Consider the following 53,698-nt stretch of genomic DNA (forward strand, 5'->3'; position numbering starts at 1 on the left):
CCCCACCACCTCCGCCGGGCGCGGCTACGCCGCCCCCACCACCTCCGCCGGGCGCGGCTACGCCGCCCCCACCACCTCCGCCGGGCGCGGCTACGCCGCCCCCACCACCTCCGCCGGGCGCGGCTACGCCGCCCCCACCACCTCCGTCCGCTGCTGGAGCGGTGCCCCCTCCTCCGCCTCCGGCGGGGCTGGTGACCCCGGAGCAGGAGGCCGACCAGCCTCAGCCCGGGTCGTGATGGCGGCGCGCTCCAGCGAACGCCAGCCGATCAACGCCGAGACCAGCGCGGCGAGCCCACCGATCGCGAGCGCGGCGCGCGCCGAGGGTCTCACCCAGCCAGCCGACGATGGGCCCACCGATCGGGGTGCTCCCGAGGAACGCCACGCCGTAGAGCGCGATCACCCGGGCCCGCATCTGCGGGTCTGCCGTGAGCTGCAACGTGGCGTTGGTGAGGGTGATCACGGCGATGCTCGCCGCGCCGACGAGCGGCATGACCACCGCGGTGGTCGTCAGCGTCGGCATCCCGGACGCCAGCAGCACGAGCAGCCCGAACGCGGCCGCCGCCCGCCCCACGCCTCGATGGGAGGGGGTCATCCGTCCGGCGAGCACCAGGCCACCGATGACCGCGCCGGCGCTCATCGCCGAGAGGAGGGCGCCGTAGCCTTCGGCGCCGGCGCCGAAGGTGAAGGTGGCGAGGATCGGCAGGCTGACCTGGAACTCGTAGGTCAGGGTCCCGATGACCGCCAGCATCAGCAACGGGGTGCGTAGCGCCGGCGTGACCCACACGTATCGCAGGCCCTCCAGGAGCTGGCCGTGTTGCCGGGCCACCGGTTCGGTCCGGTGGAGTTCCCCGGCCCGCATGGCTGCCAGCGCAGCGAGCACCGCGGCGTAGCTGAGCGCGTTCAAGAGGAAGCACGTGGCGAGGCCCAGGGTGGCGATCACCACGCCACCCACGGCCGGGCCGACCAGGCGGCCGGCGTTCATCACCGTACTGTTGAGCCCGACCGCGTTGGTGAGGTGCTCGGGCCCCACCATCTCGTAGACGAACGACTGGCGTGCCGGCATGTCGAAGGCGTTGACCAGACCGAGGCCCAGCGCGAGCAGGAAGACCATCCAGAGCTGCACCGCACCGGTCGCGGTCAGCACCCCGAGGACCAGGGCGAGCGAGCCGGCCGCGCTCTGGGTGGCCAGCAGGAGCCGCCGCTTGTCGGACCGGTCCGCGATCACCCCCGCCCAGGGACCGAGCACGAGCATGGGGAGGAACTGCAGGGCGGTGGTGACCCCCAAGGCCACGCCGCTGCCGGTGAGCCGGAGCACCAGCCATGCCTGAGCCACGGTCTGCATCCAGGTCCCGCTGACCGACACGACCTGGCGGGCGATGTACAGGCGGTAGTTGCGCGCGCTGAGGGCCCGGAACGTGTGCCGAGTGGCTCGCTCCACCCGGGTCATGGGGTCTCCTCGTCGAGGAGTTGTTCCAGGGCGGGCAGCGCGGCCAGGAGGTGGTTCCGGTCGCCAGTGGAGAGTGTCGCCAGGCGGTTGGCGAGCCAGGTGTTGCGTTCCTCCCGGATCTGCTCGAGCTCCCGCCGGGCCGCGGGGGTCGCCCGCACCAGCGAGATCCGGCGGTCGCGCTCGTTGCTGGTGCGCTCGACCCACCCTTCGCCCTCCAGCGCGCCGACGATGCGGGAGATGGTGGGTGGTTGCACGTTCTCGATCGCGGCTAGCTCGCCGAGGGTGAGCGGCCCTCGCTTGGCGATGGTGACCAGCGCGGAGAGCTGCGAGGGGGTGATGCCACTGTTGACCTGCTGGCGGAGGCGCCGAGCGAGGCGGAGCAGGATCATCCGCAGCCGGCTGACGTCGTCCTCCGCGGCAGCCATCGTCGCTCCCTTCCCTTCCAGATCGTTTTGTTTTGCTAACCAATAGCCTAGCTAAATACATCCCGAATGCCACCCCGAGGAGTGGGGCGCAGGGCGCCGGGCCTGCAGGCAGACTGGCGACGTGGCGGCCGTTCGCGTCCTCAGCCATCTGGGTTCCTCCGGCGTGTTCGCACTGCCTCCGGACCTCGCCGGCGAGGTGGAGCTGGTGCCCGTGCCCACCCGGGGCGACCTCGACCCCGCGCTGCGGGGGGAGGTCCTCGTCACCCTGCCCTGGGAAGTCGAGACGCTCGCCGAGACGCTCCGGAGAGGGGTGCGGTGGGTGCACGTCACCGGGACCGGGGTGGACGCCTTCCCGCTCCAGCTGATCGGTGAGGGTGTGGTGCTGACCAACTCCCGTGGTGCCAGCGCGGTGCCGATCTCCGAGTGGGTCCTCGCCACGATGCTGGCGTTCGAGAAGCGGCTGCCGGAGTCGTGGGAGACCCGTTCCCCCGAGGATTGGCGGCGGGGGCAGCTCCGCGATCTCGGCACCCTGGCCGGCAAGCGGCTCGCCCTCGTCGGCCTGGGTGACATCGGCTCGGCGACCGCCACGCGGGCCTTGGCGTTCGACATGCAGGTGCGGGCCTTGCGTCGCCGGGACCGGCCGTCACCCGTGCCCGAAGTGGAGACGGTCCGCTCGCTGGCGGCATTGCTCGACGGCGCGGATCACGTCGTGCTCGCCGCGCCACTGACCCCCGAGACCCGAGGCCTCATCGGGCGCGATGCGTTCGGGGCGATGAAGCCCGGGGTGCACCTGGTGAACGTGGCCCGGGGGGCATTGGTCGACCAGGACGCGCTGCGAGCGGCGCTCGATGACGGGACGGTGTCGATGGCGTCGCTCGACGCGGTCGACCCTGAGCCGTTGCCGGAGGGGCACTGGCTCTACACCCACTCCAAGGTGCGCTTGTCCCCCCACCTGTCCTGGTCCGCGCCGGGAGCGCTCGAGCTGCTGGCCCAGATGTTCATCGAGAACCTCCGGCGCTTCGTGGCCGGCGAGCCGCTCCAGCACGTGGTCGATCTCGACGCCGGATACTGATGGGTGTCCCGCCCGCCTTGGCTCCGGGCGACGAGGGCTGGCACCCGCCGGGTCCGGAGCCGCGGTGGAGCGAATGGTGGTACTTCGACTTCGCCTCCCCCGACGGGTCCGTCGGAGGGTACGTGCGGGTCGGTCGCTATCCGAACCTCGGGGTCGTGTGGTACTGGGCGTGCCTGGCCGGTCCCCGTCGACCGGCGGTGATGGTCATCGACCACGAGGTCCGCCCACCCGTGCGGGAGGGCTCGCTCGAATTGCGGGCCAGTGGTCTGTGGGCGGACCACAACTGCGAGACCCCCTTCGAGCACTGGAGCGTCGGGCTCGAAGCGTCCGCCGTGAGCCTCGACGACCCGCTGGATGCCTATCGGGGCTCGCTCGGCCAACCGGTTCCCCTCGGCTTCGACCTGGAGTGGGAGACCGACGGGGAGGTCTTCGCCCACCCGCCGCCCCTCGACGGCTACGAGGTGCCGTGCCGGGTGCACGGTGAGGTGCTCGTCGGGCGCGAGCGCCTCGAGCTCGACGGGGTGGGTCAGCGGAACCACGCCTGGGGCGGGGACGACCGGTGGGCGGGGACCTGGTGCTGGACCGCCTTCCACGTCGAGGGCGGCAGTCACCACCTGCTCGAGGTGGCCCCGGGCTCATCGCGGGCCATCGGCTATCGCCAGCTTCCCGGTTCAGGCCCGGTGGAGGTGCTCGAGGGCTCGGTGGCGTGGACCGAAGGGCGGGAGCGGCTGCCCCGGCAGATCGATCTCACGGCGGCCGGCGAGCGCATCGGGGTCACCCCGCTGGTGTGGGCGCCGGTCCTCGTCGAGGGGCCCGGCGGCCGGCGGACCCGCCTCCCGCGGGCCCTGGCCCGCTTCGAGGGAGCCGCCGGCCCTGGTGTGGGGTGGGTCGAGGTCAACCAGCCGGAGTGAGCGGCCGGCGAGCGCGGATCAGGCCGCTCGCTCGGCGGCGCGCTCCACACGGAACGCCACCGCAGCGAAGCCCGCCACCACGACGAAACCGGTCACCGCCAGCAGGATCGGCACCACCACATCGTCCTGGGGCATGGTCATGGTGGTCCCCGCGGTCCCCTCGGGCCACGGCCACAGCACTCGCAGCGAGCCGAGCATCAGGCCGATGAGCCCCGCCACCACCGTGTCGTGGTGGTGGTGCAGGGCCCAGTGCAGCACCTGCGAGAACAGCATGAGCCCGATCGCGCAGCCGGTGGCGAACACCGCGACGGTGGCGAGCTGGCGGTCGTTCACCGCCCCGAGGACCAGGTCGTACATGCCGAGCATGAGGAGGATGAACGAGCCGGAGATCCCCGGGAGGATCATGGCGCAGATGGCGATCGCGCCGGCCAGGAAGAAGGCCCACAGCGGCGGATCGGCTACCCCGGAGGAGCGGAAGCCGAGCAGGAAGAACGCGGCCACGCCGACGAGGAGGAGGACGACGGCGCGCACGCCGTCCCATTGCTTGACCCGCGGGAGTGCCGCGGCGACCGAGCCGGCGACCAGGCCGAAGAACAACCCGGCCATGCGGACCGGTTCCGTGTCGAGCAGGTGCTCGATGGCACGGGCCAGCGAAAGCAGCGCCAGCAGGATGCCCGCTCCCAGCGGGAGGATGAACAGCCAGCGGATCTCACGCAACCGGTCCCGGGTGCCGACCAGGTCGAGCTTCAGGAGGTGACCTGCCGTTGCGGCGAAGAGGCTGACCGTGTCGATGAGCTCCTCGTAGATACCGGTGACCAGGGCGACGGTCCCGCCCGAGACGCCTGGGACGATGTCGGCGCTGCCCATGAGGAAGCCGCGCGCGAAGACGGAAGCAGGCTTGTGGGGCACGGCTGTGATGGTACGGCAACGGGGGGCGTGACCCGCAACCACGCGCGAGCGCCGGTACGCTTCGCCGGTGCTCGTTGTCTCCACGTTGATCCTCGGTCTCGGCGTCGACCCTCAGCGCCTCCTGCACGCCGTCGGGCTGATCGGCCTGCTGCTCGCGGTGTTCGCCGAGTCCGGCATGATGGTGGGCTTCTTCCTCCCCGGCGACTCGCTGTTGTTCGCCGCCGGCCTGCTCACCTATCGGGGTGACCTGGCAGCCGGTCAGGTGTGGCTGGTGACGGTGGGCTGCGTCGTCGCGGCGGTGGTGGGCGACCAGGTGGGCTACGGGGTCGGGCGCAAGCTCGGTCCCAGACTCGCGGACCGGGAGCGCTCGCGGTTCCCCAAGGACGAGCACCTCGCGAAGGCGCAGGCGTTCTTCGACCACCACGGCCCGAAGGCGATCGCGCTCTCGAGGTTCGTGCCGATCGTGCGCACGTTCTGCCCCGTCGTGGCCGGGGTGAGCCGCATGGACCACCGGGTCTTCACCCGGTGGAACGTGATCGGTGGGGTGGTGTGGGCGGTCGGGCTGATCCAGCTCGGGTACTGGCTGGGACGGATCGCCCCAGGAATCGGCGACCGCATGGAGCTGGTGGTCGTGGCGATCGTGGTCTTCTCGCTCATCCCCATCGGGGTGGAGCTGATCCGCTCGCACCCGGAGCGGATCAGCTCACCTACGGGAAAACCTGGCCGATGAGCTTGCGGTTCTTCAGCTTCGCCTTGAGGTAGTCGCGGTTCATCAAGGCGATGAAGTCGATGGGGATCTCCTTCGGGCAGGCTTCCTGGCATTCGCCGTAGTTCGTACAGGAACCGAAGTACTGCTCCATGGTTTCGACCATGTCCTCGGTGCGCTGCCACCGCTCCGCTTGACCCTGGGGGAGCAGGTTGAGGTGGGCCAACTTGGCGGAGGTGAACAACTGTGCTGCTCCGTTGGGGCAGGCGGCGACGCACGCCCCGCAACCGATGCAGGCAGCGGCGTCCATGGCCGTGTCGGCTGCCGGCTTGGGCACCGGGATCTGGTTGCCGTCGGGAGCCGCACCCGTGTTCGCCGTGATGAACCCGCCCGCGGCGACAATGGCGTCGAAAGCGGACCGGTCGACCATCAGGTCCTTGATGACCGGGAAGGCCGCGGCTCGCCAGGGCTCGATCACGATCTCATCCCCGTCGCGGAAGCTGCGCATGTGGAGCTGGCAGGTGGCCGTGCCGCGCATCGGGCCGTGAGCCTGGCCGTTGATCATCACTCCACAGGTCCCGCAGATCCCTTCCCGGCAGTCGCTGTCGAAGGTGATCGGCTCGCGACCGGACTCGATCAGCCGCTCGTTCACCACGTCGAGCATCTCGAGGAACGACATCTCCTCCTTCACGTCGTCGGCCTCGTAGGTCTCGAAGCGGCCCTCGGCCCGGGGGCCGTCCTGGCGCCACACCTTGAGCGTGAGCTTCATCTCGGTCCTCGTCCTACTTGTAGCTGCGTTGGGTGAGCTTCACGTACTCGAACGTGAGCGGCTCCTTGTGGAGCCTCTGTGGAGCGTCGGCGCCCTGCCATTCCCAGGCGGCCACGTACGCGAAGTTCTCGTCGTCCCGGAGCGCCTCGCCATCCTCGGTCTGGTGCTCGACCCGGAAGTGCCCTCCACAGCTCTCCTCGCGGTGTAGGGCATCACGGCACATGAGCTCGGCTTCCTCGAAGAAGTCGGCCACCCGCATGGCCTTCTCGAGCGACTGGTTGACCCCGTCGGGCGTGCCGAGGATGCGGGCGTTCTTGCGGAACTCGTCGTACAGAGCCGGGATCTCGCTGAGCGCCTTCTCCAGGCCGGCGCGCGAGCGCTCCATCCCGCAGTGGTCCCACACGATCTTGCCCAGCTCACGGTGGTAGTGGTCGACCGAGCGGGTGCCCCCCACCGACATCCAGCGGCGGATCTCGTCTTGCACGGCTGCTTCGGCCTGCTTGAACACCGGGTCGTCGGTGGGCACGGGTGGCTGCCCGAGCAAGCCGGCCAGGTAGTCACCGACGGTGTAGGGGATCACGAAGTACCCGTCGGCGAGGCCCTGCATCAACGCCGAGGCGCCGAGCCGGTTGGCGCCGTGATCCGAGAAGTTGGCCTCACCCAGCGCGTACAGCCCGGGAACGGTGGTCATGAGGTTGTAGTCCACCCACAACCCACCCATCGTGTAGTGGGTCGCGGGATAGATGCGCATCGGGACCTCATATGGGTTCTCCCCGGTGATGCGCTCGTACATGTCGAAGAGGTTCCCGTAGCGCTCCCGCACGACGTCGACTCCCAACCGGCCGAGGGCGTCGGAGAAGTCGAGGTACACGCCGTTGTGGAGTGGCCCTACGCCACGCCCCTCGTCGACGACGGTCTTGGCGTTGCGGCTGGCCACGTCCCGGGGCACCAGGTTGCCGAACGCCGGGTACTTGCGCTCGAGGTAGTAGTCGCGCTCGGACTCGGGGATCTCGGCTGGCGGCCGATCGTCACCTGCCCGCTTGGGCACCCAGATCCGACCGTCGTTGCGCAACGACTCGGACATGAGGGTGAGCTTGGACTGGAACTCGTCGCTCGCGGGGATGCAGGTGGGGTGGATCTGGGTGAAGCACGGGTTGGCGAACAGAGCCCCCCTCTTGTGTGCCCGCCAGGCCGCCGTGACGTTGCTGTTCATGGCGTTGGTCGACAGGTAGAACACGTTGCCGTACCCGCCCGTGCACAGCAGCACCGCGTGCGCTGCGTGGGAGGTGACCTCGCCGGTGACGATGTCGCGGGTCACCACCCCGCAGCACGCGCCGTCCTTCACCACCACGTCGAGCATCTCGGTCTTGGTGTGCAGCTCGACCGTCCCCAGTGCGACCTGCTGCATGAGTGCCTGGTAGGCGCCGAGCAGGAGCTGCTGGCCGGTCTGGCCCCGGGCGTAGAAGGTGCGGCTGACCTGCGCCCCGCCGAACGAGCGGTTGTCGAGCAGGCCGCCGTACTCGCGGGCGAACGGGACACCCTGCGCGACGCACTGGTCGATGATGTCGACGCTGACTTGCGCGAGGCGATAGACGTTCGACTCCCGCGCCCGGAAGTCGCCGCCCTTCACCGTGTCGTAGAAGAGCCGGAAGATCGAGTCGCCGTCGTTCTTGTAGTTCTTCGCTGCGTTGATGCCCCCCTGGGCGGCGATCGAGTGCGCGCGGCGTGGCGAATCGTGGAACGTGATGACCTTGACCCGGTAGCCGAGCTGGCCGAGTGCGGCGGCAGCGGACGCGCCGGCCAGGCCACTGCCCACCACGATGATCTGGAACTTGCGCTTGTTGTTCGGGTTGACCAGGCGCATCGAGAACTTGTGGTTGTCCCAGCGGTCCTCGATGGGTCCTTGTGGGGTCTTGGCGTCGAGCACGATGTCGCTCATTCGATGCGGTCTCCTCGGGCTCAGCCGACGACGCCGGTGAGCACGGCGATCGGGAACGAGATGTTGGGCCCCACCACCAGGATCGTGAAGCCCGCCGCGGCAGCTCGCCGCAACGGGTTGTGGCGGGGATTGAAGCGCGGACTCATCGACCCCATGGTCTGGAACAGGCTCCAGACGCCGTGGTACAGGTGCACGCCGAGAGCCAGGTTGGCCAGCACGTAGAAGAGCGCCACCGGCCAGCGTTCGAACGACGCCACCACGTTCGCGTACACGTCACCGGCCGTGAAGTCGGGGTTGGCCCAGCCGGTGGTGAGGTCGGCGAGGTGGAACAGCACGAAGAGGGCGACGATCACACCGCTCCAGCGCATGGTCCGGGCTGCCCAGCTGGCGGCGATGTAGTCGCGAGGTGAGGCATACCGCTGCGGGCGAGCTCGACGGTTGAGCATCGTGAGCGAGTAGGCCGCGTGGATGTGGTATCCGACGGCCACGATCAGCACGATCCGCATGCCCCACAGTGCGACATGCTCCGGAAGGATCGGTACCAGCAGCCCGGTTCGGAGCCACTCGGCGTACTCGCGGTAGTGGGTCGGGCCGAGGTACATCTTCAGGTTGCCGACCATGTGGGCGAACACGAAGCCCATCAGCACCAGGCCGGTGATGGCCATCACCCACTTCTTGCCCACCGCGGTCCGGTAGAAGCCCGCCATGGGGAGCCGCCCTCGCCGAATCGGTGTCCGGATCGGGGGGGACGTGACGTTCGGGGTGGTAGCAGGGGCTTGTCGGGTTGCGGTCACGAACGTGCCTCCACGTGCAGCTCCTCCGATCGGCGTGGGTTGCGGCGCGACACCGGGTGCGAGAGGCCCGAACCTCACCGGGATCCGGCCCGTGACGACGCTACCCATGACGGGTCGTCAGGTGCTAGCTGGCAGCGGCCGCCCGGGTTGGGGCGGGCTAGGGCTGTGACGCCGCATCCCGCCGGCGTGCCCGCTCGACCGTCGTGGTGTACCGGTTGCTGGCCAGGATGCTCCCCCGCGCCGGCGCGTCCGCCAGCTCCAGGCGGAGGCTCAGCTCCCCCTCGGCGTCGGGCACGATGCTCTCCATCGTCGCCACGTAGGTGGCGGCGTCCGCCTCCACCTCGCCCTGCCACGACCACCGCAACGACCGTGAACGCCCCGCACCGTCTCGCCATTCGAGATGGGCGGTGACGACCACATCGGCGAGGGTGATCCTGAGGTCGCTCACGACGTGGATGGCTGCCCGCAGCGGCTCCGCGGGCCGGACGATCCGCGGCAACCGATCAGCGACCACGATCAGCGGGCGGCAGGCGGCGGCCAGGGCGTGGAGCGCCGCTTTCGGCTGGCGGTCGTGGCCGAGCACCGACCAGGTGACCGAGGGATAGCCATCGGCGAAGCAGAACTGGGCGAAGCCTCCCGTCGGCCGGTACTTGAGTCGGCGGAGCGTCTCCACGTGGTGCTTGACCAGTTCCGCCTGGTAACGCTGGGTCGCCTCCCTCCACTGGTCGAAGGTGGGGTGAGCGGCGGGTGGGACGTACCGGTCGAAGAACGTCTTTTGCAGCGCGTGCACGCGGTGGGCCCGATCCCAATCCAGCGCAGGCCAGCGGTCGGGCTCGAGGAACCCGGCATCGGCCGGGACCGCCTGGGCGCCGAACTCGGTGACGAACCGGGCCAACTTGGGCCACCAGCGCAGCAGCCGTGGGAGGTCCCGCTCGTCACCCAGGTACCAGCCGAGGTAGAGGTGGGTGTCGGTGCCGTCGAGCTTCGGGGGATGCGGGAGCACACCGCTGTGAGGCACCACGGGCCGCGAACCGTCGTTGCGCTCGAGCACGGAGCTGATCGAGTGGTCCAGCACGCTCTTGTTCCACGTCGGGAGCACCTGTGCGGCGATCGCCTTGGCGGCGAGTCGAGCACGGCGGCGAGGGTCGTCGAGCGTGGCGGGCTCGATGTCGATCGCCATCGGCTCGTTGTGCGCGCACCAGATGGCGATCGACGGGTGGTGCCCGAGGAGGTCCACCGCCTCACGGGCCTGGCGGCGAGCCTGGCGACGGACACCGCGCGCGTAGCCCCACTGCAGCGGCATGTCCTGCCAGAGCAGCACGCCCTGTTCGTCGGCGGCCTGGTACAGCTCGGGGCGGCTGATGTGCCCGTGCACCCGCATCAGGTCGAGCCCCGCCTCTCGCACCCTCCTCACGTCGCCGGTGAGGAGGTCGGGTGAGGCATCCGCCAGCGCCACCCGGCTCGGTCCCTGGTTGGTGCCCTTGAGGAAGAGGCGCTCACCGTTCACGGAGAAGATCCAGTTGTCGAGCGCCACCCGGCGCAGGCCGACCGAGCGGCGTACGCGATCGCTGATCCGATCACCGGTCAGCACGTCGAGCTCGATGATGTAGAGCGGCTGGTCCCCGAGCGACCAGGGCCACCACAGGGCCGGATCGGGAACGGTGACTGTCCACTCCAGCCGGTTCTCCCCGGTCGCGACCGGCTGGTCGCGGACCATCTCGACGACCTCGCGACCTCGATGGTCCACGACCCGGGTACGGATCGTCGCGAGCGCCGGGTCGGCCGCGTCGAGCACGGCGCGCAGAGACACGGAAGCTGCGTCCTCGCGGGCATCGCGGCAGACGATGCGGCTGTGCTTGATGCGCAGCGGGCCGCTGGTCTCGAGTCGCACCGGACGCCAGATGCCACCCGGGTTGAAGCTCTGGTCGAGGAGGTCCCAGTGCTGGAACACGCCGGTGAGGTTGCGCTTGCGGGTCCGCTCCCGCTGCCGCGCGCAGGCCACCTCGACGGCCAGCACGTGCTCGGAGCGAGCGGCCAGCTCCCTGGTGATCTCGAAAGCGTGGGGGAAGAAGTAGCCCTCGGTGTCCCCGAGGTAGGTGCCGTCGAGCCACACGTCGCTCGTGTAGAAGACCCCGTCGAGCACCAGCCAGTGGCGCTGCTGCGCCGGCTGCTCACCCCAGGCCGGGGTCGCGGTGGCATCGAGCTCGAAGCGGCGGCGCACCAGCAGTGGTCCGTCCGACTCGGAGAAGGCGGGCGTGGAGCGCCAGTGGCCGGGGACCGGGAGGTCCTCCCACGCCGAGTCGTCGAACTCGGGGTCGGGGTAGGCCCGACGGAGGCTCTCGTCGGCCACCGCCGCCCGCCAGGTGCCCTCGAGGCTCACGCCCGCCCGATCGGGGAGGATCCTCTCGGGTGCCGGTCCCCCGTCCATCGGCGGGGACGCTACCGGACCACGCCACCGGTCGATCGCTGGAGGCCTCGACCGGGAACGCTTCGACAGGCATCTACTAGAGTGAGAGGTCATCGACACGGGGGGGTCGGAAGTGGCCGAGACGACCGCCGAGGGCGAGGCCGGGATCCGCCAGCCGGTCGACGAGCGAGCGCAGCCCGGCACCCGGCGCGAGGGTGGCGACCTCCCTCGTGCTGCTCTCGACTGGTTGCTCGACCGCTCCGCGGAGGTGGTCGTCCTCGTCGACGACGGCGGGATGGTGGCCTACGTGAACCCGACGGTCCGGCGGATGCTCGGCTTCGACGCCCGGAGCCTGGTGGGTCGATCGCTCACCGAGCTGCTCGGTCCGGAGTCGGTGACGGAGCTCGACGGGATGCTCCCGGTCGCCACCGGTGGAGCAGGTTGGAGGGAGTCCCAGCGGGGTGGTCCGCTGCTCCTGGCTGTCCGTGACGCGGAGGGCCGGACGTGCCAGCTGCTCGCGGAGGTCTCCTCCGAGGCGCCCATCGGTGGTCGCCCGTTCACGGCACTGCGGCTGTCCGCCGTCCGGGGCGACGGGCGCCGGACCATCGACGCGCTGGGCCGCCGGCTGGCCTTCGAGGATCTGCTCACCCGGCTGGCGTCGTCGTTCGTCCTGCTCCCCGCCCCCGAGATCGACGAGGGGATCACCCGGGCTCTCGCGGACATCGGCACGTTCAGTGAGGTCGACCGGGCCTACGTGTGCATGCTCGACGACGACCGGGGGACCATCGAGAACACCCATGCGTGGGCCAGCCCCTCCAGGCTTCAGGCGGGGTCCCGGGCGTCGACCGTCGCCCAGGACGCCGTGCCCGCGTGGATGGCCACCCTCCGCGCGTTGGAGCCCGTCTACATCGCACGGGTCGCAGACCTCGACGACCGGTGGGCCCGCGAGCGATCCCTGCTGGCCGCGCACGGCGTGCGCTCGGCGCTCGCCGTCCCACTCGCCACGGAAGGGCGTCTCGTCGGCTTCATCGGGTTCGAGTCGATCGGGACCGAGCGGCTCTGGTCGGACGACCACCTAGCCGTCCTGAGCGCCGCTGCCGGCATCATCTCGCAAGCCCTCGCTCGGTCGGCTGCCGAAGAGCGGTTCGTCACCGCCTTCACCGGGGCGCCCCTCGGGATGGCCCTGCACGGGCCCGACGGTCGGCACCTGCAGGTCAACCGGACCTACTGCGAGCTGGTGGGTCGATCGGAGGACGAGCTCATCGGACGGCCGGTCATCGAGGTCGTGCACCCCGACGACCAGGACGAGCTGCTCGACCGGTACGCGGACCTGCTGGCCGGCCGGGCAGCGCGGATCTCCCACGACGTGCGGGCGTGGAAGGGTGACGGGGAGCTCAGCTGGTTCCGGGCCCACAGCGCGGCGGTCCGTACCAGCGAGGGGGTGCTCCAGTACCTCGTCACCCACCTGGAGGACATCACCGAGCGCCACCAGCAGGAACAGGAGCTCCGACTCAGCGAGGAGCGGTACCGCACGCTCGTCGAGAACTCGCCGGCGCTGGTCACCCGGTTCGATCGCGAGGGCCGGATGGTGTACGTGAGCCCGGCGATCCGGGAACTGGCCTCCGTCGAGCCCCACGAGGTGACCGGTCGGACCAGCGCGGTGTTCACCGACGACGAGCGTGAGTACCGCAAGTGGGTGGCGTCATTGCACCGGGTCTTCGAGACCGGCCAACGCCTCGACACGGAGTGGGAGATCCCCGTCGCCGGGGGCTCGCGGTGGTTCCAGAGCCGGGCCGTGCCCGAGTTCGGCCCCGACGGCCAGGTGGAGCACGTGCTGGTGATGAACACCGACATCACCGCGGTCAAGCGCAGCGAGGCCGAGCTCGCTCGCCAGGCCCTCCACGATCCGCTCACCGGGCTCGCCAACCGGGCACTCTTCCTCGACCATCTCGCTCTGGCGCTGGCCCGGTGCCGCCGGCGGGAGGAGCGGCTGGCGGTCCTCTTCCTCGACCTGGACCGTTTCAAGGTGGTGAACGACTCGCTGGGGCACTCGGCCGGCGACGAGCTGCTGATCGTCGTCGGCCACCGCCTCCAGGAGGTCCTGCGGGCCGGGGACACCGTCGCCCGGCTCGGTGGCGACGAGTTCGTGGTGCTCCTGCCCGATGTCGCCGGCGGCGAGGAGGTCGTGGAGATCGCGGAACGGGTGCTGCACGCGCTGCGCCGTCCGGTCCGGGTCGGAGCCGACGAGGTGTTCCCCACCGGGAGCATCGGCATCGCCCTGGCCCCGGGGACCGCCGGGACCGATGAGCCGATCACCGCCGAGGGTCTGCTGCGGGACGCGGATGCCGCCATGTACCGGGCGAAGGCCCGGGGCCGAGACCGCTTCGAGATGTTCGACGAGAACCTGCGTACCCAGGCCATGGCTCGCCTGCACCTGGAGAGCTTCCTGCGCCGGGCCATCGACCTCGACGAGCTGGAGGTGCACTTCCAGCCGGAGGTCTCGCTCACCACCGGAGCGATCGTGGGCTGCGAGGCGCTCGTGCGGTGGCGTCACCCTGTGGACGGGCTGCTCGATGCGGGCTCGTTCATCTCCGTCGCCGAGGAGTCGGGCCTGATCGTCGACGTGGGCTCATGGGTGCTCCGTGAGGCGTGCCGTCTCGCCAGCCAGTGGCTCACGGGCGATCGGGCCATCGAGACCGTGCGGGTGAATCTCGCGGCTCGCCAGATCGCCCATCCCGACCTGGTGCCCCTGGTGGTCGAGGCACTCGAGGAGAGCGGGCTCGACGCGTCGATGCTCTGCCTGGAGATCACCGAGACCACCGTGATGGCCGATCCCGCGGCCAGCCTGGAGGTGCTCGGCCGCCTGCGGGCCCTCGGCGTCCAGCTGGCCATCGACGATTTCGGGACCGGGTACTCGTCGCTCGCAACCCTCAAGCAGCTCCCGGTGGACATCTTGAAGATCGACCGCTCCTTCGTCGACGGACTGGGCGTGGACCCCGACGACACCGCCATCGTCGACGCCATCGTGAGCCTCGGCCGTGCGCTGGGCCTGGGGATCGTCGCTGAGGGGGTGGAGACCTCGACGCAGCTCCGAGAGCTCCGGGGGCTCGGCTGTGATCGGGCCCAGGGCTTCCTCTTCGCGCCGGCGGTCCCCGCCGATCGGTTCTGGGACGCGTGCGCGCTCGCTCACCAACCGGAGGCCGCGAGCTGAGGCAGCCCAGCGCCCGCGGCCGCCGCCGCGCCCACCGGGCGCCTCGCCGAACTGCCGCCCCGCGAAGGGCGGCGATAGCGTGGCTTCCATGCCGTCTCCCAGCACCCGACCAGAGACCATCGGCGCCCTGCGGCGCTCCGGCTGGGTGTCCCGCCCGGTCAAGGAGGAGATCCGCCAGAACGCGGTGGCCCGCATCCGAGCAGGGGAGCCGCTCTTCCCGGGCGTGCTCGGCTACGACGACACCGTGCTACCGCAACTCGAGAACGCCCTGCTCGCCGGCCACGACGTGATCTTCCTCGGTGAGCGGGGCCAGGCCAAGACCCGCATGATCCGTTCCCTCACCGGCTTGCTGGACGAATGGATGCCGATCGTCGCCGGCTCCGAGATCAACGACGACCCGTATCATCCGGTGTCACGCCACGCCCGCGACCTCGTCGCCGCGGAAGGTGACGACACCCCGGTCGAGTGGGTGCACCGGGACGACCGCTTCGGCGAGAAGCTGGCCACCCCGGACACGTCCATCGCCGATCTGATCGGCGAGGTCGATCCGATCAAGGTGGCCGAAGGGCGCTATCTGTCCGACGAGCTGACGCTCCACTACGGCCTCGTGCCCCGTACCAACCGGGGCATCTTCGCCATCAACGAGTTGCCCGACCTGGCGGAGCGCATCCAGGTCGGCCTCCTCAACGTGCTCGAAGAGCGCGACGTGCAGATCCGGGGGTACAAGATCCGCCTGCCGCTCGACGTCCTGCTGCTCGCATCCGCCAACCCCGAGGACTATACGAACCGCGGCCGCATCATCACCCCTTTGAAGGATCGCTTCGGCAGCCAGATCCGGACCCACTACCCGCTCGACGTGGAGACCGAGGTCGCCATCGCCCGCCAGGAAGCCCGACCGCTCGAAGCCGATGGGCTGCGGGTGGTGGTCCCCGACTACATGGCGGAGGCCGTGGCCGAGCTGAGCCAGCTCGCTCGCCAGAGCCCCCACATCAACCAGCGTTCAGGGGTGTCGGTGCGGCTCACGGTGTCCAACATCGAGACGCTGGTGGCCAACGCCGCCCGCCGGGCCCTGGTCCACGGCGAGACCGACGTCGTGCCCCGGGTGAGCGACCTCGACGCCCTGGCCTCGTCGACGGCCGGCAAGGTCGAGATCGACTCGATCGAGGGAGGGCGCGACGAGCAGATCATCGAGCATCTGCTCAAGGCAGCCGTCCTGTCGGTGTTCCGTGACCACCTGCCCATCGAAGACCTGCGGCCGGTGATCGACGCGTTCGACGGCAGCCGTGTGGTCCACGTCGGTGAGGACGTGCTGTCGGCCGACTACGTGGGGCTGATCACCGAGATCCCCGAGCTACGCGAGCCGGTGCGCCGGTTGACCGGCGGCGACGAGTCGGCCGCATCGGTGGCGGCGGCCGTCGAGTTCGTCCTCGAGGGGCTGCATCTGTCGAAGCGGCTCAACAAGGAGACGGTCGGGGCTCGCGCCCAGTACCGGGGCCGGGGCTGATCGCGGGTTGCGACGCGCCGGTCAGCGGTCGTTGACCAGCTCGTGGACGCCGCCGTCGCCCGCGACCACCACCCGCTCCACCATCTCGCCGAGGAAGATCCCGTGCTCCACCACGCCCGGGATGGCATCGAGACTGGCGGCGAGCCCCCGGGGATCGTCGATCAGACCGAAGCGGGCGTCGGCGAGCAGGTTGCCGTTGTCGCTCCCACCGGGACGGATCGACACGGAGCTGGCCCCCAGCGCCTCGACCCGCGACGCCACGACCCCGGGGGCGAAGGGGAGGATCTCCAGCGGGGTGCCGAAGTCGCCGAGCTGATCGACCAGTTTGTGCTCGTCGACCACCACGATCCATCGCTCGCACATCTGGCCCACGATCTTCTCCCGGGTGAGCGCACCACCTCCTCCCTTCGTGAGGTTGAAGTCGGGGTCGACCTCGTCGGCGCCGTCGATCCCCACGTCGAGCCGGCCGAGGTCGTCGGGAGGGACCACCTGCAACCCGAGGGACCGAGCCAGCTGCTCGGTCTGGGTCGAGGTGGCGGTGCACGCGATGTCGAGGCGGCGCTCCCCGAGGGCCACGATCGTCCAGTGGACCGTCGAGCCGGTGCCGAGCCCGACCCGCATCCCGTCCTCGACGTAGGTGGCGGCGTGGCGGCCCGCTGCTTCCTTCTGGGCCAGTCGCGGATCGTGGTGCTCGGCGCTGCTCATACTGCCATCGTCGCGTAGCGGCGAGCGAGATCGGCGCTGCGCTTGGGGTTGCGGTCCCGGTCGAACAGCCCGAACTCGACGTCGAAGCCGTGCAGCCATTCGTAGTTGTCGACCGCGGTCCAGTGGAAGAACCCGCGGACGTCGATGCCGTCCTCGATCGCATCGGAGACGATGCCGATGCACTCATCCACGTAGCGGACCCTGGTCTCGTCGTCCGTGCCCACCCCGGAGGTGCCCAGCCCGCACTCGGCGACCAGCAGGGCCCGCCCGGGCAACTCGTCGGCGAGACGCCGCAGCACGATTCCCAGCCCCTCCGGCCAGGGCGCGTAGCCCATGGCGGTGACCGACGCGTCGACCGGGTAGGGCCCGGTCGTCGCGTCGGCGTAGACGGTCTGGGCGGCGTAGTAGGAGAAGCCGATCAGGTCGAACGAGCCCGCCATGTCGGGCCGTTCCTCCTCGACCGTGCCAGGCACGGCCAGCACCCCGTCGCGCAGGGCGCGGATCCACGAGGTCCAGTAGACGTCGTCGAAGGCCCGGGCCATGGCTCGTGCCTGTTCCCGTTCCGCGGGGTCCCGGGATCGGGTGCCGGGATAGATCGGCGAGAGGTTCATGATCGTCGCCACCGGCTTGCCGCCGCTGCGCAGCAGGCGCCACGCCTCGTGGTTGGCGAGGTGCGTCGCTCGCAAGGCGTGGCCGAAGTCCTCGAGGCTCCTCCGCCCGGGGGGATGGGTGCCGAGCAGCCATCCCGCCCCCGCGAAGGCGACCGGCTCGTTGATCGGCTTCCATCCGGTCACCAAGTCGCCGAAGGTCTCGCCCATCCAGTCGACGTGCCGGGCCCAGTGCCCCGAGCGCGCCCGGTCGTCGAGGAAGCCGCCCAGGTCGTCGCTGAACCACCCCGGCAACGTGAAGTGGTGCAGACACACCCAGATCTCGATGCCGGCGTCGCGTGCCGCCTGCAGCATGGCGGTGTAGTGCTCGACCGCGGCGGGATCGTGGTGGCCAGGCCGGGGCTCGAGCCGGGCCCACTCGAGGGAGAGGCGGTGGTGGGTGAGGCCGTGCTCGGCGAGCAGGCGGAAGTCCTCGGCGTAGCGGGTGGCGAAGCCGTTGCCGTCGCGGGATCGGGGGGCGCGTCCGAGATCCTCCCACCGCTTCCAGTCGGCGCGGGGCGCCGCACCCTCCGTCTGCGTGGACGAGGCCGCCGTACCCCACCAGAACCCCTCCGGGAACCCCATGACCGCATTCTGCCCCGCGCCGGTTCCACTGCCGGCGCGACCGTGGAGGGCGGCGGGTACCCTCGGCACATGGCCAAGGGACGTCGGGCTGCGTACTCCCGCTGGGACGGCACCCAGGTCGGCTTCGAGCTCGATGCGTTCGACGTCTTCGAGGAGATGACCGACGACCTCCTCTACCACGGCGACATCAACGCCGCGCTCCGGCGGATGCTGCAGTCAGGGTTCCGGGACCGTAACGGGGAGCGACTCCAAGGCCTTCGCGAGATGCTCGAGAAGCTCCGGCGCTCCCGCCGGGAACGGCTTGAGCAGTACGACCTCGGCGGGGTGTACGACGACATCGCGCAGGAGTTGCGTGAGGTCGTGGACACCGAGCGGCGATCGCTCGAGGACCTGGTTCGTGAAGCACGAGAGTCGGGTGATGTGCGCCGCCAGGAGATCACCGAGCAGGTGGCGCAGGAGCGGCAGATGCAGCTCGACATGCTGTCGCCCGATCTCGCGGGCATGGTGCGCGACCTGCAGCGCTACGAGTTCACCTCGTCCGAGGCCCGGCAGCGGTTCGACGAGTTGCTCGACCAGCTCCGCCAGCAGCTGGTGCAGAGCTACGTGAACCAGATGGCCGGCGCCATGAGCAACGTCAGCCTCGAGCAGATGCAGCGGATGAAGGACATGCTCGCCGAGTTGAACCGCATGCTCGAGCAGCGCCAGCGCGACGAGGAGCCTGACTTCGAGGGGTTCATGGAGCGGTACGGCGACTTCTTCCCCGAGAACCCGCGCAATCTCGATGAGCTGCTCGAGGTGATGGCCCAGCGGATGGCGGCGATGCAGGCCCTGCTCAACTCGATGACCCCCGAGCAGCGCGCCCAGCTCCAGGGCCTGGCGGAGCAGCTGCTCGAGGACATGGACCTGCGGTGGCAGGTCGATCAGCTCGGCGAGAACCTCCGGTCGATGTTCCCCGACCTCGGCTGGAACCGCCGCTACGACTTCAGCGGCCAGGACCCGCTCTCGTTCGCCGAGGCCGCGTCGATGCTGCAGGAGCTCGGTGACATCGATCAGTTGGAGAACCTGCTTCGCGGCGCCACGAACCCGGGCGCGCTGGCGGAGGTCGACCTCGACCGGGCGCGCGACCTGCTCGGTGACGACGCGGCCCGCAGCCTTGAGCGGATGGCCGAGCTGGCCCGGCTCCTGGAGGAGGCGGGGCTGATCGAGAACAAGGAGGGCCATCTGCAGCTCACGCCTCGAGGCATCCGCCGGGTGGGGCAGAACGCTCTCAGCGACCTCTTCCGCAAGATGACCGACGACCAGTTCGGTCGTCACGAGCTGCGACGTACGGGCGTCGGCCACGAGCGCGACTTCGACACGAAGCCCTACGAGTTCGGCGATCCGTTCAACCTGCACATCGGGCGCACGATCCGCAACGCGATCCAGCGCGCGGGCGGGGGCATCCCCGTGGCGCTCGCACCCGACGACTTCGAGGTCGAGCGCACCGAGCAGCTCGTGCGATCGAGCACCGTGCTCATGCTGGATCTCTCCCTGTCGATGCCGATGCGCGACAACTTCCTGCCCGCCAAGAAGGTGGCCATGGCGTTGCACGCTCTGATCTCCTCGCAGTTCCCGCGTGACTACCTGGGCATCGTGGGCTTCAGTGAGGTGGCCCGGGAGCTCAAGCCCGAGCAACTACCCGAGGTCTCCTGGGATTTCGTCTACGGCACGAACATGCAGCACGCGTTCCAGATCAGCCGCCGGCTGCTGGCCCGCCAGAGCGGCACGAAGCAGATCATCATGATCACCGACGGCGAGCCGACGGCTCACATCACCCCATCCGGCGACGTGTTCTTCAACTACCCCCCGGTGCACGAGACCGTCGACGCGACCCTGCGGGAGGTGGGCCGCTGCACGCGGGAAGGCATCCGTATCAACACCTTCATGCTCGATCCCACCCCGCACCTGCGGGCGTTCGTGGAGAAGCTGAGCGAGCTCAACCGTGGGCGGGCGTTCTTCACCACACCGGAGACGCTCGGCGACTACGTGCTCGTGGACTTCATCGAGCAGCGGCGGCAGCTGCTCAAGGGGCGGCGGGCGAGTTGAGGAGCCGCTCGTAGCAGGTGGCGGTCTCGGCGTCGAAGGCCACGAGCAGGACCTGCTCCACCTCGGTGGGCGTGGCGCGCACGGTGTCGACCGCGATCCTCGCCGCCTCCTCGGGCGGGTAGCCGAAGATCCCCGTCGAGATCGCGGGGAACGCTACCGAGCGGGCCCTGAGCTCGTCGGCGACCTCCAGCGACCGCCGGTAGCAGGAGGCGAGCAGGCCGGCCTCTCCGTGCCCTCCACCTCGCCAGACCGGCCCGACGGTGTGGATGATCCACCGGGCGGGGAGGGCGAAGCCGTCGGTGGCGACGGCGTCACCGGTCGCGCAGTGGCCGATCGCGGCGCACGCGGCCTCGAGCCCGGGGCCGGCGGCAGCGAAGATCGCACCGCACACCCCGCCACCTCTCCGGAGCTCCTCGTTGGCCGCGTTGACGATCGCGTCGACCTGGAGGGTGGTGATGTCAGCGCGTGTCGCCTGCAGGCGCATCGCCCGTCTCTCGGGCGTCGAAGCCCAACTTCCGCTTGCGTTTCCGGGCACTCGCGGTCATGATCACACCAATGTAATTACACATGTGGTAATGCGCTGTCGCCTCGGGTGGAGCCGGAACTGCCGATCAGGGGCAGGAGGGGACGCATTCCGCAGGACCGGAACACGTCGAGCTCCCTACCCGCGAGGGGCCTGGCGCCTGCCAGGGCGGGGAGGAGGAGGCCGGAGATGCTGTACGCAACCGCCGAATCGAGTGCTGTGGACAAGTCCTGGCAGGACTTCGCGAACTGCCTGGGGGTCGATCCGGACCTCTTCTTCCCGGAGCGGGGCGCGTCCACCCGGGAGGCGAAAGAGGTCTGCCGTGGCTGCGTGGTGCGCGAGGAGTGCCTCGAGTACGCGCTGGCCAACGGCGAGAAGTTCGGGATCTGGGGTGGCATGAGCGAGCGCGAGCGGCGACGCATCCGCCGCCAGCGGTCGCTCGCCCGAGCGGCCACCAACGCCGCCGGCTGAGCTAGCCGCCGGTTCCCGCGGGCCCGTCGAGGTCGAGGCCGCGAGCTGCGGCCCGAGCTTCGATGGTGCGCTCGAGGCTCAGGTCGAGTTCGTCCCATCTCGCGGGGTCGATGGCGTCCAGCACGGCTCGTGGCGCGAGGCCGACGAGCTCTGCCCGCTCGATCGGTGCCTGCTCGGCAACGGCGTCGAACACCGCCTCGGGCCCGACCTTGTTGGGATCGACGAGGTTGATCGAGACCTGCACGTGGGCGCCGACCTGCAGGCCGAGGGCGCGCACCGCCGGCCCGCGCAGCGACGCCGCGATGCGTCTCGCCCGCTCGACGTCACCGTCCGCGAGCCACAGGTTGTAGGCGACCAGCACCGGCCGGGCGCCGACCGCGCAGGCCCCCGCCGTCGGGTGGGGAGTGGCAGGGCCGATGTCGGGTGGCAGGGAGCCGAAGGCGTGCCGCCGAACGTCGGGCAAGCTTCGCTCCGGGCCGTAGAGGAAGCACGGGACGGCGAGCTCCTTGGCCAGCCAGCGAGCGAAGCGGTCGCGCGCTCCGAGGGCGTCATCGAGGGAGGAGGAGCCGAGCGGGACGAAGGGCACGACGTCGACCACACCGAAGCGAGGGTGCACTCCTTGGTGTGGGCGGAGGTCGAGCGCCAGCACGGCCGCCGCAGCCACCGCCCGCGCTGCTGCCTCGCCGATGACCGTGATGACCGCTCGGTTGTGGTGGGGGTCGGTGTGGACGTCGAGCAACGAGTCCCCGGCGTGCCGAGCGATGAACTCGACCGTGGCCACGCTTCGACCCTCACTGACGTTGATGACGCACTCCAGCATGCTTCCCTCACGACGAGCCCGACGAGGTTCCCTGGCCCGAGATGGCTAAGCTTCGAACATGAACCTCGGTGGGCCCGAAATCCTGCTGATCGCAGTGGTGGTGCTGCTGCTGTTCGGCGGTACCCAACTGCCCAAGCTCGCCCGCTCTCTCGGCGAGGCCCAGAAGGAGTTCAAGAAGGGCCTCCGAGAGGGAACCAGCGACGCCCCCGACGAAGGCAAGGGCCAGACGGCCTGAGCCCCCGGCGACCGCCGGGCTGGCGGTCCAAGGGCCTACAGGACGCTGCTGACCAGTGGGGCGGGCGACAACTTGCGCTTCTTGAGGATCCGGCGCCGCTGGCGCTCGGACGTCCCGCCCCAGACCCCGTGGTCGATGCGATGCTCCAGCGCGTACTCGAGGCACGGCTCCTTCACCGGGCACGACGCGCAGATGCGCTTGGCCGTCTCGACGCCGACCCCGTCGCTGGGGAAGAAGGTGGAGGGTGGCTCGAACCGGCACAGGCCCTGAGCCATCCATGAAGTGTCCATCTCGCCTCCGTTGATCTCCCAGGTGGCACGGGGGCCGAGGCCCGGTGGCTCCCAGCTTCCGATCCGAGGCCCGGGACGTCCACGAGGGTACCGTCGCCGAGCCGGGGATTCCGCACCTCGCCGGTAGAGTGCAGGAATCGACGTAATCTCGTCATAAAGCCCCGAACAAGGCCCCGACATTGCTCGACCGAGGAGCGAGGGTGGAGCAGGACCTCTCCACGCCCCGGCCGGCCCATCAGCCGGTCCTGCCACCGCCACCACCCACCGACGCACATGTCGGCCCCTTCGCCCCTCCGCCGGCCCCCCACGCACCATCGTGGCCTCCTCCTCCCACGAAGGCGCCCCGGGAGCTCCCGGCCCAGCCCTCGCCGGGCTCCGGGCCACCTCCTCCGCCGCTTCCTCCCCCGCGGGAGCTCGGAGGGGGCTCCGGCGCGCCGGGGGGCGCGGACACGACCTGGGCAGAGGGGGAGCCGACGTTCCCCAGCGCGCCGCCGCTGCACGGCCAGCCCACCCTCCCCCCACCGATCCCGCTGCCGCCCCTGCCCGGCGACCGGGCACCGGTGGCCGCCCCGGCGCGATCGGCGAGCCTGGCGACCGTGGTGGTCGTGGCGCTCGCGAGCGCGCTGCTCGCCGCGCTGGTCACCGCGGGCCTGCTGCAGGTCTTCGACCGCGACTCGGGGCAGCCTGGCACCTCTCGGAGCACGCTGGGATCGGGAGCCGCGCTCGACATCCAGGCGCTGCTCCGCAAGGCCCAACCGTCGGTGGTCACGGTCCACACGGACACCGCCTCGTCGTCGGGGCTCTACGGCGGTGCCGGCACCGGGGTGGTGGTCGGGGAGGACGGCTACATCCTCACCAACTGGCACGTCATCGGCGGCGCGTCATCGGTGCGGGTCACCCTCCATGACGGCACCGAGCACGAGGCGACCCTGGTGGGAGGGTTCCCGAACGACGACATCGCGCTGATCAGGGTCGTCGACGGCCCGTCCCTGGTCCCCGCGGAGTTGGGAAGCTCCAGCTCGATCCAGGTCGGCGACGAGGTGGTCGCCATCGGCAACGCCCTCAACCTGGGTGGGCCGCCAAGCGTGACGCGAGGGATCGTGTCGGCCACCGACCGCACGATCCAGACCCCCGAGATCACCTTGCGTGGTCTCATCCAGACCGATGCCGCCATCAACCCGGGCAACTCCGGTGGACCTCTCCTCGACGTGCAGGGCCGGGTGATCGGCATCAACACCGCGATCATCAGCGACGCCCAGAACATCGGCTTCGCCATCCCGATCGACGCGGTGAAGCCGTTGATCGACGAGCTCAAGCAAGGCCGGGGGACGATCACCCCGTCCTCGGCCTTCCTCGGGGTGGTCACCGAGTCCGTGGACTCCGTGCCCGATGCGGTGCTCGACCAGTACGACGTCAGCGCGTCCAACGGCGCCCTGATCACCGAGGTACAGCCGGGCACGGCGGCGGATCGTTCCGGCCTGCAGATCGGCGACGTCATCACCCGCATCGACGGCCAGCGGGTGCGATCCCGTGAGGACGTGCTCGCCATCATCCGGTCTCACGACGCCGGTGACGAGATCACCGTCGAGATCGAGCGGGCCGGTCGCAAGACCGAGATCACCGTGGAGCTGGGGAGCCGGCTCGGCGGCAACTGAGCGCGCCGGGAACCATGCTGGCCGGGAGCGGGTACGCTCGCGGTCCCGATCGAGGCAGAGAGGCCACCATTCCATGACGAGCGTCGAACCAGAGGAACCCCCGCGGGGAGCCGTGAAGATCGTCTACCTCGGTCCGGTCGCGCCCCACTGGGAGGTGCGTTCGGAGTTCGGTGACCGAGCGGTCATCGACGCGTTCCGTGACCGGGCGATGGCCCGGCTGTTGTTGCTCCCCCCGCACGATCCGCAGTTCCGCCGGAACCGGGAGCGAGTGGCGCGCGACGCCGAGCGTGAGCACCTCATCCTCGAGTGGGATCTGGGCTTCCCCGAGGACGAGGAGCTGGTCTCTGCTCGCTGAGCCCGGCCTGCGCCGGCGGTCCACCGCTACTGTGGATCCGTGTCCGGCTCGCCTCCCGTGATCACCACGAACACGATCGGCGCGCCGCTCGAGGTCCCGCCGGCCGAGGCGCTCGCCGCGAGCCCGGCGCGGTTCCTCAACCGTGAGCTCTCGTGGCTCGACTTCAACGCCCGGGTGCTGCACCTGGCGGAGGACCCCAACGTCCCCCTGCTCGAACGGGTCAAGTTCCTGGCGATCTTTAGCCAGAACCTCGACGAGTTCTTCCAGGTGCGCGTCGCCGGACTGAAGGACCAGGTCGCAGCCGGGGTCTCCACGCCCACGCCCGACGGCCGGACGGCCGCCCAGCAGCTCCTCGACATCCGCGATCGGGTCGACGCGCTCTGCCGCCACCAGCAGGACGTCTTCTTGACCCAGGTCGTGCCGGCACTGGCGGAGAAGGGGATCGTCTTCTCGGGCTACGACGAGCTCGACGACGACGACCGCAAGCATCTCGACGAGGTCTTCGAGGGGCGGATCTTCCCGGTGCTCACCCCGCTCGCCGTCGACCCCGGGCACCCCTTCCCGTACATCTCGGATCTCTCGCTCAACCTGGCGGTGATCGTCCACGATCCCCAGACGGGCTCGCTCCGTTTCGCTCGGGTGAAGGTCCCGAACCTGCTCCCACGATTCGTGGTGATGCCCGACGGGGAGCGGTTCGTGCCCCTCGAGCAGGTGATCGCCGCCCACCTCGGCTCGCTCTTCCCCGGCATGGAGATCGGCGCGCACCATTCCTTCCGAGTGACTCGCAACGCGGACCTCACGCTCGAGGAGGAAGAGGCCGACGACCTGCTCGCGGCGGTGGAGATGGAGCTGCGCCGCCGCCGCTTCGGTCGTGCCGTCCGCCTCGAGGTCGACCACGAGATCTCCGGCGAGATCCTCGACCTGCTCCGGCGGGAGCTCGACGTCGAGGAGGAAGACGTCTACCGGCAGGCGGGGCCGCTCGACCTGGGCGGCCTGTGGTCGGTGCACGCGCTCGATCGTCCGGACCTCAAGGACCCGGTGTGGGTGCCGATCACCGAGGGGCGGCTGGCGAGCCGGGAAGAGCGCGGGGTGAGCTTCTTCAACGTCATCCGCTCCGGCGACGTGCTCGTCCACCACCCCTACACGAGCTTCGGTACCTCGGTGGAGGAGTTCATCCGCCAGGCCTCGAACGATCCGAAGGTCCTCGCCATCAAGATCACCCTCTACCGCACGTCGGGCGACAGCTCGATCATCCAGTCGCTGATCCGTGCCGCCGAGCGGGGCAAGCAGGTCGCCGCGCTCGTCGAGCTCAAGGCCCGCTTCGACGAGGAGAAGAACATCGTGTGGGCCCGAGAGCTGGAGAAGGCGGGGGTCCATGTCGTGTACGGGCTGGTGGGCTTGAAGATCCACACCAAGACCACGCTGGTGGTCAGGGAGGAGAGCGAGGGGATCCGTCGCTATTGCCACATCGGGACCGGCAACTACAACCCGCGCACCGCCCGCCTCTACGAGGACCTGGGCCTGCTGACCTGCGATCCCGACATCGGCTCCGACCTGACGCAGTTGTTCAACCTGTTGACCGGCTATGCCCGGGAACCCGAGTTCAAGAAGCTCCTGGTGGCCCCGAGTGACCTGCGGGGTGCGATCCGCTCCCTCATCGAGCGCGAGGAGCGCGCCGGCGTGGCGGGGCGGATCACCATGAAGATGAACAGCCTGGTCGACGCCGAGATGATCGATGCGCTCTATGCCGCTTCGCGAGCTGGTGTCCGCATCGATCTGCTGGTACGAGGCATCTGCAGCCTTCGACCAGGGGTGCCGGGGTTGTCGGACACGATCCGAGTCCGCTCGATCGTGGGCCGCTACCTCGAGCACTCGCGCATCTTCCGCTTCGAGCATGGCGGGTCTTCTCTGGGTGACGCCGGCGATGCGCCCGCTTACTACATCGGCTCCGCCGACCTCATGCCACGCAACCTGGACCGGCGGGTGGAGGCCCTCGTTCCGGTCGAGGCCCCGGCGTTGCGGGCCCAGCTCGACGAGATCCTCGCGGTATCTTTCGCTGACGACACGCTCGCCTGGGAGCTGTGCCCCGACGGGACGTGGCGACACGTGGAGGGCGCCGGTCAGGTCGAGACGCACCGCCGCTTGCAGGAGCTGGCACTGGCGCGACGGACGGCATGACCGATATGGGTCGAATCGGGCCGGTGGGTGGTGATCGGCAGGTGGACGTCGCGGCTCGTGCGAGTGCAGGCGAGGACGGTACCTACGAGGTCGAGGCTGCGGGAGGTGTGGTCTGCCGCCTCCACGGCGGCGGGTGGCAGGTGGCACTCGTCCATCGCCCCAAGTACGACGACTGGACCTTCCCCAAGGGCAAGCTCGAGCCCGGCGAGCTGGCGGAGCAAGCTGCCCTACGAGAGGTCGAGGAGGAGACCGGCTTGGTGTGCCGGCTCGGTGAGGAGCTGCTCCCGGTCAGCTACCTCGACCAGCAGCGGCGTCGCAAGCGGGTGCGTTACTGGGTCATGACCGTGGAGGGAGGGGCATTCGAACCCAACACCGAGGTCGACGAGCTGCGATGGCTGGACCTCGAGACGGCGCACGACCAGCTCACCTACCCCCATGACCGGGCCGTCCTGGAGTCGTTCACCTGCTCGTAACCCATCGTTCGGCTCTCACTCATCTCGGGAGGTCGATCGCGTTACCTGGTGTCCGTACGATCCGGATCAGAGCGAGGCACGGATGGCCCCGTGAAGGCGATCCTGTGCGCATCCGTTCCGAACCCACCAAGGAGAAGCTGCGTGCGATCGAACAGACGACCCGGGTCGGCGATCTCGATCAAGGACAAGGAGGGCAGCTTCATCGGCCCGACGCCCGCGACGATCGCCGACGGCACCTACCCCCTTTCCCGCTCGCTGTATGTCTACGTGAACAAGAGTAAGGCGGATACCAACGCTGCGGTCGCGGACTACATCGACTTCCACCTCTCCGACGACGGCCTGAAGGCGGTCGAGGAGGCGGGCCACATCTCGTTGCCGGTGGAGCAGATCTGACGGTGAGGGCGAAGAAGCCCAGTACCACGCTGGGGATCCAGGCGAGGATCTCGAGCGAGGGCTTCAGCAACCGCCGCACCCTGGGGCGAGCGTACGTGGCAGGGGAGGGCCTCGCCTTCCAGAGCCTGTTCTTCATCGGCCCCCTGCTGTTCTTCACCACCCTGCTGCTTAACCTGGTAGCCGACCGGTTCGTCCGGAAGGTCCGTCATGCATACTGAGGTTCGTGCCATGGCGCTCGTGACCACCATCGGGCGGGGAGGCCAGGCAGCGGCCGCCTCGGTTCGCGCCGAGCTGACCGGACGGCGCACCGACGTGTCGGGCGTGGTGTTCAGGGCTGCCCTGCTGAGCGGGATCGCGCTCTCGGTGGGCGTCCTGGTGGTGCTGCTGACCAGCCAGGTGGTCGCGGGGTGGCCCGTGCTGTCCGGTCGGCTGAGTGACTTCCTCACGGCGACGACGAACTCCAACCCGGATCGTGCGGGGATCGCCCAAGCGTTGAAGGGCTCGTTCTGGATCGGCTTGATCGTGGTGGCGGTCGCGTTCCCCATCGGCATCGGCACGGCCGTGTACCTCGAGGAGTACGCCGTCCACAACCGGATGACCTGGGTTCCGGGCAGACACCGCGGCGGCGATCGTGGTCATGCTGGTGATCGTGCTTCTCGCTAACGCGGGTGCCATCGTGTTGCGCAACCGGTACCGCTCGCATCGAGGACCCCATGCAAGAGATGAAGCGCGAGTACACGATCGTGATCGTCACCCACAACATGCAGCAGGCCTCCCGCGTCAGTGACCGAACGGCCTTCTTCACCACCGAGGTCAGCGCCGACGGTGACGCCCGGACCGGGTTACTGGTGGAATACGACCTCACCCAGACCATCTTCGCCAATCCCCAGGATGAGCGGATCGAGAACTACGTCACCGGCCGGTTCGGCTGAGTGCTGAGGAGGTTGGCATGCAGGAACAGCGCAAGACGTTCCACCAGGAGCTCGATGCCATCCGTGACGACATCGTCAAGCTGGCGGCGCTCGTCACCGAGTTCATCCCCCGGGGCACGGAGGTGCTGCTCAACAACGATCTGCAGGGTGCCCAGCAACTGATCGAGGACGACGACATCCTCGACGAGCTGGCGGTGGACATCGAGGACCGCTGTTACCACATCCTGGCTCTCAAGCAGCCCATGGCGAGCGATCTGCGCTCGATCGTGACGGCCATCCGTCTGGCCTCGGAGCTGGAGCGCTCCGGCGACCTGATGGTCAACGTCGCCAAAGGGGCTCGCCGGATCTATGGCGCGCAGTTCGACCCCAAGCTCCGTGGGCTCATCGAACGGATGAGCGAAGAAGCCCAAAGGCTGTTCCGGTTGGCCATCGACGCCTACGTCGAGCACAACGCTGGGCTGGCAGCGGCGCTCGACGATATGGACGACCAGCTCGATGCCCTCCACAAGGACTACATCCAGGCCATCTTCGAATCCCATCACACCGGCTCGATCGATCTCGAAGCGGCGGTGCAGCTCGCGCTGATTGGCCGGTACTACGAGCGCATCGGCGACCATGCCGTCAACATCGGCACCCGGGTGCAGTACATGGTGACGGGCTGGCTACCCGAGCATGGTGGTGCGGCACGGGCCAAAGCTCGTGCCGCTGCCCGGCAGGCGCTGGGTTCGGACGAGGTCGCTGAGGCTGACGGCGACGGACCATGACCGCCTTCGTGTTCGGTTGTCTCGCGGGGCTGCTCACGGGGGCGACGCTGACTTGGCTCCTCGTCGCCAAGGGGCGGGAGCGGCGGATGAGCGTTGCGTTGGAAGCAGCCATCGATCGCCTGGCAGGTGGCCCACCGTCAGCGCCGGCGGAGCGCGGCCTGCCTGGCGCCATGGGCAGGCTGAACCGAGCAGTTGAGGAGGCACTGGCGGTGCTCGACGAGGCTGCTGACTTGCAGAGCACGCTGGAACGAGCGCTCGACGCCATCCCCCAAGGGGTGGTGATCGCGGACGAGACGGGCGGGCTGGTCTTCCAGAACGAGGTGGCGTCCGCGTTCGCAGGGGCGCGCCACGCGGACGCCCTCGTGCAGGCCGCGGTCGACGAGCTGGTCGCCGAGGCGATGGCCGGTCGGGGCGGCAATCGGGTCCTGGACCTGTTCGGGCCACCTCGGCGGACGCTGGCTATCGAGGCCGTCCCGCTCCCGTCCATGCGCGGGATCGGCGCATTGGCGGTGATCGAGGACATCTCCGAACGGCGACGTCTCGAGGCCGTGCGGCGCGACTTCGTCGCCAACATTAGCCACGAGCTCAAGACCCCCGTCGGTGCCTTGGGCTTGCTGGCCGAGACGCTGCTCTCGGAGGAGGATCCAGCCGTCCGCCAGCGCCTCGCGGAGCGGATCCAGACCGAAGCGTTACGGGTCGGGCGCACGATCGAGGACTTGCTCGAGCTCAGCCGGATCGAGAGCAGTGAGTTGCCGCACCGCCATCCGGTGCCTGTCCACCTGGTGCTGGCCGAAGCGGTCGAGCGCATCCGCCCCGCGGCCGAGCAGGCCGGCATCGGCATCCATGTCGAGGAGCCGTCCCATCGGCTCGCCGTCCTCGGGGATCGCCGCCAGCTCGTGTCTGCGCTCTACAACCTGCTCGACAACGCGGTGAAGTACTCCGATCGGGGCTCGACGGTGGAGGTGTGGGCCGGCACGGACGGCATCGACGTGGAGATCGCCGTCCGTGACCACGGCATTGGGATCCCCGCGGGCGACCTCGAGCGGGTGTTCGAGCGCTTCTACCGGGTCGACCACGCGCGCAGCCGCCAGACTGGGGGTACCGGCCTCGGGTTGGCGATCGTCCGCCACGTGGTCAACAACCACGCGGGATCGGTGCACGTCGAGTCGCGGTTGGGGGAGGGCTCCACGTTCACGCTCCGCTTGCCGACCGCGAGCGGGCCCGTGGCCCTCGATCCCCCTCGTGATGGTGCAGACGACCGGGCGGAGGTCGGATGACCGCCCGGGTGGGCTGCGCGGACGACCCGATGAGCGACCGTTGAGCAGAGAGGTGGACAGGTAGAGATGGGTCGGGCAACGTCGGTCCTGCTGGTCGAGGACGAGGATTCCTTCGTCGAGGCCTTGACCATCGGGCTCAGTCGGGAAGGCTTCGAGGTCAGCGTCGCCCGCGACGGGGCCGAGGCGCTGGACATGTTCGACGACCTCAAGCCCGATCTGGTGCTGCTCGACGTGATGCTGCCCAAGGTGTCCGGCGTCGACGTCTGCCGCGAGCTGCGGTCGCGTTCGGACGTCCCGATCATCATGGTGACCGCGAAGGGCGCGGAGATCGACACGGTGGTCGGGCTGGAGGTGGGCGCCGACGACTACGTCAGCAAGCCCTACCGCCTGCGGGAGCTGGTGGCCCGTATGCGGGCCGTGCTGCGGAGGCGCAGCGGCGTCGACCTCCCTCGCCTGCTCCCGGGGGAGGAGGGCGAGGACGTCGTCTCGGTGGGTGACGTCACCGTCGATCACCTGCGTCACGAGGTGACGGTTCGGGGCCAGGAGGTACGCCTCCCACTCAAGGAGTTCGAGCTGCTCTCGCTCCTCCTCGAGAATGCCGGCCGGGTGCTCACCCGGGACGTGTTGATCGACCGGGTCTGGGGGACCGACTACGTCGGTGACACCAAGACCCTCGACGTGCACATCAAGCGCTTGCGATCGAAGATCGAGGAGGACCCGGCGCACCCCGTCAGGATCGTGACGATCCGTGGGCTCGGGTACAAGTACGAGGCCCCGCGGAGCTGACGCCGCTCCTACGATGGGTCGAGTGACGGCCCTGCCTGGCTCCGCGATCCCCGGTTCGCGGGACCCGCGCCGCCCGTTCGCGACCTCACCCTTCGCTCGGCTGGCCCGCACCCATGCCCTCGGGGTGGCGGGCGACGCGCTCTTCGCCATCGCCTTGGCCGGGTCGGTGTTCTTCGCCCTCGATTTCAGCGCCGCCCGGTACCGGGTCGCGCTCTACCTGCTGCTCACGATCGCTCCCTTCGCGGTGGCCGCCCCCCTCATCGGGCCCGCACTGGACCGGGTGCGGGGTGGCCGGCGCTGGGTGATCGTGGGCTCCATGGTGGCGCGGGCAGTCCTGTGCTTCCTGGTCATCCGCCACCTCGACAGCATCCTGTTCTACCCAGAGGCCTTCCTGATGCTGGTGCTGGGCAAGGCCTACACGATCTCCAAGAGCGCGGTGGTGCCCACCACCGTCCGGTCCGACCGCGAGCTGGTGGAGGCCAACTCGAAGTTGACAGTGCTCTCGGCCATCGCTGTGGTGGTCGCGGTGCTGCCGGGGGGGCTGCTGTTCAAGCTGGGAGGCCCCGGCTGGACGCTCGGTCTCGCGCTCATCGCGTTCGCCGCGGCGACGGCGATGGCCTTGCAGTTGCCGCCCGCCAAGGTCGCGCTGGAACCACCCGGCGAGATCGAGCGGATGGAGCTGCGAAGCGCGGCCATCTTCCTGGCGTCGGTCGCGATGGGGGCCGTGCGGGGCATCGTCGGCTTCCTGGTCTTCATGCTGGCCTTCGACTTCAAGAACCAGGGGGCGCCGGCATGGCATCTGGGCCTGGCTGCCGCGGCCGCCCAGCTCGGCTTCTTCCTCGGCGCGGTCGCCGCGCCCCGCTTGCGGAAGCTGGCCGACGAGGAGCAGATCCTCGCGGCCAGCCTCGTCGTCACCAGTATCGGTGGGCTGCTGTGCGCGTTCATCGGAGGGGTGCCGGCGGCGGCACTGCTCCCCATGATCGTCGGCGCCGCGTCGAGCGCGGCGAAGCAGGCGTTCGACGCGATCATCCAGCGGGACGCCCCGGACGCCAACCGCGGACGGTCCTTCGCCCGCTTCGAGACCCGCTTCCAGCTCTACTGGGTGATCGGCGCCCTGGTCCCGATCGTGATTCCCATCCCCGCGAGGTTGGGCTTCGTGCTGGTGGGCCTGGCAGCCGGTGGAGCCGTGGTCTGGTACGTGGTCGGGCTGTGGCGGGTGAGGCACGGGCACGTCTCGCCCCGCCGACGGGGGGTCCCCCCCAGCCGCGGCCGCGCGCCGTCGACCCCTGGCGAGGTCCCCGACGACCGGACCCGAGCGGGCGAACGGCGGGGCCGCCCGTGGAAGCGGACGCCTCCGGACCAGCCCCCGAGCTGGGAGCCGCCTCCCGGCTTCGTGTCCCGGCGTCTCGACGACCCTGACGTGGAGGAACCGGCCCGGCTCGGGGCTGGTGTCGCGGCGGAGGGCGCGCGGCCGAGCACGTCGGCTCCGGGCCTCCCCGGGACGGACCAGGGTCCCTCGATGGTGCAGCCACCGCTGCCTCTCGACGAGGCCTTCGACTACCCCGAGCCTCCCTGGCGCGAGCCTGAGGAGCGACCCGCACCCTCGAAGGACTGAGAGGGGCGGGTCGCGGAGGTCAGTTCGCGTCGGGGAGCTCGATGCGCGCCAACCAGAGGCCCGGCGCGTCGATCTCGGCGGGAGTGGGCAGCGTGCGCTCCGACTCCCACAGCCGGGCCAGGCCCGAGGGGCCGGCCCGCTCCAGCACGCCCTCCACGAACCGCTCGCCGCGCTCGTACTGCGCCTGCGTGAGCTCGAGGCCGAAGAGCCGCTCCACGAACCGATCGGACGGGCGGGCTTCCACCCGGTGCCGTCGCAGCGCCTCGGTGAGCCGGTGGTAGTCGGCGATGAGCTTCGCTCCCACCTCGTCCATCACATGGTCGACGTAGCCCACGATCGCGGCCAGCAACGCCTCGAGCTGGGGCAGCATCGCTCGTTGTGCCGGGGACTGGATGGCCCCCAGGAGGACCTCAGGATCGCTGAAGAGCGCCTGCAGCTCACCGAGCTGGGAGGGGTCGCTGAGCTCCAGGCCGCCGAGGCGTTCCTCGATCCCACCCTCACTGCCCTCGAAGCCCGAGAGGTACTGGTGGAGCAGCTCCTCCAGGCGTGAGCGTACGTGCCGGACACCGAGCACCGCATGGTGGGCGACCTCCGACAGACAGACCCAGAGCCGCAGGTCGTCACGCTGCAAGCTCCAGGCGTCACCGAACGCGTCGAGGTTGGCAGGCACCACCATCAACTCGTCGCTCGCCGGGCGGGGGATGGGCAGCTCGTACTGGCCGAACGCCCGTCGAGCCAGGTGGCCGACCATGCTGCCCGCGGTCATGCCGAGCATCATCGGACCGATCATCTGCATGAGCGGTGCCATCCACGCCATGGGATCGCCGGTCTCGATCGGGTCCGTGGCCGGCTCGTGGTGCTCGTGGTCCAGCGAGCCGGCGAGCTCCTCGAACAGCGGCCGGTAGGCCTCCAGGGTGCGGAGCGCCCACTGGGCTCGGGTGACCGGCACGATCGCCAGACCCGTGCCGGTCACCGAGGTCGGCAGCCCGGTGGCATCGGCCACGTGCAGCTCCGCGACCCGGGCCAGCTGCTCGATGCTGATCCGATCGATCGGATCGACGTTCGGCTCCGGCTCGCCGCCGGTGGCGATCGACACCGCGAGCTGGCGAGCCGCCTCCCAGGCGACGGGGCCCTGCTGCTGGAACAGCCGCGCGAGATCACCGAAGATCGGCAAGCCCCGGAACGGGTCGCCGCTGCCGAACGGGCTGTCGTCGCGTGATCCGCTCACAAGGGCATCGTAGGCGGGTGCAGGGCATGATTGACGCGTGACCGCCCCGGTTTCCGTGCTCGATCCGCCCACCATGCCTACCGTCATCCTCGGTGGGGGCAGCGTGATCGGACAGCGCCTGCTGAGCCGCCTGTCCGCGGGCAGCGTCGATCTGCGGACGATGCGTGACGGCGCCGTGGATGAGGCGGCCTTCGCCGGTGCGGGGACGCTCATCGTGCTCGGAGCGGGTCGGGGCCCGGATCTGGACGGACGGGGTGGAGCTGAGTTCGATCTCGCCACCGTCCGCGCTGCGCTGGGGGCGGCGACGAAGGCAGGGGTCCGGCAGGTGGTCGTGCTGTCGTCGGCGATGATGTACGGGGCGTGGCCCGACAACCCGGTGCCCCTGACCGAGGACGCGCCTCTGCGGCCCGACCCGCGCCTTCCTGCGGTGACGTCGATGGCGGAGCTCGAGCGCCTGGCTGCGTCCTGGCGCGACGACAACCCGGGCGTGTCGGTCGCGATCCTGCGTCCAGTGGTCATGGTCTCGGCCGAGACGGCCACCTGGTTCCGTCGGTCGCTGTGGCGGAGTGGTGGCCTGCAGGTCGGTGACGCCGATCCCCCTCGCCAGTTCGTGCACGTCGAGGACGTGGTGACGGCACTCGAGGTGGCCTGGCGCGGGCGCCTCGACGGCCCGTTCAACGTCGCCCCGGACGGGTGGCTCACCGCGGAGGTGTGGCACGACCTCGGTGGCTCCACGCCGCGGCTGCGGTTGCCTGCCGGCGCGGTGCGTTGGTTGCGGCGCGTGGGGCTCCGCGCCGGGCTCGGCGATGCACCGCCCGAGTTGCTCTCCTACGCGGTCCACCCGTGGGTCGTCGCGAACGACCGGTTGCGTGCTGCTGGCTGGAAGCCGGCGTTCACCAACGAGGAGGCCTACATCGCCGCGGACCGGGCAGGGCCTCTGCGCTCGATGAGCCCCCGCACTCGCCAGGAGCTGTCGCTGGCCGGTGCCGGCTTGGTGCTCGCCGGGACGGTCCTCGGTCTGGGGTGGCTCCTGCGCCAGCGGCACCGACGTCGGTGAGGATCACGGGCTCTTTGTCGTGAGGGTGACCAGCGTGACGTCCTGCTCGCCGCCTCGCAGGAACGCCAACCGCACGGTGTCCCCGGCGTGGTGAGACCGCACCTCGACGATCAGCTCCGAGATGGTGGTGATCGGCCGGTCGTCGATCCTGGTGACGACGTCGCCGGGGGCCAGGCCGGCCTGCGATGCAGGCGACCCGTCGCTCACCCGGGCCACCTTCACGCCACCGCGGCCGAGCGCGTCGATCTCGGAGTCGGTGAGATCCGTACCTTCGATGCCGAGCCACACCGGCGACACCCGGCCGGTGAGCAGGATCTCGTCCGAAAGGCGCTTCGCCCAGTCGATCGGGGTGGCGAACCGCACCTCGAGACGCTGGCCACGGTCGGTCGAGCCGCCGGAGCGGTTCTCGCCATCGACCTTCCCACCGGATCCTGAGGCGCCGCGCTTGGTCACCACTCCCACGACCGCGCCCGATTCGTCGATGAGGGGTGCCCCCGTGGCCTCCTCCGGGATGCGGAGGTTCGCACGGATCATCCCGTGCATCGAGTCACCGCCGGGTAGGTCCACCCGCTCGCCCAGCCCGCTCACCAGACCGACGCCAACCAACGGCGAGCCCGGCTGGCCGGCGACGGTGGAGATGGCCATGGCCCGCTCGCCGAGCTCGAGCGAACCGGGTTGGCCGATGGTCGCGGTCGGGAGATCACCCCGCTCGACCTTCACCACCGCGATGTCGTTCTCGTGGTCGAGCCCCACCAGGGTGCCGTCCAGCACCTGGTGGTCACTGAAGGTCACCGTGATCGCGTCGGCGCCGTCGACCGCGTCGGCCGAGGTCAGCAGCACACCATCGGTGCGGATCACTACCCCGGTGCCGCCACGACTGCCGGCCGGGGAGCGAGTGTCGATCCGTGCCACGGCGGGAAGGACCTGCTCAGCCAGCGCGAGGTCGTCCGCACCGGGGTTCTTGGGGACGGGTAGGGCGATGGTCTCGACAGCCGGTGGGCTCGGGTGATCGTCGAAGGCCCCGGAGACCTCGAGCGCCGCCAGGGTGGCCGCCGCGCCGAGCAGGAAGGCCACCACGCCGACCAGCCAGGTACGGGTCGGGGCACGAGGCCGTTCCACGATGGTGATCGGCTGGCGGGCACCGGCCGGTCCCAGCTCCGATGGGTGGCGCCACAGCCGGTCCTCCGGGGGCAGTGGAGGCTGGAACCCGAGCGACTCGTCGGGCTCGTCGTCGTGCGCCATGAGGGCGAGGATAGTGACGCTCCCTCAGGCGCCGGCCGCGGCTCGACCGCCGCGATTGCGCAGGCGCCGGCTCCTCGACGAATCGAGTGCCGCGCGGTGCGGTCACTACCATGACCACCGTGGACGTGCCCCTCAGCCCCACCGGCGCGGTCGTGCCACCTGCCGATCGCGACGAGTGGATCGGCCTCACCACCCAGCCGTTGCCGGTCGGAGCGGCGACCGACTGGGCGGTGCTGCCACGGTGCGGGGCGGTCGTGCTGTTCAGTGGCACGGTGCGCGATCACGCACCCGGTCGCCACGACGTCACGGCCATCGACTACGAGGTGTACGAGGAGCACGCCGGTCCGAAGCTCGCGGCCATCGCTCGCGAGATGCGCGCCCGGTGGCCGGACGTCGGTCGGGTGGTGCTGCTGCACCGGGTCGGGCACGTGCCCGTCGGTGAGTCGTCGGTGGTCGTGGTCGTGTCCGCGCCGCACCGGCGTGAGGCGTTCGACGCCGCCAGGTTCGGGATCGACACCCTGAAGTCATCGGTGCCGATCTGGAAGCGTGAGATCTGGGAGGGCGGTTCCCGCTGGGGCGTCGATGCCCAGGACATCGAGCCGACCGGCGCCGCGCCGTCCGGCGGGGCCACGAGGGGAGGCGGTTAGCCATGGGCAACGCCGTTTTCCTGCTCGTGGCGATCGTCGTCAGCATCCTCGGGTCTCTCATCATCTGGTACCGGCAACGTCGGCCGAAGACCTTCATGTCGAGCATCGAGGAGTTCCAGCGGGAGATGAAGGCGCTCGGGCGCGATCCGGGTCGCGACTCGCCGCGGTGGCACACGTCGCGCTCCCGCCGGTACGCGTCCCGGCAGCCCCACGACGGCGAAAGGCACTGAAGCTGGCTCGCGATCTCGCCATCGACCTCGGGACTGCGAACACGCTCGTCTACGCGAGGGGTGAGGGAATCGTCTTGAACGAGCCCTCTGTCATCGCGCTCAACAGCCGCACGCAGGACGTGCTCGCGATGGGGCACGAGGCCTGGCAGATGATCGGACGCACACCGAGCTACATCGTCGCGGTCCGCCCGTTGCGTCAGGGTGCGATCACCGACTTCGACATCACCCAGCGCATGATCCGGCTGCTCCTCCAGCGGGTCGGGGTGAATCGGTGGAACCGCCCACGGGTCGTGATCTGCGTTCCCTCGGCCATCACCGCGGTGGAGCGCCGGGCGGTGATCGAGGCCGCCAAGCGGGCCGGCGCGTCCGAAGCCCACCTCATCGAGCAGCCGATGGCCGCGGCGATCGGCGCGGGGCTGCCGATCAACGAGCCCCTCGGCAACATGGTGGTCGACATCGGTGGCGGCACGTCCGAGGTGGCGTTGATCTCGTTGGGGGGCGTCGTGGCTCTGGAGGCCGTCCGGGTGGGCTCGTTCGACATCGACGCCGCCCTGCAGATCTACATCCGCCGCGAATACGGGATCGCAATCGGTGAGCGCACCGCCGAGGAGATCAAGGTGACGATCGGCTCCGCGTGGCCTACCGAGAACGAGTTCGCGGCCGAGGTGCGGGGCCGGGAGCTGATGAGCGGCCTGCCCAAGACCGTGATCCTCTCCGCGGAGGAGGTGCGAGAGGCCATCGATGAACCGGTCTCGGCGATGGTCGACACGGTCATCACCTGCCTCGGTCAGGCACCACCGGAGCTGGCGCAGGACCTGATCGAGCAGGGGATCCACCTGGTGGGGGGCGGTGGCATGCTCCGCGGACTCGACCTGCGCTTGGAGCAGGAGACCGACATCCCGGTCCACCTGGTCGACGCCCCTCTAGAGTGCGTGGTGCTCGGTGCCGGTCATTGCATCGAGGCATTCGACGATTTGAAGGTCATGTTCATGGACGAGAGGGTCTGATGGCAGCCGCGGACGCGCCCGCTCGGGCACTGCTCGAGGTCGGCGACGTGAGCGTCCGCTTCGGTGGTCTGGTCGCGCTTGACGGGCTCAGCTTCACCATCGACGAGGGGCAGATCTGTGCCCTGATCGGCCCCAACGGTGCGGGCAAGACCACGTTCTTCAACGTCGTCAGCCGCATATACCTGCCGACCGAGGGGTCCATCACCTTCGACGGTCACGATCTGCTGGCGGTCCCCCCGCACGACATCGCACGGCTCGGGGTCACTCGCACCTTCCAGAACCTCGCGCTCTTCCCGGGCCTGTCGGTGCTCGACAACGTGCGGGTGGGGGCGCACGCCCGGAGCACGGGCGGTCTCGGCACGAGCCCGTGGTACGTGATTCGGCGGAGGGAGGAGAAGCGCCTGCGGGACGAAGCCATGGCGATCCTGGAGCGGCTGGGTCTGGAAGCGATCGCCGGCCGTCCGCCGGTGGGCCTGCCCTATGGCACGCTCAAGCGCATCGAGCTGGCTCGTGCTCTGGCCTCTCGCCCGAGGCTCCTCATGCTGGACGAACCGGCGAGCGGCCTGACGCACCAGGAGGTGGCGGTGCTCGGCGAGCTCATCCAGACGCTCCGCGACGACTTCGGTCTCACGATCCTGCTCGTCGAGCACCACATGAACATGGTGATGAGCATCTCCGAGAAGATCGTGGTCATGGAGTTCGGTCGCAAGATCGCCGAGGGCCCCCCTGCGCAGGTCGCGCAGGACCAGCGGGTGATCGAGGCCTACCTGGGGACACCTGCGTGACCACCATGTTGCGGGTGAGTGGGCTGGTCGCCGGGTACGGGCCGGTGAGCGTGCTGCACGGCCTCGACTTCGAGCTCGCCGAGGGAGAGGTGGTGGTGATCCTCGGCGCCAACGGCGCAGGGAAGACCACCACCCTGCGGGCGCTGAGCGGGATGATCCAGGTGCAGGGCACTGTCGAGCTCGCTGGCGTGCCGATCGTCGGCAAGAAGGTCGAGGAGATCGTCCGGCTCGGCATGGCCCATGTGCCGCAGGGCCGGGGCACGATCGCGGACCTCACCGTGGAGGAGAACCTGCGGGCCGGGGCTTTCGTGCGCAAGGACCGGGAGGTCGACGCCGACATCGCGCGCTGGTACGAGACTTTTCCCCGCCTCGCGGAGCGCCGCGGTCAGGCCGCGGGGAGCATGAGCGGTGGCGAGCAGCAGATGCTGGCGATCGCTCGGGCGCTGATGTCCCGACCTCGGCTCCTGCTCCTCGACGAGCCTTCGCTGGGCCTGGCTCCGCTGGTCACGCGTGAGTTGTTCGAGCGCCTACGTGAGATCAACCGGGAAATGGGCACCACGATGCTCGTCGTGGAGCAGAACGCCAACCTGGCCTTGGAGATCGCATCGAGGGGTTACGTGCTCGAAGCCGGTCGCATCGCCACATCGGGCAGCTCGAGCGAGCTGATGAGCGACGAGGCCGTCCGCAAGGCCTACCTGGGGTACTGACCATGGACTACGCGCTGTTCTTCCAACGGTTGGTTGACGGCTTGGGTCAGGGGGCGATCTACGCGTCGTTGGCGCTGGCGCTCGTGCTGATCTACCGGGCGACCGGTCTGATCAACTTCGCCCAAGGTGAGATGGCGCTGTTCGCCACCTACGTCACCTGGATGTTCTGGGACCAGGGCTGGCCGGTCGTGGCCGCGATCGCCGCATCGATGGTGCTGTCGTTCGTGGGCGGCGCGGCGATCGAACGCCTCATCATCAGACCGGTAGGCGAGGTGCGTTCGCACGCCCTGCCGATCGTCATCGTCACCATCGGGCTCCTGCTCGCGCTCAACGAGCTCGCGGGTTGGATCTGGGGTTCTGAGGGCCGCACCTTCCCACGGATCTTCGGCACCGGTGCCTTCACCGTCGGCGACGTGGCGGTCACCTACCAGACCGTCGGCGTGCTCTGCGTGCTCGCGGTCGAGGTCTTCCTCCTCTTCCTGCTCTTCCAGCGCACGAAGCTGGGCCTGGCGATGCGGGCAGTGACGTCCAATGCCGAGTCCAGCCGGCTCGTCGGCATCCGGTTCGGTCGGGTGCTCATGTTTGGCTGGGGGCTGGCTGCGGCGGTCGGCGCTCTCGCGGGATCGTTGTACTCATCGCAGCTCGCCACCCTCGATCGGGCCATCATGCTGCAGCTCCTCGTGTACGCCTTCGCCTCGGCGACACTCGGGGGCTTCGACAGCCCGCTCGGAGCGGTGGTCGGGGGCCTGGTCGTAGGGGTGGTCACCGTGATGGCGGGCGGCTACGTGAGCTGGGTCGGCGACGACCTGAAGCTGGCGGCGGCGTTCGTGCTGATCCTGGTGGTGCTCCTGGTCAGGCCCCAAGGGCTGTTCGGACGGCCACAGGTGGAACGGGTATGAGGCGGGGCACGGGGTGGTGGATCGGGCGGGTCGTCGCCATCGCGACGCTCGGTGGGCTGCTGCTCTGGTTGCCCCAGTACTACCCGGCGTTCCGGGTGAACCAGTTCAACCTGGTGATCACCTACGCCATTGCTGCGCTGGGCTTGAACCTGCTGACCGGCTACAACGGGCAGATCTCGATTGGTCACGGCGCGTTCTTCGGGGTGGGCGCCTACACGGTGGTGATCCTGGTGGCCGATCACGGTTGGCCGCACTTCGGTGCCCTCGCGATGGCCATGGTGATCACGTTCGCGCTCGGTCTGGTGGTGGGGTTGCCCGCCCTGCGCATCCACGGGTTGTACCTGGCCCTGGTGACCCTCGCGCTGGCCACCGTCTTCCCCCAGATCGTCGTGCGCTTCCGTGATGTCACCGGTGGTACGCAGGGCAAGCGGATCCCGCGATCAGACGAGTTCGTCGCGCCCAGCTGGAGTGGGATGGCCAACGACCAGTGGCGGTACTACGTGCTGCTGGCGTTCGCGGTGGCCGCGTTCGTCCTGGTGCGCAACCTGGTCCACAGCCGGGCCGGCCGGGCGATCATCGCCATCCGTGACAATGAGACCGCGGCGGTGACGCTGGGGGTGCAGCACCGGGCGTACAAGGTGCTGGTGTTCGGCGTCAGCGCGATGCTGGCCGGGATGGCCGGCGGGCTGGCCAAGTTCTACGACCCCTTCGTCAGCTCGGGCCAGTACACCATCAACCTGTCGATCATCCTGCTGGTGGCGGTGGTGGTCGGCGGAACGGCCCGGATCCTCGGCCCGGCCATCGGTGCGTTCCTGGTCGTGTTCATCCCCGTCTGGCTCCCGCAGGGGTATCCGCAGCTCTCGGGCGTGCTGTTCGGTGCATCGCTGATCGTGCTCATGATGGTGGCACCGGGCGGCATCCTGGGCTTGGGCACGCGTCTGCGGCTCTGGGCCGGTCAGCAGTGGCGATCTCGCCGGCTCGGTCCGACATCGGCCGGACCGGGGGCGGTAGCGTCTGGGTCGTAGGGGCCGGACCATTTTGGGTAGGGGGTAGCCCGTCCTCGCATGGCGTCGGTCCTGTCCAGTGGCTCGAGACAGGAGTCCAGTATGCAGAAACCATCTCCCGGTAGAGCAGCGACCGCGCTGGTGCTCGTCCTGGCGCTCGTGGCCGCCGCGTGCAACGGCGGTCGAGACGAGGGGCAGACCCCCACGACCGGCCCCAGCGGTACCGCAGGCGAGCAGGAGGGCGCCTTCACCATCGACACCGCCAACTGCGAGAGCTACAAGCCCACCCAGGGCATCACGGAGGACTCGATCACCTTCGGTTCCAGCTTCCCGCAGTCGGGCCTGTACGCGGCGTTCGCCAAGATCTCGGTGGGCTACGAGGCGTACTTCCGCTACCTGAACGCGACCGAAGGCGGGGTCGGCGGCAAGCAGATCAAGGTCATCACCCGCAACGACGAGTACCTCCCTGACCGCACGCTCACCAACACCCAAGAGCTGGTGCAGAACGAGGGCGTGTTCGCGATGTTCAACGTGGTCGGCACACCGAACAACCTCGCCATCCGCGACGAGCTGGCCGACCAGTGCGTGCCGAACCTGTTCGTGGCCACCGGCTCACCGCTGTGGGGCGAGGTCGACGCCTACCCGTGGCTGATCGGGTCGATCCCCTCCTACGCCACGGAGTCGGCGATCTTCGCCGACTACCTGAAGAAGAACAAGCCGAACGCCAAGGTGGCGGTGCTCTACCAGAACGACGACTTCGGTGAGTCCTATCTGACCGCCTTCCGGGCGGCGATCGAGGGAACCGACATCGAGGTCGTCCAGACCGCGTCGTACAACCCCACCGATCCGGAGCCCCGCGATCAGATCACCACGCTGGCGGCGTCGGGAGCTGACACCGCGTTGCTGGCCGCGACCGCGCTGAAGTGCCCGCAGTCGCTCAACCTCATCCGGGAGTCGAACTGGAACCCGACCATCTACATCTCGGCTACCTGCACCTCCAACACCGTGGTGGGCTTGGCGCAGCCCGGTGCGAACGACGGGGTGCTCAGCTCGATCTACCTCAAGGATCCATCGGATCCGCAGTGGGCCGATGATCCGGCCATGCAGCAGTTCCAGCAGTACGGCGCCCAGTACGGCATCTCGCAGGAGGACCTCCGCAACGGGATCGTGGGCTACGGCTGGACGATGGGGGCGCTCTTGGCCGAGACGCTGAGGCGCTCACCGGAGCTCACCCGCCAAGCGGTGATGCAGACCGCGTACTCGCTGCAGGACGTGCAGGTCGGCCTGCTCCTGCCCGGCATCACGATCAACACGAACGGCGCGCAGGACCCGTTCCCGATCGAGCAGATGCAGATCGGCCAGTACAACGGGCAGTACTGGGATCTGCAGGGCGAGCTCACCAGCTTCGAGGGAACGAGCGGGCAGTTCGTCAAGTAGGTGATCCGGCTCGAGGATGTGTGGCGGCCGGCCTCCGGGCCGGCCGCCCCCGTCGTGGGCCGCTACAACGGGAACCATGGACCACGAGTGCCTCACCGTCGAGCGTGACGGCCCCTTCGTCACGATCACCATGAACCGGCCGGAGCGCCGCAACGCGCTCTCGCTCCGACATCTCGAGGAGCTGCGGGCAGCCTTCCGTGAGGTCGGCGAGAGCGATGCGCTCGGCGTGGTGCTCGCCGGTCGGGGCCCGGTGTTCAGCGCGGGTCACGACTTCACGGAGATCGCCGGAGCGGACCTGGCGGCGATGCGGCGGCTCCTGTGGACCTGTACCGAGGTGATGCAAGCCATGCAGTCGATCCCGCAGGTGGTGGTGGCCAAGGTCCACGCGCTGGCCACCGCGGCGGGCTGCCAGCTGGTGGCCAGCGCGGATCTGGCGGTGGCCGCCGAGTCGGCAGCGTTCGCCGCGCCGGGAGGCAAAGGCGGGTGGTTCTGCACCACCCCGATGGTGGCCATCGGCCGGTCGGTGTCACGCAAGCGAGCCTTGGAGCTGGCGCTGACCGGTGACCCGATCGACGCTCGCACCGCGCTCGAGTGGGGTCTGGTCAACGCCGTGGTGCCCGACGACCAGCTCGACGCGGCCACCCTCGATCTCCTGCGGCGGGCGACCCGGGGCAGCGCGGCTTCCAAGGCCCTCGGCAAGCAGGCCTTCTACACCCAGATCGAGCTCGATCAGCAGAAGGCGTACGCGTACGCGGTCGAGGTCATGGCCGCGGCCAGCCAGCTCCCCGATGCCCGGGAAGGGGTGGCGGCGTTCCTCGAGAAGCGACCCCCGCGTTTCGGCGAGCGGCGCTGACTCTCGGCCTCACGGGGCGAGCAGGTCCTCCGCGGCTTGGCGGACCTGCCAGTCCCGGTCTGACCGGGCGCGCTCGAGTGCCTCGTCCACCTCGGGGCCCTCGAACGGGGCCAGAGCCAGCACCGCCCGGCGGCGCACCGTGGCCCGGTCGTGCATGGCCTGCAGGATCGCGGGGAGGGCCCGCCGGTCGCCGATCGAGCCGAGCGAGGCCACCGCGGCTTCGCGAACCAGAGCGTCGCGGTGACCGGTGGCCAGCTCGGCCAGGCGCTCGACCACACCTTCCTCCGGAGGTAGTCGCTCGCCGGCAGCCCAGGCCGCCATCTCGAGGGTCGAGGGGTCGTCGTCCGCGAGCAGGCCGAGCAGGCTGGCGGGCTCGTCCGCCTGACCGGTCTGGCCGGCCTCCCAGGTGGCGAGCACCTCGGCGGCGGCGCGGCGCACGACCGGATCCGGATCGCTGGACGCGGCCATGATCTCTGACGCCGGGAGGTCGCGGCAGCGGGCCAGGGCCCGCAGAGCCGTGGCCCGGACGACGGGATCGCCGTCGTGGAGGTGCGAGCGGGCGACGTGCGGCTCGCCCCGATGGCCGGCCAGCGCGACGAGCCGGCGCTTGGCCACCGTCTCGGCCAGCGGGCGGCCGGGCCGGGGCTGGTCTCCGCCCATGGCTCCCTCGGGGATGCGGCCCATGGTGCTAGTGCAGCACGGACGGTCGTCCACCGCCCAACGGCGGAGACGAGCGGGCCGAGCGTCGGCCACGCCCGCGGTCAGTTCACCGCGCTGGAGACGATCATGCCCGCCACCACGAGCAGTGCGCCCACCAGCAGCGCAGCCGCGACCCCGAGCACGACGGTGAGGCCGCCGAGGGTCAACGCGGCCCGCAAGCGGGATGCGGGGGTGAGCTGTATCGCGGGGCCGACGAGCACGGGATACCGTGCCGCCACGCGGTGGGAACCCTCGCCCTCCGTGGCAGGCTGTCGATCTCCCATCGCAACCCCCCCCCGGAACCCGTGGACCTCGACGACGCGATCGTACCCCCACCGTCTCCCGCCGAGCCTGGCCGCGTGGGCGCGCCCCGACCTCGCCGGGCGCGTGTGGTGCGGATCTGGATCGCGGTGGGGGTGGTGGTCTCGATGCTCGTGGCGGGCACCGTGGCCGCGGCGTTCGTCCAGGTCCCCTACTACCTGATCTCGCCCGGAGCGGCTCGGGCCACCGAGCCGCTCATCTCCGTCGACGGGGCCACGACCTACCCCAGCGACGGCTCGATCGACTTCACCACGGTCTCGCTGCGGCGCGCTTCGGCCCTGGAAGCGCTCATGGGGTGGCTGGATCCGACGGTCGACGTGGTGGACGAGGAGCAGATCCTGGGCGGCCAGACCGAGCAGGAGAACCGGGAGGCGACCCAGCAGGAGATGAGCGACTCCAAGCAGGTCGCCAGCGCGGTGGCGCTCGAGGCGCTGGGCTACGACGTGATCCGCGGCACGGGCGCGGTGGTGCGCGGCATCGTCGAGGGATCACCCGCGGCGGGCGCGCTGCAGGTGGGCGACGTGATCGTCGCCGCTGGTGATCAGCCGATCACCCTGTCGAGTGACCTGGCTCGCGTCACCCGCAGCATGAAGCCGGGCGAGCCGCTGGGTCTGCTGGTCCAACGGGGCGGGGAAGGTGACGCCCAGGCACTGAGCCTCGTGCTCGCGCCGCGACCGGAGGAGCCCGACAAGGGGTTCCTCGGGGTGAGCACCACGACCCGTGATCTGTCCTTCCAGTTCCCCTTCAGCGTCCAGATCGATTCGGGCTCGGTGGGTGGTCCCTCCGCGGGACTGGCGTTCACCCTGGGCATCATCGACGTGCTCACCCCGGGCAGCCTCACCGCCGGCAAGCGGGTCGCGGTCACGGGCACGATCGACCCCAACGGCTTCGTCGGCCCGGTGGGCGGGGTCGAGCAGAAGACCGTCGCGGTCCGCCGTTCGGGAGCGGAGCTGTTCCTGGTGCCGACCAGCGAGGTCGACCTGGCGCGGAAGTACGCGGGAGACGTGCGGGTCGAGGGCGTGGACACGCTGGATCAGGCGCTGCGGGTGCTCGCGAGCGTCGGCGGCGACGTGCACGGCCTCGCCCAGGGCTCCTCCTCTCCGGGGCGCTGAGTACGATCGGCGCGGTGCCGCCCGACGTCAGCCCGATCGATCCCGACGCGATCCTGCGCCAACCGTTCACCTCGGTGAAGCGGGGCTACGACCCCTTGGAGGTGCAGACCTTCCTCATGGCCCTGGCGGGGGAGCTGCGGGCGGCACGGGATCGCAGCCGTGAGCTGGAGCGCGCGGTCGCGGAAGCCGAGCGGCAGCTCGCCGAGCTGCGAGAGCCCTCGCCGAGTCGCCTGACCGCCTTGGTGGGCGAGGAGACGGCCCGGGTGCTCGAAGCCGCCAACGCCGCCGCCGCGGACATCCGTACCAAGGCCGAGCAGGCCGCGGCGCAGGAGCTCGAGGATGTCCGCGCGGAAGCCGCCCGCATCCGCGAGGAGGCACGGGCTGCGGCGGAGGCGGAGCGAGCGGAGGCGGAGCGGGTCGCAGCCGAGATCCGCCAGCAGGTCGAAGGCCTGTTGGAGCAGGCCCGGTCCGATGCGGAGCGAGAGGTCGAGGCCGGGCGCCAGCAGGGTCGGGAGATGGTGGCTGAAGCCCAGCAGGTCAGGGAGCGGATGCTGCGGGATCTGGCCCGCCGCCGCAAGGCGCTGCGCCAGCAGATCGAGCAGCTCCAAGCGGGTCGTGAGCGGCTGCTCGCCGCGTACGAGGTCGTGCGCCGGCACCTCGACGAGGTCACCGAGGAGCTGACCGTCGCCCTGCCGGAGGCCCGCCAGGCGGCCGAGGCGTTGGCCGGCCGCGACCGTGTGGTGGAGGATGACGACACGCTCGAGCGCGAGCTGGGTGAGCTGGCCGTCGAGGCCGGCATCGAGCTCGGCACCGTGGAGGAGCCCGAAGCCCCGGCGGGTGACGAGCTCCGGGCCGAGGCGAGCACGCCCGATGCGCCGGGTCCCCGAGCCCCCGACCCGGTCGAGGGCCGCAAGTCCTCTGCGGTGAACGTCATCCGCACCGGCGGCGGTGAGCCCGACGAGCTGCTGGAGGATGGGGAGGAGCCCGAGGAGGCGGGACAGCCCGAGAAGGCGGTGGGACCCGGGGACGCCATGGAGCCCGTGGAGCCTGGGGAGGGCGCGGCCGCAGGCTCGGGTGCCAGGGTCGCGGGGCTCTTCGCTCGCATCAAGGAAGAAGCCGCGCAGCTCGACGCCGCGGGATCGGCGATCGACCCCGATCGGCCCGACGCCGGTGGCGACGCTGAGGCGGTGGCGACCGGTGAGTCCGTGGACCCGGCGGAGCAGCAGGAAGCGGCGACCGCGACCATCGAGCGCGACCTGGCGAGGCGTCTCAAGCGGGAGTTGTCCGAGGAGCAGAACGAGTTGCTCGACGCCCTCCGCCGTGAGCGCGGAGTGCCGGCGCTCGACGCGGTCCTGCCGGCTCCCGAGGCACACGTCGAGCGGTTCGCGTCGGCCACGCTGGCGGGGCTGGCCGCAGCCCGCGGCGCGGGGAGCGGGGCCGGCCTCGGGCGGGATGCCGGCGCGCCCGGGGCGGGCAGCGGGCGCGTCGACGAGCTGGCGGCCGAGCTGGCCGCGGAGCTGGTGGGGCCGCTTCGCGACCGGCTCCAGCGGTGCTTCACGGAAGCCGGCGACGATCCCGACGACCTCGCCGAGCGGGTGCGGAGCTGCTACCGGGAATGCCGGACGCAGGCCATCGACGAGCTGGTGTCCGCCGCGGTGCGCTCGGCGTCCGGAGCGGGCCCGGTGGAGCCGCTGGGAGAGGGCTCCGGAGCTCGTTGAGGCCTGGCCGGCGCGCCCGGCGAGGACGGATCGTCCCGTAGGCTGAGCACCCATGCGCGCCCCCGACGACATGCCGAAGCGCCGCTTCCGCGGGACCGGGGTCCCCGGTCGCGGTCGGGTGATCCTGCTCGTCGCCGCGGCGGTGCTGTTCGTGCTGTTGATGTCGTTGCGAGGATTGGCTCGCTTCTACACCGACTACCTCTGGTTCGACAGCCTCGGCTTGTCGCAGGTGTGGTCGGGGATCCTCGGCACCAAGTGGGCGTTGGGAGTGGCCTTCTCCCTGGTGTTCGCGGTGATGTGCTTCGCCAGCCTCACGGTGGCGGATCGGATCGCGCCGAAGTTCCGGCCCACCGGTCCCGAGGACGACCTGCTCACCCGTTACCACCAGGTGGTCGACCGGCGCGCCGGCTGGGTGAGGCTCGGCGTCTCGCTGTTCTTCGGGGTGATCGCGGGCGCTGGCGTGTCGGCCCAGTGGAACCAGTGGATCCTGTTCCGCAACGGAGGCGATTTCGGGGTGCGCGACCGCACCTTCGACACCGACATCGGTTTCTACGTGTTCAAGCTGCCGTTCATCACCACGGTGATCGACTGGTTCTTCGCCTCCCTGGTGATCATCCTGCTCATCACCCTGGTGGCCCACTACCTCAACGGCGGCATCCGGATGCAGGCACCGTTCCAGCGGGTCACCCCGCAGGTGAAGGCGCACCTGTCGGTGCTGCTGGCACTTCTGGCCCTGGTGAAGGCCGTCGACTACTGGTTCGGCCGTTACGAGCTGACCTACTCGACCCGTGGTGTGGTGGACGGCGCCACCTACACCGAGGTGAAGGCCCAGCTACCTGCGACCTACCTGCTGTTGCTCATCTCACTGCTGTCGTGCGCCCTGTTCATCGTGAACATCTGGCGGCGCGGATGGGTGCTGCCCGTGATGGCGGTCGGGCTGTGGGGGTTCGTGCAGATCATCGCCGGGGCCGCCTACCCGACGTTCATCCAGCGGGTGGTCGTGGAGCCCCAGGAGTCCGACCGGGAACAGGCCTACATCGAGCACAACATCGAAGCGACCAGGCAGGCACTCGGGCTCGAGAACGTGGAGACGGAGCCGTTCCCGTACTCCGCTGACCGCGACGTCGGCAAGTGGGCTGCCGAGCTGAACCGGGAGACGATCCGCAACATCCGTCTACTCGACCCGAAGGTGGTCGCCCCCACCTACCAGAACCTGCAGTCGCTGCGAACCTTCTACCAGTTCAACGATCTGGACGTGGACCGCTACCAGATCCGGCGGTCCGACGGCACGTTCACCACCACCCAAGTGGTGCTCGCCAACCGTGACCTCAACGTGAGTGGCATCCCCCAGCCGTCCTGGGAGGGCCGGCACATCGCGTACACCCACGGGTACGGGCTGGCCATGGCCGCCGCGAACGCCACCACCGAATCGGGCAGCCCGGACTTCATCGTCAAGGACGTGCCGACGCGCATCAACAAAGACGAGATCCAGCTCGACATCGAGCAGCCGCAGGTCTACTTCGGTGAGCGGCTGCCGGGCTACAGCATCGTCGGTACCACCCGCGACGAGGTCGACTACCTCGCCGAGGACGGCACCCTGGTTACCAACCCCTACACCGGCCGGGGCGGGGTCAGCCTCGACTCGCCGATCCGACGGGCGGCGTTCTTCCTCCGGTTCAACTTCGAGTGGAACCTGCTGCTGTCGGACTTCGTGACCAGCGATTCGCGCATCCTCTACCTGCGGGACGTGCGGGAGCGGGTGCAGGAGGTGGCGCCGTTCCTGCAGTTCGACGCCGACCCCTACCCGGTGGTGATCGGCGGGCACATCGTCTACCTGATCGACGCGTACACCACCACCGACCGCTACCCCAACGCGCAGCGCGCCGACGCGTCGGGCTTGTCGCGCGGCAGCGGCCTGGAGGGGCACCGCTTCAACTACGTGCGAAACTCGGTGAAGGCGGTGGTCGACGCCTACGACGGGACGGTCAAGCTGTACGTCGTCGACCCGCAGGACCCGATCATCAAGGCCTACGACAAGGCGTTCCCCGATCTGTTCGAGCCGGTCGACGCCATGCCCAGCGAGCTGCGCGACCACTGGCGGTACCCGGAGGATCTGTTCCGGGTGCAGACCAACATGTGGGGCCAGTACCACATCACCGACCCCCGCAGCTTCTACGACAAGACCAACGGTTGGGCGGTGGCGCAGGACCCGGGCACCGCGGTGGCTACCGGCACCCCGGCGCAGAACCAGCCGGCGGTCACCACCCCGACCGGCCAGTTCGCCCGCACCCTGGCGCCGCGCATCGAGCCCTACTACCTGCTGATGCGCCTGCCCGGCGAGCAGCAGGAGAGCTTCTTGATGCTGCGCCCGTTCGTCCCGTACTCGGAGGACGACAGCAAACGCCAGCTCACAGCGTTCATGGTGGGTAAGAGCGATCCTGACGACTACGGCAAGCTCGTGGTCTACGAGATGCCGAGCGGCCAGTTGCCCGATGGCCCGGCGGTGATCAACGCCCGCATCCAGGCCGACACGGAGGTCTCCCGCCAGATCTCCCTGCTCGACCAGAAGGGCTCGACGGTCACCTACGGCGACCTGTTGCTCATCCCCATCGACAACACCATCCTCTACGTCCGGCCGCTGTACGTGTCGTCGCAGGGCTCCACGGAGGTGCGCGAGCTCAAGGCGGTGATAGCGGTGTTCGGCGGCCAGGTGGTGATGCGCCCGACCTTGCGTGAAGCGCTCGTCGATCTGTTGGGCATCGAGGCGGAGACCTTCGAACGGCAGGTGGGCGTCGAGCTCACCCCGGGCGGTCAGGGCGAGCCCGCGCCTCCCGGTGGCGGGACGACCACCACCACGCCGGGTGCGAGCCCGCCGGCGGGTGAGCCCGGCGACGTGGCCGCGCTGCTGGCCGATGCCGAGCGGCTGTTCCGTGAAGCGGACGACGCGCTGCGCAGCGGGGGTGCGTCGGGCCTCGCCACCTACCAGGAGAAGGTCACCCAGGCGGCGGAGAAGGTGCGCCAGGCCCAGCAGCAGTTGGGCGCCACGACCACGACCACGACGAGCACCACCCAACCCCAAGCCGAGGCGTAGCTCCGACCGATGGCGGCCGCGCCGAGCGCTCCGGGGTAGAGGTCACGGTGGGGGGGGCGGTCGTGGTGGTGGCGGGGCTCACGTAGGGCCTCGCGAGCTTCGACCTCTTCGCGGTGACGGTGGCCCTCCCGCGGATGGCGGTGGACCTGGGCGCGACGACCATCGACCTGCACTGGGTGGTCAGCGGGTTCGCGATCGGGTTGGCCGGGTGCGTCATCCCGGGTGGTCGGCTGGGTGAGCGGTTCGGGCACCGGTGGATGCTGGTCGGGGTATCGGGGTGTTCGGCGTGGGGCACTGCTCGCCGGGGCTGGCGATCACGCCGACGGCCGTGCTGGCGGCCCGGGTCCTGCAAGGTGGCGGTGCCGGGCTCGCGCTGGCGGTGAGCGTCGCGTGCCTGTGCCGGGGCGTGCGGTCCGAGGATCGGGGTGGGTGGGCTTCGTGTCGGCGCTCGCCGCCTGCGGATTGGGGATGGGGATGGTGTGGGCGTTTATCGTCGCCTCGCTGGCGATCGGGCCGGGGGAGCGCGAGGTGGAGGCGTGGGAGGTCGTGGTGTCACTGCTGCTGGGCGTGGCGGGTGTGGCGGTGGCAGCGACCGAGTGGGCGGTCGAGGAGCTGTTCGGTCGGGGCCGGTCCCTAGCCGGGTCGATCGAGCTCGGGCTACGGGCCTGGGCGGTGGTGAGCGTCGCCGGTGCCCTGCTCGTGGCGGTCGGTGGTCCCCGGGCGGGGCTGCCAGCGCCACTGGCAAGGTCTGCCGAGGTTGGCGACATGCGCTGACCGCCCTTGGACGCAGGCATGTGACTACGCTCGTCTCGCCCCGCAACCCGGCGGGCACCGATGGGTGGGGGGTCCGGTGAAGCACGCGGGAGACGAGAGCTACCTGCAGGAGGCGGCCAGGGAGGCACGTGTACGTCTCGCGCTTGGGTCTGTCTCGGGTGGTGAAGCTGCACGATGCCGAGAGCGGCGAGACGTTCGCGCTGGACGGCACCGCGGCACCGTTCCTGGCCCAGGCGAAAGCCGACAAGGTCGTGATGCACCTGTTCAGCGCAGGCTGAGCGGAAGGTGGGGCCGGCTGGCGGGCGGGCCCGGTTGGTGCGCGGCGCGGTGGGGAGTAGAGTGTCCGGCACGCCGCGGGGTGGAGCAGTCTGGTAGCTCGTCGGGCTCATAACCCGAAGGTCGCGGGTTCAAATCCCGCCCCCGCCACCATCGAAACCGCAGGTCAGGGCCCATCCGAGAGGATGGGCCCTCCTCGTGCCCAGCCCGACTTCTAATGGGGCTCTTCGCGATGAAGGCTGGGGGCGTGTCGTGAGTTGGGCCGGCTGATGAGGTTGACGTGGACCCCGTCGGCGTTGTCGGTCCAGGCCGTTCGGGTCTGTAGGGTCCGCCGGGTCTGGGCGACTTCGGCGGGTGTTCGGTAGCCGATCCCGGAGTGGGGTCGATGGTGGTAGTGGTCGATGTAGGCGGTGATCGCTTTTCGCGCCCGGTGGATGGATTCCCATTCGGCGCGCGAGGCGCAGCGCTTCTCGAACTGGCCGAACCATGACTCGATGAATGCCTGGGACTCGGGGTCGCGGTAGCCGCTACGACGATGCGTCACTCCACGAGCGGAGAGGTGTGAGGATCCCCCCTCTGACCGGTCACCTCGAATAGGAGGTAATCATGTCAGTGATGGAGGAGAAGTCGCCCCGAACGCGGCGCAGCTTCACCGACGAGTTCAAGCGTGACGCTGTGGCGATGGTGCTCGACGATGGCAACAAGATCGTCGATGTGGCCGAGCGCCTCGGTGTCGGTGAGGGCACGCTCGGGAACTGGGTGCGCCAGGCCCGTGTGGACCGCGGTGAGCGCGCCGGGGTGAGCACGACCGAGCGCCAGGAGCTCGTGGAGTTGCGCCGGGAGAACGCCCGGTTGCGGATGGAACGAGATCTGCTCAAACGAGCGACGGCCTTCTGGGTGAAGGAGTCGGGACAGTGACCCGCTATCGCTGGGTCGCTGCCCGGGGGGCCGAGGGTTTCCCGATCACGATGGCGGCCAAGGTCGCTGAGGTGTCCCGTCAGGCGTTCTATGACTGGCGTCAGCGCACCGCTGCTGGGCCGACCGCAGCGGAGCTGGCCGAGGTGGAGTTGGTCGAGTTGATGCGTGAGATCCACGCCGAGCACGACGGCACCTACGGGGTTCCCCGGATGACCGTCGAGCTCGCCCGTCGCGGCCAGCATGTGAACCGCAAGCGGGTTGAGCGGTTGATGCGAGCCCACGGCATCGTCGGGGTGCACAAGCCAGCGAAGGTGCGCACCACGATCCCCGCCGAGGAGAACCCGCCGATGCCCGACCTGATCGGCCGGCGGTTCGCTCCGGCCGCGCCCGATGTCGCCTGGTGTGGCGACATCACCTACATCCCAACAGGGGAAGGCTGGCTCTACCTCGCGTCGGTGCTCGACCTCGGCAGTCGACGCCTGGTCGGCTACTCGATGGCCGAGCACATGCGCACCGAGCTGGTCGCCGACGCGCTCACCATGGCCGCCGGAGCGAGGGGCGGACAGACCGCCGGGATCATCTTCCACGGCGACCGCGGGAGCCAATACATGTCCGGCGACTACCGGGCCCAGATCGCCGAGCTGGAGATGGTGCAGTCGGTCGGTCGCACCGGGGTGTGCTGGGACTGCGATGATCCTGGTGTGCTGCTCCGGTCGGCCTGACCCTTGCTATGACCGGCCTCGTGCCCTTGCGTTGACATGTCGTCCGGCCGGAGCAACACCCGACATCCGAGGCTGCCCGCCAGCCGGA

Annotated in this window: 54 protein-coding genes, 1 tRNA gene and 2 pseudogenes; 39 read left to right on the forward strand and 18 right to left on the reverse strand. The window is 69.9% G+C overall.

Going from position 1 to position 53,698, the window contains the following annotated elements:
• Positions 1–195, forward strand: a 195-nt coding sequence (locus HZF19_RS14625) for a hypothetical protein (protein ID WP_208029541.1), incomplete at its 5' end; no start/stop codon positions are given.
• 25 nt (positions 196–220) lie between these two features.
• Here HZF19_RS14625 and HZF19_RS14630 read toward each other — a convergent pair.
• Positions 221–1,447 carry an MFS transporter gene (locus tag HZF19_RS14630; protein WP_208029542.1) on the reverse strand — a complete coding sequence of 409 codons (1,227 nt, stop codon included), beginning with the start codon at positions 1,445–1,447 and terminating at the stop codon, positions 221–223.
• Entirely contained in the window at positions 1,444–1,872 is a 429-nt protein-coding gene (locus tag HZF19_RS14635; protein ID WP_208029543.1) for a MarR family winged helix-turn-helix transcriptional regulator, read from the reverse strand. The genes HZF19_RS14630 and HZF19_RS14635 overlap by 4 nt, the downstream gene beginning before the upstream one ends.
• 121 nt (positions 1,873–1,993) lie before the next feature.
• Here HZF19_RS14635 and HZF19_RS14640 point away from each other — a divergent pair, with 121 nt between their 5' ends.
• Positions 1,994–2,944, forward strand: coding sequence for an NAD(P)-dependent oxidoreductase (locus tag HZF19_RS14640; protein ID WP_208029544.1), 951 nt, complete (start codon positions 1,994–1,996; stop codon positions 2,942–2,944).
• Positions 2,944–3,855: a DUF7064 domain-containing protein gene (locus tag HZF19_RS14645; RefSeq protein WP_208029545.1), complete on the forward strand. Its 912-nt coding sequence runs from the start codon at positions 2,944–2,946 to the stop codon at positions 3,853–3,855. Before HZF19_RS14640 ends, HZF19_RS14645 begins: the two co-directional genes overlap by 1 nt.
• Before the next feature lie 18 nt (positions 3,856–3,873).
• On the opposite strand, the gene HZF19_RS14650 is transcribed toward HZF19_RS14645, so the two are convergent.
• Positions 3,874–4,764, reverse strand: coding sequence for a DUF368 domain-containing protein (locus tag HZF19_RS14650; RefSeq protein WP_208029546.1), 891 nt, complete (start codon positions 4,762–4,764; stop codon positions 3,874–3,876).
• Positions 4,765–4,831: 67 nt separating this feature from the next.
• On the opposite strand from HZF19_RS14650, the gene HZF19_RS14655 reads away from it, so the two are divergent.
• Positions 4,832–5,494 (forward strand): DedA family protein, encoded by a 663-nt coding sequence (locus tag HZF19_RS14655; RefSeq protein WP_208029547.1) that lies wholly within the window; start codon positions 4,832–4,834, stop codon positions 5,492–5,494.
• Here HZF19_RS14655 and HZF19_RS14660 read toward each other — a convergent pair.
• From HZF19_RS14660 to HZF19_RS14675, 4 genes are all read right to left on the reverse strand, one after another.
• A complete protein-coding gene (locus HZF19_RS14660; protein WP_208029548.1) occupies positions 5,472–6,239 on the reverse strand; it encodes a succinate dehydrogenase/fumarate reductase iron-sulfur subunit in 768 nt (255 codons plus the stop codon). The two genes, HZF19_RS14655 and HZF19_RS14660, sit on opposite strands and share 23 nt — an antisense overlap.
• 13 nt (positions 6,240–6,252) lie before the next feature.
• On the reverse strand, positions 6,253–8,178 hold the full coding sequence (locus tag HZF19_RS14665) for a fumarate reductase/succinate dehydrogenase flavoprotein subunit (protein WP_208029549.1): 1,926 nt from the start codon (positions 8,176–8,178) through the stop codon (positions 6,253–6,255).
• Positions 8,179–8,198: 20 nt separating this feature from the next.
• Positions 8,199–8,885, reverse strand: a complete 687-nt coding sequence (locus HZF19_RS14670) for a succinate dehydrogenase cytochrome b subunit (protein ID WP_208029550.1) — start codon at positions 8,883–8,885, stop codon at positions 8,199–8,201.
• 244 nt (positions 8,886–9,129) lie between these two features.
• On the reverse strand, positions 9,130–11,400 hold the full coding sequence (locus HZF19_RS14675; protein WP_208029551.1) for a glycoside hydrolase family 2 protein: 2,271 nt from the start codon (positions 11,398–11,400) through the stop codon (positions 9,130–9,132).
• 112 nt (positions 11,401–11,512) lie between these two features.
• Between HZF19_RS14675 and HZF19_RS14680 the strand changes: the two genes are divergently transcribed.
• A complete protein-coding gene (locus tag HZF19_RS14680) occupies positions 11,513–14,590 on the forward strand; it encodes a sensor domain-containing phosphodiesterase (protein WP_208029552.1) in 3,078 nt (1,025 codons plus the stop codon).
• An 88-nt stretch (positions 14,591–14,678) separates the two neighbouring features.
• Positions 14,679–16,094 carry a magnesium chelatase ATPase subunit I gene (locus HZF19_RS14685; RefSeq protein WP_208029553.1) on the forward strand — a complete coding sequence of 472 codons (1,416 nt, stop codon included), beginning with the start codon at positions 14,679–14,681 and terminating at the stop codon, positions 16,092–16,094.
• A 21-nt stretch (positions 16,095–16,115) separates the two neighbouring features.
• Here the strand turns inward: HZF19_RS14685 and rpiA are convergent, their stop codons facing one another.
• Positions 16,116–16,799, reverse strand: coding sequence for a ribose-5-phosphate isomerase RpiA (rpiA, locus tag HZF19_RS14690; protein WP_208029554.1), 684 nt, complete (start codon positions 16,797–16,799; stop codon positions 16,116–16,118).
• Positions 16,796–18,031 (reverse strand): family 1 glycosylhydrolase, encoded by a 1,236-nt coding sequence (locus HZF19_RS14695; protein WP_208029555.1) that lies wholly within the window; start codon positions 18,029–18,031, stop codon positions 16,796–16,798. The genes rpiA and HZF19_RS14695 overlap by 4 nt, the downstream gene beginning before the upstream one ends.
• 69 nt (positions 18,032–18,100) lie before the next feature.
• Between HZF19_RS14695 and HZF19_RS14700 the strand changes: the two genes are divergently transcribed.
• Positions 18,101–20,116 carry a vWA domain-containing protein gene (locus tag HZF19_RS14700; RefSeq protein ID WP_208029556.1) on the forward strand — a complete coding sequence of 672 codons (2,016 nt, stop codon included), beginning with the start codon at positions 18,101–18,103 and terminating at the stop codon, positions 20,114–20,116.
• Here the strand turns inward: HZF19_RS14700 and HZF19_RS14705 are convergent.
• Positions 20,094–20,600: an O-acetyl-ADP-ribose deacetylase gene (locus tag HZF19_RS14705; RefSeq protein WP_208029557.1), complete on the reverse strand. Its 507-nt coding sequence runs from the start codon at positions 20,598–20,600 to the stop codon at positions 20,094–20,096. The two genes, HZF19_RS14700 and HZF19_RS14705, sit on opposite strands and share 23 nt — an antisense overlap.
• A 228-nt stretch (positions 20,601–20,828) precedes the next feature.
• Here HZF19_RS14705 and HZF19_RS14710 point away from each other — a divergent pair, with 228 nt between their 5' ends.
• On the forward strand, positions 20,829–21,110 hold the full coding sequence (locus HZF19_RS14710) for a WhiB family transcriptional regulator (RefSeq protein ID WP_208029558.1): 282 nt from the start codon (positions 20,829–20,831) through the stop codon (positions 21,108–21,110).
• A gap of 1 nt (position 21,111) precedes the next feature.
• On the opposite strand, the gene HZF19_RS14715 is transcribed toward HZF19_RS14710, so the two are convergent.
• On the reverse strand, positions 21,112–21,930 hold the full coding sequence (locus HZF19_RS14715) for a hypothetical protein (protein WP_235980208.1): 819 nt from the start codon (positions 21,928–21,930) through the stop codon (positions 21,112–21,114).
• Between the two features lie 58 nt (positions 21,931–21,988).
• Here HZF19_RS14715 and tatA point away from each other — a divergent pair, with 58 nt between their 5' ends.
• A complete protein-coding gene (gene tatA, locus HZF19_RS14720; RefSeq protein WP_208029560.1) occupies positions 21,989–22,165 on the forward strand; it encodes a twin-arginine translocase TatA/TatE family subunit in 177 nt (58 codons plus the stop codon).
• Positions 22,166–22,200: 35 nt separating this feature from the next.
• On the opposite strand, the gene HZF19_RS14725 is transcribed toward tatA, so the two are convergent.
• On the reverse strand, positions 22,201–22,455 hold the full coding sequence (locus HZF19_RS14725) for a WhiB family transcriptional regulator (protein ID WP_235980210.1): 255 nt from the start codon (positions 22,453–22,455) through the stop codon (positions 22,201–22,203).
• 605 nt (positions 22,456–23,060) lie between these two features.
• Between HZF19_RS14725 and HZF19_RS14730 the strand changes: the two genes are divergently transcribed.
• From HZF19_RS14730 to HZF19_RS14750, 5 genes are all read left to right on the forward strand, one after another.
• Positions 23,061–24,110 (forward strand): S1C family serine protease, encoded by a 1,050-nt coding sequence (locus tag HZF19_RS14730; protein WP_208029561.1) that lies wholly within the window; start codon positions 23,061–23,063, stop codon positions 24,108–24,110.
• Between the two features lie 112 nt (positions 24,111–24,222).
• A complete protein-coding gene (locus tag HZF19_RS14735; RefSeq protein WP_307781243.1) occupies positions 24,223–24,465 on the forward strand; it encodes a hypothetical protein in 243 nt (80 codons plus the stop codon).
• Positions 24,466–24,504: 39 nt separating this feature from the next.
• Positions 24,505–26,643: an RNA degradosome polyphosphate kinase gene (locus HZF19_RS14740; protein WP_307781244.1), complete on the forward strand. Its 2,139-nt coding sequence runs from the start codon at positions 24,505–24,507 to the stop codon at positions 26,641–26,643.
• Between the two features lie 23 nt (positions 26,644–26,666).
• Complete coding sequence (locus HZF19_RS14745) at positions 26,667–27,116, forward strand: NUDIX hydrolase (RefSeq protein WP_208029563.1); 450 nt, start codon at positions 26,667–26,669, stop codon at positions 27,114–27,116.
• A gap of 141 nt (positions 27,117–27,257) precedes the next feature.
• On the forward strand, positions 27,258–27,509 hold the full coding sequence (locus tag HZF19_RS14750) for a PstS family phosphate ABC transporter substrate-binding protein (RefSeq protein WP_208029564.1): 252 nt from the start codon (positions 27,258–27,260) through the stop codon (positions 27,507–27,509).
• Between the two features lies 1 nt (position 27,510).
• Here HZF19_RS14750 and HZF19_RS17520 read toward each other — a convergent pair.
• Positions 27,511–27,603, reverse strand: a pseudogene (locus HZF19_RS17520) (phosphate ABC transporter permease subunit PstC); the annotation flags it as partial.
• 134 nt (positions 27,604–27,737) lie between these two features.
• On the opposite strand from HZF19_RS17520, the gene HZF19_RS14760 reads away from it, so the two are divergent.
• The 6 genes from HZF19_RS14760 (at position 27,738) to HZF19_RS14785 (ending at position 32,883) form a co-directional block, all read left to right on the forward strand.
• Positions 27,738–28,172, forward strand: coding sequence for an ABC transporter permease family protein (locus HZF19_RS14760; RefSeq protein WP_208029566.1), 435 nt, complete (start codon positions 27,738–27,740; stop codon positions 28,170–28,172).
• Between the two features lie 50 nt (positions 28,173–28,222).
• Complete coding sequence (locus HZF19_RS14765) at positions 28,223–28,441, forward strand: ATP-binding cassette domain-containing protein (protein WP_208029567.1); 219 nt, start codon at positions 28,223–28,225, stop codon at positions 28,439–28,441.
• A gap of 17 nt (positions 28,442–28,458) precedes the next feature.
• A complete protein-coding gene (gene phoU, locus HZF19_RS14770) occupies positions 28,459–29,205 on the forward strand; it encodes a phosphate signaling complex protein PhoU (RefSeq protein ID WP_208029568.1) in 747 nt (248 codons plus the stop codon).
• Entirely contained in the window at positions 29,202–30,482 is a 1,281-nt protein-coding gene (locus HZF19_RS14775) for a sensor histidine kinase (protein ID WP_208029569.1), read from the forward strand. The genes phoU and HZF19_RS14775 overlap by 4 nt, the downstream gene beginning before the upstream one ends.
• Positions 30,483–30,548: 66 nt before the next feature.
• Positions 30,549–31,268, forward strand: coding sequence for a response regulator (locus HZF19_RS14780; RefSeq protein WP_208029570.1), 720 nt, complete (start codon positions 30,549–30,551; stop codon positions 31,266–31,268).
• Between the two features lie 22 nt (positions 31,269–31,290).
• Positions 31,291–32,883, forward strand: coding sequence for an MFS transporter (locus tag HZF19_RS14785; RefSeq protein WP_208029571.1), 1,593 nt, complete (start codon positions 31,291–31,293; stop codon positions 32,881–32,883).
• Between the two features lie 19 nt (positions 32,884–32,902).
• Here HZF19_RS14785 and HZF19_RS14790 read toward each other — a convergent pair whose 3' ends face one another.
• Positions 32,903–34,111, reverse strand: coding sequence for an Rv3626c family coenzyme F420 biosynthesis-associated protein (locus HZF19_RS14790; protein WP_208029572.1), 1,209 nt, complete (start codon positions 34,109–34,111; stop codon positions 32,903–32,905).
• Positions 34,112–34,148: 37 nt separating this feature from the next.
• On the opposite strand from HZF19_RS14790, the gene HZF19_RS14795 reads away from it, so the two are divergent.
• Positions 34,149–35,168, forward strand: coding sequence for an NAD-dependent epimerase/dehydratase family protein (locus tag HZF19_RS14795; protein ID WP_208029573.1), 1,020 nt, complete (start codon positions 34,149–34,151; stop codon positions 35,166–35,168).
• A 3-nt stretch (positions 35,169–35,171) separates the two neighbouring features.
• On the opposite strand, the gene HZF19_RS14800 is transcribed toward HZF19_RS14795, so the two are convergent.
• The gene (locus HZF19_RS14800) at positions 35,172–36,410 is read right to left on the reverse strand and encodes a S1C family serine protease (protein ID WP_208029574.1); all 1,239 of its coding nucleotides are present in this window, start codon (positions 36,408–36,410) and stop codon (positions 35,172–35,174) included.
• A gap of 119 nt (positions 36,411–36,529) precedes the next feature.
• Here HZF19_RS14800 and HZF19_RS14805 point away from each other — a divergent pair, with 119 nt between their 5' ends.
• From HZF19_RS14805 to HZF19_RS14840, 9 genes are all read left to right on the forward strand, one after another.
• The gene (locus HZF19_RS14805; protein WP_307781245.1) at positions 36,530–37,057 is read left to right on the forward strand and encodes a molybdenum cofactor biosynthesis protein MoaE; all 528 of its coding nucleotides are present in this window, start codon (positions 36,530–36,532) and stop codon (positions 37,055–37,057) included.
• Between the two features lie 2 nt (positions 37,058–37,059).
• Entirely contained in the window at positions 37,060–37,287 is a 228-nt protein-coding gene (locus HZF19_RS16635; RefSeq protein ID WP_235980214.1) for a hypothetical protein, read from the forward strand.
• Between the two features lie 2 nt (positions 37,288–37,289).
• Positions 37,290–38,294: a rod shape-determining protein gene (locus tag HZF19_RS14810; protein WP_235980227.1), complete on the forward strand. Its 1,005-nt coding sequence runs from the start codon at positions 37,290–37,292 to the stop codon at positions 38,292–38,294.
• A complete protein-coding gene (locus tag HZF19_RS14815; protein WP_208029577.1) occupies positions 38,294–39,079 on the forward strand; it encodes an ABC transporter ATP-binding protein in 786 nt (261 codons plus the stop codon). Before HZF19_RS14810 ends, HZF19_RS14815 begins: the two co-directional genes overlap by 1 nt.
• 5 nt (positions 39,080–39,084) lie before the next feature.
• Positions 39,085–39,786: an ABC transporter ATP-binding protein gene (locus HZF19_RS14820; protein WP_208029595.1), complete on the forward strand. Its 702-nt coding sequence runs from the start codon at positions 39,085–39,087 to the stop codon at positions 39,784–39,786.
• A 2-nt stretch (positions 39,787–39,788) separates the two neighbouring features.
• Positions 39,789–40,685 carry a branched-chain amino acid ABC transporter permease gene (locus tag HZF19_RS14825; protein WP_208029578.1) on the forward strand — a complete coding sequence of 299 codons (897 nt, stop codon included), beginning with the start codon at positions 39,789–39,791 and terminating at the stop codon, positions 40,683–40,685.
• Entirely contained in the window at positions 40,682–41,710 is a 1,029-nt protein-coding gene (locus tag HZF19_RS14830) for a branched-chain amino acid ABC transporter permease (protein ID WP_208029579.1), read from the forward strand. The genes HZF19_RS14825 and HZF19_RS14830 overlap by 4 nt, the downstream gene beginning before the upstream one ends.
• Positions 41,711–41,791: 81 nt before the next feature.
• On the forward strand, positions 41,792–43,126 hold the full coding sequence (locus HZF19_RS14835; protein ID WP_208029580.1) for an ABC transporter substrate-binding protein: 1,335 nt from the start codon (positions 41,792–41,794) through the stop codon (positions 43,124–43,126).
• A gap of 76 nt (positions 43,127–43,202) precedes the next feature.
• Positions 43,203–43,979 carry an enoyl-CoA hydratase-related protein gene (locus tag HZF19_RS14840; protein WP_208029581.1) on the forward strand — a complete coding sequence of 259 codons (777 nt, stop codon included), beginning with the start codon at positions 43,203–43,205 and terminating at the stop codon, positions 43,977–43,979.
• A 9-nt stretch (positions 43,980–43,988) separates the two neighbouring features.
• Here HZF19_RS14840 and HZF19_RS14845 read toward each other — a convergent pair whose 3' ends face one another.
• Entirely contained in the window at positions 43,989–44,663 is a 675-nt protein-coding gene (locus HZF19_RS14845) for a HEAT repeat domain-containing protein (protein WP_208029582.1), read from the reverse strand.
• A 77-nt stretch (positions 44,664–44,740) separates the two neighbouring features.
• Complete coding sequence (locus tag HZF19_RS14850) at positions 44,741–44,917, reverse strand: hypothetical protein (protein WP_208029583.1); 177 nt, start codon at positions 44,915–44,917, stop codon at positions 44,741–44,743.
• Positions 44,918–45,037: 120 nt separating this feature from the next.
• On the opposite strand from HZF19_RS14850, the gene HZF19_RS14855 reads away from it, so the two are divergent.
• The 7 genes and pseudogenes from HZF19_RS14855 (at position 45,038) to HZF19_RS14885 (ending at position 52,123) form a co-directional block, all read left to right on the forward strand.
• A complete protein-coding gene (locus tag HZF19_RS14855) occupies positions 45,038–46,111 on the forward strand; it encodes a YlbL family protein (RefSeq protein WP_208029584.1) in 1,074 nt (357 codons plus the stop codon).
• Positions 46,112–46,125: 14 nt separating this feature from the next.
• Complete coding sequence (locus tag HZF19_RS14860) at positions 46,126–47,829, forward strand: DivIVA domain-containing protein (protein WP_208029585.1); 1,704 nt, start codon at positions 46,126–46,128, stop codon at positions 47,827–47,829.
• Positions 47,830–47,881: 52 nt separating this feature from the next.
• Positions 47,882–50,920 carry a UPF0182 family membrane protein gene (locus tag HZF19_RS14865; RefSeq protein ID WP_208029586.1) on the forward strand — a complete coding sequence of 1,013 codons (3,039 nt, stop codon included), beginning with the start codon at positions 47,882–47,884 and terminating at the stop codon, positions 50,918–50,920.
• 101 nt (positions 50,921–51,021) lie between these two features.
• Positions 51,022–51,303, forward strand: a pseudogene (locus HZF19_RS14870) (MFS transporter); the annotation flags it as partial.
• Positions 51,304–51,349: 46 nt separating this feature from the next.
• Positions 51,350–51,694 (forward strand): hypothetical protein, encoded by a 345-nt coding sequence (locus tag HZF19_RS14875; protein ID WP_208029588.1) that lies wholly within the window; start codon positions 51,350–51,352, stop codon positions 51,692–51,694.
• Between the two features lie 128 nt (positions 51,695–51,822).
• Positions 51,823–51,972 (forward strand): hypothetical protein, encoded by a 150-nt coding sequence (locus tag HZF19_RS14880; protein WP_208029589.1) that lies wholly within the window; start codon positions 51,823–51,825, stop codon positions 51,970–51,972.
• A 74-nt stretch (positions 51,973–52,046) separates the two neighbouring features.
• A tRNA-Met gene (locus tag HZF19_RS14885) sits at positions 52,047–52,123 on the forward strand.
• A gap of 61 nt (positions 52,124–52,184) precedes the next feature.
• Here HZF19_RS14885 and HZF19_RS14890 read toward each other — a convergent pair.
• Positions 52,185–52,514 (reverse strand): integrase core domain-containing protein, encoded by a 330-nt coding sequence (locus HZF19_RS14890; protein WP_208029590.1) that lies wholly within the window; start codon positions 52,512–52,514, stop codon positions 52,185–52,187.
• 71 nt (positions 52,515–52,585) lie between these two features.
• Here HZF19_RS14890 and HZF19_RS14895 point away from each other — a divergent pair, with 71 nt between their 5' ends.
• Positions 52,586–52,888 (forward strand): transposase, encoded by a 303-nt coding sequence (locus HZF19_RS14895; RefSeq protein WP_208029591.1) that lies wholly within the window; start codon positions 52,586–52,588, stop codon positions 52,886–52,888.
• The gene (locus HZF19_RS14900; protein WP_208029592.1) at positions 52,885–53,610 is read left to right on the forward strand and encodes an IS3 family transposase; all 726 of its coding nucleotides are present in this window, start codon (positions 52,885–52,887) and stop codon (positions 53,608–53,610) included. Before HZF19_RS14895 ends, HZF19_RS14900 begins: the two co-directional genes overlap by 4 nt.
• The last annotated feature ends 88 nt before the right edge of the window (positions 53,611–53,698 follow it).

Source organism: Rhabdothermincola sediminis (assembly GCF_014805525.1).
GTDB lineage: Bacteria > Actinomycetota > Acidimicrobiia > Acidimicrobiales > Acidimicrobilacustridaceae > Rhabdothermincola > Rhabdothermincola sediminis.

Bases quoted from the DNA above. Each gene is read 5' to 3' on its own strand.
- HZF19_RS14695 (WP_208029555.1), bottom strand. From the start codon at position 18,031: ATGGGGTTCCCGGAGGGGTTCTGGTGGGGTACGGCGGCCTCGTCCACG.
- HZF19_RS14700 (WP_208029556.1), top strand. From the start codon at position 18,101: ATGGCCAAGGGACGTCGGGCTGCGTACTCCCGCTGGGACGGCACCCAG.
- HZF19_RS14830 (WP_208029579.1), top strand. From the start codon at position 40,682: ATGAGGCGGGGCACGGGGTGGTGGATCGGGCGGGTCGTCGCCATCGCG.
- rpiA (WP_208029554.1), bottom strand. From the start codon at position 16,799: ATGAGCAGCGCCGAGCACCACGATCCGCGACTGGCCCAGAAGGAAGCA.
- HZF19_RS14895 (WP_208029591.1), top strand. From the start codon at position 52,586: ATGGAGGAGAAGTCGCCCCGAACGCGGCGCAGCTTCACCGACGAGTTC.
- tatA (WP_208029560.1), top strand. From the start codon at position 21,989: ATGAACCTCGGTGGGCCCGAAATCCTGCTGATCGCAGTGGTGGTGCTG.
- HZF19_RS14840 (WP_208029581.1), top strand. From the start codon at position 43,203: ATGGACCACGAGTGCCTCACCGTCGAGCGTGACGGCCCCTTCGTCACG.
- HZF19_RS14780 (WP_208029570.1), top strand. From the start codon at position 30,549: ATGGGTCGGGCAACGTCGGTCCTGCTGGTCGAGGACGAGGATTCCTTC.
- HZF19_RS14630 (WP_208029542.1), bottom strand. From the start codon at position 1,447: ATGACCCGGGTGGAGCGAGCCACTCGGCACACGTTCCGGGCCCTCAGC.
- HZF19_RS14760 (WP_208029566.1), top strand. From the start codon at position 27,738: ATGGCGCTCGTGACCACCATCGGGCGGGGAGGCCAGGCAGCGGCCGCC.
- HZF19_RS14705 (WP_208029557.1), bottom strand. From the start codon at position 20,600: ATGCGCCTGCAGGCGACACGCGCTGACATCACCACCCTCCAGGTCGAC.
- HZF19_RS14800 (WP_208029574.1), bottom strand. From the start codon at position 36,410: ATGGCGCACGACGACGAGCCCGACGAGTCGCTCGGGTTCCAGCCTCCA.
- HZF19_RS14775 (WP_208029569.1), top strand. From the start codon at position 29,202: ATGACCGCCTTCGTGTTCGGTTGTCTCGCGGGGCTGCTCACGGGGGCG.
- HZF19_RS14710 (WP_208029558.1), top strand. From the start codon at position 20,829: ATGCTGTACGCAACCGCCGAATCGAGTGCTGTGGACAAGTCCTGGCAG.
- HZF19_RS14815 (WP_208029577.1), top strand. From the start codon at position 38,294: ATGGCAGCCGCGGACGCGCCCGCTCGGGCACTGCTCGAGGTCGGCGAC.
- HZF19_RS14670 (WP_208029550.1), bottom strand. From the start codon at position 8,885: ATGGCGGGCTTCTACCGGACCGCGGTGGGCAAGAAGTGGGTGATGGCC.
- HZF19_RS14865 (WP_208029586.1), top strand. From the start codon at position 47,882: ATGCGCGCCCCCGACGACATGCCGAAGCGCCGCTTCCGCGGGACCGGG.
- HZF19_RS16635 (WP_235980214.1), top strand. From the start codon at position 37,060: ATGGGCAACGCCGTTTTCCTGCTCGTGGCGATCGTCGTCAGCATCCTC.
- HZF19_RS14645 (WP_208029545.1), top strand. From the start codon at position 2,944: ATGGGTGTCCCGCCCGCCTTGGCTCCGGGCGACGAGGGCTGGCACCCG.
- HZF19_RS14685 (WP_208029553.1), top strand. From the start codon at position 14,679: ATGCCGTCTCCCAGCACCCGACCAGAGACCATCGGCGCCCTGCGGCGC.
- HZF19_RS14635 (WP_208029543.1), bottom strand. From the start codon at position 1,872: ATGGCTGCCGCGGAGGACGACGTCAGCCGGCTGCGGATGATCCTGCTC.
- HZF19_RS14675 (WP_208029551.1), bottom strand. From the start codon at position 11,400: ATGGACGGGGGACCGGCACCCGAGAGGATCCTCCCCGATCGGGCGGGC.
- HZF19_RS14715 (WP_235980208.1), bottom strand. From the start codon at position 21,930: ATGCTGGAGTGCGTCATCAACGTCAGTGAGGGTCGAAGCGTGGCCACG.
- HZF19_RS14835 (WP_208029580.1), top strand. From the start codon at position 41,792: ATGCAGAAACCATCTCCCGGTAGAGCAGCGACCGCGCTGGTGCTCGTC.
- HZF19_RS14845 (WP_208029582.1), bottom strand. From the start codon at position 44,663: ATGGGCCGCATCCCCGAGGGAGCCATGGGCGGAGACCAGCCCCGGCCC.
- HZF19_RS14660 (WP_208029548.1), bottom strand. From the start codon at position 6,239: ATGAAGCTCACGCTCAAGGTGTGGCGCCAGGACGGCCCCCGGGCCGAG.
- HZF19_RS14765 (WP_208029567.1), top strand. From the start codon at position 28,223: ATGCAAGAGATGAAGCGCGAGTACACGATCGTGATCGTCACCCACAAC.
- phoU (WP_208029568.1), top strand. From the start codon at position 28,459: ATGCAGGAACAGCGCAAGACGTTCCACCAGGAGCTCGATGCCATCCGT.
- HZF19_RS14820 (WP_208029595.1), top strand. From the start codon at position 39,085: ATGTTGCGGGTGAGTGGGCTGGTCGCCGGGTACGGGCCGGTGAGCGTG.
- HZF19_RS14825 (WP_208029578.1), top strand. From the start codon at position 39,789: ATGGACTACGCGCTGTTCTTCCAACGGTTGGTTGACGGCTTGGGTCAG.
- HZF19_RS14725 (WP_235980210.1), bottom strand. From the start codon at position 22,455: ATGGACACTTCATGGATGGCTCAGGGCCTGTGCCGGTTCGAGCCACCC.
- HZF19_RS14665 (WP_208029549.1), bottom strand. From the start codon at position 8,178: ATGAGCGACATCGTGCTCGACGCCAAGACCCCACAAGGACCCATCGAG.